This window comes from Paenibacillus sp. FSL R10-2199 (assembly GCF_038000235.1).
Classification (GTDB): domain Bacteria; phylum Bacillota; class Bacilli; order Paenibacillales; family Paenibacillaceae; genus Paenibacillus_AQ; species Paenibacillus_AQ phytohabitans.
The window spans coordinates 2,882,858-2,940,528 of the sequence record NZ_JBBOBO010000001.1 but is presented as its reverse complement, the minus strand read 5'-3'; the positions used below and the strand labels follow the sequence as shown (position 1 = coordinate 2,940,528).

Below are 57,671 nucleotides of genomic sequence, written 5' to 3'. Positions count from 1 at the left end.
TTACGGTAATCCTGCACCGCACGTACGACTTCGCGTACCCAGCCTTCCTGCACCAGCTCCGGTGTGATTTCGGTATTCAGCGCCACCGTCAATCCATAGCCGGAAGCCGAGGCAAAGCCTGGTTTGGCCTGCTTCTCAACCAGCAGCTCCTCGGATGTGATCTGCAGCTCTTCCCCGTCCGGCGATACAATGGCGAGTCCGCCGTCCTGTACGGTTTTGCGGGTAGCGTCACTGTCCATGGCCTTAAGGTAGCCCTGCAGGAAGCCGACGTTCTTGCCGTATTTCTTGCCTGCGACCTTCAGGTTCAACTTCAGGGTGAAGTCCACAAATCCGCTGTCGCTGTGCTCGATTACAATATGCTTCACGTTGATTTCGTCTTTGATCAGCTCTTCATAATCCGCCACATTGAAGTCATCATCAATCGATGCGATCAGCTCAGACAATGGCTGGCGGGTCTTGATGCCGCTCTCGTTGCGTACGTTACGGGCCAGTTCCACGATCCCTCTGGCGCTCTCCATATCTTTTTCCAGTGCAAGATCGATCAGATTCTCATCCGCTACCGGGTAATCCGCGAGATGCACGCTTTCGCCGCCGCCCAGGTTCGTAAAGATATCCTCGGACAGCATTGGTGTGAACGGTGCCATCAGCGTAGCTGTGGTCAGCAGGACATGCGTAAGTGTGCGGTATGCGTCCAGCTTCTCTTCGCCCAGCCCGCTGCCCCAGAACCGGTCACGGGAACGGCGGATGTACCAGTTGCTCAGCTCATCTACGAAATTCTCAATTGCTTTGGACGTATTCACGAAATCGTTAACGGCAAGACCTTTATCCACCAGCAGGATCAGACTGTTCAATCGGGACAGAATCCAGCGGTCGAGCTTATGCTCTGACAGCTTGAACGGGTGATCCGCAGGATCGTAGCCGTCGATACCGGCATACAGCGTCAGGAACGCATGCGTGTTAACCAGCGTATCCACAACCTTGGACTTCGTCTCTCCCACCAGACCGCGCGAGAACCGTTTGTTGTTCCATGGCGCACTGTCAGACAGAATGGCCCAGCGGAACGCGTCGGTGCCGTATTCGTTCATGATCTCCCAAGGGTCGATGACATTGCCCTTGGACTTGGACATCTTCTGGCCGTTCTCATCGAAAATATGACCATGGGCGATTACCGCCTTGTAAGGCGCTTTGCCCGTGAACAGCGTCGATACGGCAAGCAGGCTGTAGAACCAGCCGCGTGTCTGGTCGATCCCTTCGCAGATCATATCCGCCGGATACTGGTCTGCGAATCTGTCCTCATTCTCAAACGGATAGTGACTCTGGGCGAACGGCATCGAGCCGCTGTCGAACCATACGTCGATGACTTCCGGTGTGCGCACCATTACGCCGCCTTCACTGAACGGACTCCGCAGCTTGATGTTGTCCACATACGGCTTATGCAGCTCGATATCCTCTGCTACTTCGCCGATCGCCATCGATCTCAGTTCAGCAATACTATGCGGAGCGAACTCCTTGCCGGTGTCCTGGCAGACCCAGACATTCAGCGGCGTGCCCCAGTAACGGTTACGGCTGATATTCCAGTCCACCAGCTCCTCCAGGAACTTGCCGAAGCGGCCTTCACGCACATGGTCCGGATACCAGTTCACACTGTTATTGTTGGCGATCAGCTGATCCTTGATCGCTGTTGTCTGGATGAACCAGCTGTCTGTTGCATAATAGAGCAGCGGAGTATCGCAGCGCCAGCAGAACGGATAGCTGTGCTCGTACTTCTCTTTACTGTAGAGCAGTCCCCGTTCGGACAATACCTTCACGATATCGAGGTCGACGTCTTTGACGAACCGTCCGGCAAAATCGCTCACCACACTGGTGTATTTACCGGAGGTATCCACCACATTCACGAAGCTGATGCCATTCTCGCGGCAGCTCTTGTAGTCATCTTCACCATGTGCCGGAGCCATATGCACGATCCCGGTACCGCTGGAATCCGTAACAAACGATGCGCCTACGATCACATTATGCTTCTCTGCCTTGATATAATCGAACGGCGGAGTGTAGCTCTGGCCGATAAAGTCCGCACCGGTATGGGTGGACAGGATCGTATACTCGCCTTTGAGCACCTCATCCACTAGATTCTTGGCCAGTACATATACGCCGTCTTCCTGTTGGGCACGCACATATTCCATATTCGGGTTCATTGCCAATGCCATATGCGCCGGAAGGGTCCAAGGCGTGGTCGTCCAGGCCAGCACATAATCGCCGCTGCCGTCCAGCTTGAACTTAGCTGTAGCACTCAGGTCCTTGACTGTCTTGTAGCCCTGCGCCACTTCATGGGAGCTCAGCGTCGTCTGACAGCTCGGGCAGTACGGGCTGACGCGGTGTCCGCGGTACATTAAGCCTTTGTCATGCACGGTAGCGAGGATATTCCACACGCTCTCGATGTAGGTGTTATCCAGCGTAACGTAAGGGTTATCCAGATCCGTCCAGTAGCCGATTGCTTCGGTGAACTCACGCCACTGCTTCTCATAGCCGAATACACTTTCCTTACATTCCTTGATGAATTTCTCTACACCGTATTCTTCGATGTCCTGCTTGCCGGAGATGCCAAGCTTCTTCTGCACGCCGAGTTCAACCGGCAGGCCGTGGGTATCCCAGCCCGCTTTGCGGATTACGCGGAAGCCCTTCATCGTCTGGTAGCGGCCGACGAAGTCCTTGATGACCCGGCCCAGCACATGCCCGATATGCGGCACGCCGTTCGCCGTCGGAGGTCCTTCATAGAACACATAGTTCGGGCGTCCCTCGCGGTTCTCCATGGATCTGCGGAACGTATTCTCGTCGCTCCATTTTTTCAGGATACGGACATCTCTGGCCCGTGCTTTTTCTTTTACATCTACTTTATGCATGATGGTCAATCCTTCCGTGGTTTAGTCTTTAAACCTTTTCGATCCCTCCCAAACCCTCCCTTCGCCAAGGGAGGGCCCCAAGGGCTCCGCCCTCTGGACACCCGGAAAGTTTGTCGATCTCCAGGGGAAAGGTGTTTGGTAAGTTAATTTTGTTGTAATGCCCGCTTACGCCGCAAGCGGCACGCTCTACCTCAGGCACCCGGCCCGCGAACCCGTTAGGGCAGCGCTGGGCCGGGGCCTTGCTCTTGCCCTGGCACCCGGTCCGCGAACCCGAAGGGCAGCGCTGGGCCGGAGCCTCGCTCTTGCCGGGCACCCGGCCCGCGAACCCGAAGGGCAGCGCTGGGCCGGGGCCTCGCTCTTGCCGGGCACCCGGCCCGCGAACCCGAAGGGCAGCGCTGGGCCGGAGCCTCGCTCTTGCCCTGGCACCCGGCCCGCGAACCCGTTAGGGCAGCGCTGGGCCGGGGCCTCGCTCTTGATCTTCGCCCTAAGTCTTCCGCAGTTAAGGCCCCGCAGGCGTACCCGTCAGGGCAGCCTAAGAAGGGCCGCGCCATTCGCCGCAGTAATCCTTCCCCTTCCGCCATCGTCACTCACCACTCGGAGCACTTGTTGCAGGTGTCCAGAGGGCGGCCAGCCCTTGGGGTCCCCCTTGGAAAGGGGGATTTAGGGGGATGGACCCACACAAAAAAAGCGTCATCCAGCCCCCAAAGGGGCGAGACAGCGCTCGCGATACCACCCTAATTTGCACCTCATGCACATCCTTAGGGGAGTGTATTCAGTACAATCTCAGTTCCGCATGCAGAAATGCCACACGGGTCCGGGATAACGTCCGGCAGACGGCATAGCTTACACACGTATGCATATACGCTTCAGCTTAGCTTCTAGGGGAGGATCTTCCGGCAAGGCGTGAACGATCGGCTCGCAGCAAACACCGACTCTCTGGAGAACGTTACCTTATCGTACTTGTCCCGTCATCGAATTTCGATTCAATGGATTACAGATATGTTCTAGTTATAGTCTGTTTAGAACCAATTGTCAAGATCCATAGGCCCGGAACCGGGAAGGCAGGGTTATAATAACAGCTCCCAGCTTACCGGAGTGCCGAGGGGAAGATCCTTTTTCATTTGTTTTCCTAACAGCAGGTCGTAGTATTTCGGATCTAGACCATATCCTGGACGAATTACTTTAATATTATCCCCCGTCAGCACTTCACCAGCCTTTATATCCTTAGATACATATATCGACCGCCTGAATTGAAGTGATTTCTCCTCGTCCTTCGTGGGACCGATGGAAACCCTGCCGAGTGCCCTCCAGGCCGTATCCGTCTCTCTCACGAGGGAAGCAAATTCCCCGGGCTCCAGAGAAAAAGCCGCATCAACCCCGCCATCCTCAGGGTTAAGGGTGAAATGCTTTTCAATGACAGTGCTGCCCAGCGCTACACTTGCAACGGCGGCCCCCACGCCCAGGGTATGATCTGATAAGTCTACCTGGCAATGAAACACTTCGCTCAAATACGGAATGGTGTTCAGATTTGAGTTTTCGGGCGAAGCCGGATAACTGCTTGTGCATTTTAATAGAATATACTCACTGCAGCCTGCACCGGTTATTGTGTTTACCGCATGTTCAATTTCGCCGAGAGAAGCCATTCCTGTAGAAATAATCATCGGCTTTCCCTTGGAGGCGACTTTGAGGTTTCATCAAACGGTGTACTGAGGGGAATCATCCCTAGTTCCCTGCAGGCATCAAATATTCTTCCGTGCCATTCCCAGGGGGTATACGCCTCCTTATAGAGCTCAAATAGAGACTTTCCCTTCCAAAGCCCTTTGGATTCAGGAATCATGAAATCTCTCTCCTGGATATTCAGCGTCATCGTTTCGGGTGTATACGTTTGAATTTTAAATGCGTGTGCGCCAGCCTTGGCCACCGCCTTAACCAGCTCAAGTGCCCGGTCAAGTGGCTGATTATGATTGCCGGACATTTCCGCGATGATAAAAGGAGGATCCCCGCTTCCTATACGCCGGTTACCGATCGTGATTTCCTTCATTTGCTCCAGCAGCCTCCTCTTTCAACACTTCACTGTGCTTCTCCCATTGCTCCTGAAAGATCGCCATTAATACCACATCGGTATATTGTTGATTTCTATGACCTATAGGCTGTTCTTGATAAAAGCATAATTTCACAAGCTTGCTTGCATCCTTCTCCGCAGAATTCAGCCATCTGTAATGCTCATCTAAGGGAATGGGCTCAGCATGATTCATAAAAGGACGGATATGGCCGGCGTTGCGCCACTCCAGGACAAGGCTCTTATGTTCTTGACCCAGGTTCTCCAGCTTATAGTCATTAATGTCTGCCATAGTCCCCTCCCATGATCCTGTCTATAACCTCATTGAACCGGCCCTCTCCCATAAGCTGAAGTGCCTTCTCAGACATATCTTTCACCAGTGAGGTGTTCCAGACCATCCTTAGGAATGTATCTGTAGGACATCATGTTTTTCAGGTATTTGCCACAAACCAAGAGGATCTTCAGGGAGACATTACTGTAACTGGCCCTGTTATCATTACTGCAAAGGTTTTCGCGCCGCAATAAAACACAAAAAAACTCCTTTGTAGAAGTCTTGTTTATTAAACAAACAAGATCAATAACTTCTACTAAGGAGTTTTTTATTCAAATGAATGGCCCGGATTCCCGCTCACAAGGCGTTCTCAGTAACCTCGCGGCTCTCAAGCGCATTCCAGTCATCCTGCGACAGCAGCTCCAGCTGGGCCTCCAGCAGGGTCCGGAAACGGGTGCGGTAGATTGAAGCCTGCTTGCGCAGCTCTTCTGTCTCGATCGCTACCTTGCGGGATTTGGACAACGCTTCGTTGATGATCCGGTCTGCATTTTTTTCCGCTTCCTTAAGGATCAGCTGTGACTCTTTTTTGGAGTTGTTCTTCACATCATCTGCAGCCTCCTGAGCCACGATAATGGTCTTGGACAGGCTTTCTTCAATATTGACAAAATGATCAAGGCGTTCCTGAATGGATAAAAGCTGGTTGTGCAGCTCTTTGTTCTCACGAATAACGCTTTCGTAATCCTTAATGACCTGATCCAGAAATTCGTTGACCTCATCTTCGTCATAACCGCGGATTCTCCGAGAGAATTCCTTGTTATGTATATCGAGCGGTGTTAATGGCATGCTGTGCACCTCCTAGAAATTTCGGACATCCATTGTCCCTGAACGATAGTCTGTCCGGAAGACAAAGATGAAAGACTGCTTGCTTGGATATCCCCAAAAGTGAAGGGGGGTGTTTCCCTTGAGAATATCAATTTCGACAAGCACGCCTGTAATCCTGCAAAGAACTCAGACAAATTTGCCTACCAGAATCCGGTAACGGCCTTTCTTCGTCAAGCTGCCGATCTCCAGCACCTTGAACCGTCCGAAGCCCTGGATAGAAACTACATCACCGTCTTTCAGACTGCAGGACGGATCCTCCTCCACCTTCCAGTTCACCCGCACACGTCCGGCTTTGATGGGAGCCAGAATTTTGCTCCGGCTAAGCCGGGTCACATCCGCTGCAATTCCGTCAAGTCTCAGGGAAGCCACGGTGAAATCCATCGTCTCCAGCTTAACCTGGCTGCTGCGTAAGCCGGATAGCGGCAGTATCTCTGTACTAACGTTGATCCGGTGTACACCGGTCAGATTCATGGACAGATAATCGACGATATCCTCAGCTACCACAACGTGACAGCCGTCCTCCAGCACATGAATATCACCGATCTTGCCTCTTTTGATGCCCAGTCCCAGGATGGCCCCCATATAATCACCATGCTCCAGCGCAAGAAATTTCTGCTCCCCCGAGGTAATGGCCAGCACCTTCAGCTCCATGTCCTCACCCGTGAGATCACGGTAATCCGGCGCAACCATAGCCCGCTTCCGCTCGGCATCGTCAGAACCGCCCTCCCAGCGTACAATGACATCGGGGTGGCGGTTCACCAGGCTCTGCAGTATATATCCCTGACGGGGATCGAGAAATTCGGTCAGCTTGGTCTCATGGTACTCTCCTGCATTCGTAACCCATTCCCAGGCCTTGTCCACAAATTGCCGTTCATCCGGGTGGAAGTGTCCGTAAATTTCATTCTTCATGTGATTAGCCGAACACCAGGGCCACAATGGAATGAAGTCCGCCTACCGCAAACCGGAGCACGACAATCGCAATAATCGGGGAGATATCGATGGTTCCGAACAGAGGCGGGATGATTTTCCGGAATGGCGTAAGATACGGCTCCACAAGCTTGCCAAGCAGCTCACCGATAAAGTTCTCACGCAGATTAGGCAGCCAGGACATGAGAATGTATACGATAATCATGTAATAGTAAATTGTAAATAGGATGTCTATAATTGAAGATATTTGATCCAAAACCTGCTCACCTCATTCTGTTGTAATCTTGATCGTCACCAAGAATTTCTGTTATGGAGCCTTGAATTTCCACTGTATCCGGAGTGCACATAAATATATTGCCCCCAATCTTGGATATTCCTCCACCCAGGGCATAAACCGTTCCGCTTAAAAAATCAATAATCCTCATTGCCTGATCGTTACGCACCCGCTGCAAATTAATAACTACCGTGCGGTGCGCACGCAGATGGTCGGCAATCTCCTGGGCCTCGTCATACGAACGCGGCTCGTAGAGCACAACCTTCACATTTTTTTGCGAATGGATACTGACGACGTTGGCCCGCTGATTTTTGCGTGTTTCTACAGGGGCGGGTTCGTATTCATCCTCATCACGGGAAATTTGCTCCCGCTCCACTATTTCCTCTTCCTCCTGCAAACCCAAGAAACTCATAAACCGGTTCATCACGCCCATCAATCTCCCTCCTAATGACCTACTAGTACCGTACCCAGGCGCACCCGGGTGGCTCCTTCCTGTATCGCCACTTCAAAATCATTCGACATTCCCATCGACAGCTCTTGTATAGGCTCAGGTGTCAAAGCAAGCTGATTAAGCGAATCGCGCAGCGCACGTAGCCCCCGGAATACGGGACGGGTAAGCTCCGGATCTTCCTCATGCGGGGCCATGGTCATCAGTCCGATTACCTTCACACGGCTTAGCGGGGCGATGTCCTTCAGGAAACCCTCCACCGCTCCGGGCGGCAGACCGAACTTCGTATCTTCTCCGGAAATATTCACTTGCAGGAACACCTTAACATCCAGTCCGGCGGCGTCCGCCTTCTTGTGCAGCTCCCGTGCCAGCGATAGCCGGTCGAGCGAGTGTATATATTCAAATTTACCTATAACGTCTTTTACCTTATTGGTCTGCAAATGCCCGATAAAGTGCCAGATTCCCTTGTGTCCAAGCGCATTCCATTTAGGCTCTGCATCCTGCCAGCGGCTCTCCGCAATCTCCGTGAGCCCTGCTTCCAGCACAGCGGCTACCGTATCCAGAGGTACATATTTCGTCACCGCGATAACCTTGACGTCACTTACATCACGGCCGCTGACCGCGCAGGCCTGTGCGACACGTTCCAGGGTGATGGCGATTCTTTCCTGTAATGAGGCCAAAATTCAACTCTCCTTTATTCCGATCCAGCTCGTCATTCTCCCTGTAACCCCATTTTCCTTGCGGTACGAAAAGAACAGATCACTGTTACAGCTTGTACACCAAGTTGTACATTCGATATGAGTCGGCAATATTCCTGCTTTTATCATAATGCGTTGATTCATTTCTTTCAAGTTAAGCATACTTTTGCTGCTGTCCTTATCCGAGCTTCTATATAAGTCCGGCGCCCCTTCCACCATCATCAGCGGGTTCAGCCCGGCCTCCAGCCGGCGGACGTGGTCCATTACATAATCATCTACCTCGTAGCAGCATTCGCCAATCGAAGGGCCTATGGCAGCCTGGATATCCTCCGGACGGCTTCCATACTCCTGTTCCATTCTGTCCACCATCGCTGCTGCGATCTCTGCCACAGTCCCCTTCCAGCCTGCATGCGCCAGCCCCACAACACTGTGCACGGGGTCATAGAAGTAGAGCGGCACACAATCCGCATAAAAGGAAGTCAGCAGCACACCCGGCACATTAGTCAGGAGCCCGTCGGTAGCCTGAAAAGCTGTAGACCGGTCCAGGCTGCCTTTTCCGCGGTCCTGTTCTGTAATTACCGCTATATCTTTACCATGGGTTTGTTCTCCGCAGGTCCAGGACTGGAGCCCGAAACCAAGACTTTCGGCCAGCAGCTTTCTGTTGCTGAGCACAACAGCCGGATCATCACCGACATGAAACGCACAGTTGAAGCTGTCATACGGCTTCGTACCGCTGCCGCCCTCTCTGCCTGTGAATCCTGCTGTGATTGCATTATACTTCTCTCGCCACGGCTCCAGATGAAGCAGCATAGGCGTTCCGTCACTCCGCATAAACGGTTCCATATCTTCACCTCCGCTTAAGTGTAACATAAACTCAGCCCCACAAACTCTACCCCATAAACTCTCCCCCATAAACTCTACCCCACAAAGTGATGTTATGCTCCGATGCCTATCCAAGTACTTTGCGGGGACCCCGAAAACCTGCCACACAAAATAATCCCCACAAAGTGACGTTATGCTGCACACTCCTGAGCCCACCCTATGCCTTTACCCATATACGCAGAAAAAAGACGCACCCGATTAATAAGTGCGCCGCTCGCTGCGTTCCGGCCGCTCCAGATACATCATCTCCCGCTCTTCCTGGCCCTGAGGCATCCGGGATTCCTCAATCTTCACCAGGACGACATCAGCACCGATCTTGACGATATTCCGCCACGGGATAATCAGATCCGCACCGCCTCCGAACAGTCCCATGAACCTTGTATATCCCGGTACGATGATGGCATCAATAACCCCCCGGCGCAGATCCAGCTCCAGATCACTAATCTGCCCGAGCCGCTTGCCGTCCACAATATTAATAACATCCTTGGTTTGAAAATCAGAGATTTTCATCTTTTTGCCCGACCCTACGGAATCTTCATTCATCCTGCCACCCCTGTACATTCAGACCTATAGCTCCAGTATATGTCCTTAAGGCTTGGCAACATGTCTTAATTCATTTCCGGCCTTCGCCGTTACATACAAAAGGATACCCCGGGCAGCCGCTCACGCGCCTTCCGGAATATCCCCCGCTTATCTATAGCCTGCTGTTTAAGACTTCACATGCTTTTGCATTTGCTGAATAGCCGACTTCTCAAGCCGCGATACCTGCGCCTGTGAGATCCCAATCTCATCCGCTACCTCCATCTGGGTTTTACCTTCAAAGAACCGCATGGACAAAATACGTTTCTCGCGCTGTCCCAGCCGCTGCATGGCTTCACGAAGAGCAATCTCTTCAATCCAGGATACATCTTTGTTCTTATCGTCGCTGATCTGATCCATAACATAGATCGGATCACCGCCGTCATGATAGATCGGCTCGAACAGGGATACCGGGTCCTGAATAGCATCAAGGGCAAAGACGACATCCTCTTTAGGTACACCGAGCGCTTCTGAAATCTCGAGGATCGTCGGTTCCCGCGAATTCTGATTGGTCAGGCTGTCACGGACCTGAAGGGCCTTATAGGCAATATCCCGCAGCGAGCGCGATACCCGGATCGGGTTGTTGTCACGCAAGTAACGGCGGATCTCTCCGATGATCATCGGCACCGCATAGGTAGAGAACTTGACATTCTGCGATAAGTCAAAATTATCGATGGCTTTCATGAGTCCGATGCAGCCTACCTGAAACAGATCATCCACGAACTCCCCACGATTATTGAACCTTTGAATTACGCTAAGAACAAGTCTAAGGTTACCATTTACCAATTTCTCTCTGGCGGATCGCTCGCCCTGCTGCTGCAGCGAAGTGAACAATGCCCGCATTTCCACGTTCGTAAGAACGGGTAGCTTAGCGGTGTCCACACCGCAAATCTCGACTTTATTTCGGGTCATGATGATTTACCTCCCAAGGAGAAACATTACTGTACATTATCTCCCCGGTCCGGCATTTTATTCCTCGGTTCCTTCAGCTTACACCATCTTGTTGAACTCCTTGCGCAGCCGCTTGATAATTCTTTTCTCAAGCCGCGAGATGTAGGATTGGGAAATGCCAAGCAAATCAGCAACATCCTTTTGGGTTTTTTCCTCACCGCCGCGCAGTCCGAACCGCAGCTCCATAATTAATCTTTCCCGTTCACTGAGCTTCTCCAGCGCCTTCTGCAGCAGCTTGCGGTCCACCTGTTCTTCGATATTCCGGTAAATCGTGTCATTCTCCGTTCCCAGCACATCCGATAGCAGCAGCTCGTTGCCGTCCCAGTCAATATTCAGCGGTTCATCAAAAGAAACCTCGCTTCTAGTTTTGCTGTTGCGCCGCAGATACATCAGAATTTCGTTCTCAATACAGCGTGAGGCATAGGTGGCCAGTTTTATTTTTTTCTCCGGATCGAAGGTGTTGACTGCTTTAATCAGTCCAATCGCCCCGATGGAAACAAGATCCTCGATATTGATCCCTGTGTTCTCGAATTTCCGTGCGATATACACCACCAGCCGCAGGTTGCGTTCAATCAGCATGGCCCGGACCGCCGCATCACCGCTTGAGAGCCGCTGCAGCAGGAATTCTTCCTCTTCCCGTGTAAGCGGAGGAGGCAGCGCTTCACTGCCCCCGATATAATAAATTTCCTGGCTCTTCAGTCCCAGCAGAAACAGCATGCGGTAATACTGCAGTTGCAGCACAAGTTTGAATTTGACCATTTATTGTTCCTCCTATATGTTCCTTAACTCATAGCCTTGTCTGCCGGCGCCTCTACAGCGCTCTCATTGTGGGTCAGGTCAGGATGTATGACCGCCCGGTACGCTCCGTCTCCCGACAGTGTCCCGCCATCCAGCCCGATGAGAACCCTCTTGCTGTAAAAGGTTTCGCCGCCAAGCTTTATCATCACTGAATCCGGCTTCAACGCGAGCATGAAGGATGCCCCGCGGTTAACGCCTCTGTACGGCACCAGCCGTATTCTGTCCTGCCAGGCAAACGACTGCCCGTCCGCTTCCAGCACAAGTGTATCTGCCCCTGTCTGTGTCAGCCTCCCTTTCCATGAGGCCGGCAGATGGCCTTCCCATAGTGAGGATTCCATAACCATGACCGGAATTCGCGTAAGCGGATCATTGAGCCGGTTTCCGGTGTCCAGCAGCCCTGGACAGGTAACAGATACTCCGTCAATCTCCACGGTCACTTCACCGATATATGTCTCCAGCTGCTCCCTGCGCCTGCGCGAGGATTGAATCAGCTTGAAGAGAAGAAGCACCAGCGGAAGCATCGCAAGCACGAACCAGAATCCAATTTTCAACCGGTAAGCTTGGCCGCCTGGAGAAGTAAAGATAATGCCGTTCCAGATGTCGCCTGAGCTTTGCAGCAAATAATGAATCCCTACTATACCTCCTGCCGCCGCAAAATTAATGATATAAAATGCCCCTAATGCACGAAGATAGCTTTGCAGACTTCTAAATCCGAACGCGATCCACAGCATCACTACCGACAACCCGAACTTGATGAGGAAGGTGTACATGAAGGACAGCTCCGGTACAAACATCATCACGACATAGAGCGCGCCAACCAGCGCAGAGAGAGACAGGCGCCACCAGGACACCTTCAGCTTGACCAGCCAGCTGGTCAGCCACAATAGAATTCCGTCGATCAGCAGATTGGCGGCGAAGATCAAGTCAATATAAACAACCAGTGTTTTCACCTGCCTGGTAACGGATATCTAGCCGGAGGCCAGGGTGAAGGCTCTCTTTTTAGACGATAAGATTAGTATAGGAACTCTCGCATTCAAAGTCTGTCTAAACTTGGGGGGCGTACTTACGTTTTTTTTGTCGAGTTATAGGTCAGCAGAGATATTAAGAGGATAAAAGAAAAAGCCAGCCTGTAGAGGCTGACTTCAAGTTCGAATATTCATTCAAGTGATAGATTTCAATTCTTCTTCAGTCAGTCCGGTTGCCTTCATTACAGAAGGAAGATCCAGCCCCATAGCCAGGAGATTTCTGGCTATTTCCAGTTTTGCCTCGAGCTCACCTTCTGCTCTGCCTACTGCTATGCCTTTAGCAAACCCTTCTCTTTGTGCACCGTCTCTCTGCGAGGCTTCGTCAAGCAGAAACTTCTGGCGGTCCTCATATTTACGCCGGGCTTCCGAATCCTGACTCAGAAACTCCAGGGTTTCCATCGCCTTCCTCAAAGCAGGCTCGTTCATCAACAGCACCTCCCAATCCGAGTGGTTTATTCCCTTCAAGAACAGCAGCCAGTTCACCAGACCGCCTTGGCCGGGAACAGCTCGCTGATTCAGCTTGGGTAATTCCAGAAAATGAATTTCAATATCATCCGTGAGCGGCGTTCCGGTTGCATCCTCCCGTAAGTGAAACACACTATGCGGATGTTCGTTAGGCAGCACCTTATAATTCATAATGTTGATTGTTACGCATTTCTTGAGGTCTGTATATTTGCCGCTTACCTGAAGCTGGCCCGCATAACGTTTGCTCCAGTAATATAAGGTCCTTTTCTCAATATCGTATTTGTTGAACAGCTGCATTTCAATATTGATCAGCTTGCCGTCTGCAGACTTCGCCCAAATGTCAAATATCGATTGCTTATCCAGCGGATCATCCTTATCCGTATACGGATTGAGCAGCACTACTTCCTCCAGCGGCGGATCTCCCGCATCCATGAATATCCGGTTCAAAAAAGCCAGCAGCACATCCTTGTTACTCTCGCTTGCAAATATCCGTTTAAATACGAAATCTACCCGGGGGTCCAGCAGTTCCATTCCATCGTCTCCCGTTATCGTTATTATAACAGCCTGAAAAACAAAAAAACACCGTATTCGTCCCGGCTAAATGCGGGTCGAATACGGTGCTTCCGTAAAAAGCTATGCAGTTCATTGCTCTTAGTTCTTAATCATTGTTGCCGCGTGTCCGGTTGCGCAGGAAGGTTGGAATATCCAGCTGATCAGAGGTTGTCTGATTGCCGAACGGACGCAGATTCGCATTCTTATCCTTGTCCGCTGCCGGCTCACTGCTGGATGCAGGACGGCGAGCAGGCGCTACAGGGGAAGGCTTATGTTCAAAGCCGGTAGCAATTACCGTAACCTTGATTTCGTCCTTCATGCTCTCTTCGATAATCGCACCGAAGATCATATTCACTTCAGGATCGGAAGCAGAGGTAACAATCTCAGCCGCTTCATTAACCTCATACAAGGAGAGGTTGGAGCCGCCTGTAATGTTCATAATTACGCCGCGTGCACCTTCGATGGAGGTTTCGAGGAGCGGGCTCATAATGGCTTTGCGGGCCGCTTCCGAGGCACGGTTCTCGCCGGTCGCAATACCGATACCCATAAGTGCTGAACCGCGCTCCGTCATAATTGTCTTCACATCGGCAAAGTCAAGGTTGATCAGGCCGGGAACGGCAATGAGGTCAGAGATCCCTTGCACAGCCTGGCGGAGTACATTATCCGCTTCGCGGAAAGCCTCCAGCATTGGTGTTTTCTTATCCACAATTTCCAGCAGGCGGTCATTTGGAATCACGATCAGCGTATCCACTTTTTCTTTCAACGCTTCGATTCCCAGTTCTGCCTGATTGGAACGTTTTCTGCCTTCAAAAGTAAACGGACGGGTCACGACGCCAACCGTCAATGCTCCACACTCTCTGGCAATCTCAGCAATTACAGGCGCTGCGCCCGTTCCGGTACCCCCGCCCATACCTGCGGTTACGAATACCATATCTGCACCTTTAAGCGTATTTGAAATCAGATCGCGGGATTCTTCAGCCGCTTTCTTCCCCACCTCAGGATTGGCTCCAGCGCCAAGTCCGCGGGTCAGTTTATCCCCGATTTGCAGTTTATGCTCCGATTTGGCCATATGCAGCGCTTGGGCATCTGTATTAACCGTGATGAATTCAACACCCTGAACGCCATTTTCAATCATCCGGTTTACAGCATTGCTTCCGCCGCCGCCTACGCCGATGACCTTTATTTGGGCTAAGCTCTCCATTTCAAAATCAAATTCCAACATATTGTTTCCATCTCCCCCTCGAGTAGTGCTTGGATGGCCAGTCCAAGTATATCTGGACTTACACTTATATGAACTCGCTGAACATATTCTTTAGACGTTCCACCAGCCCCGGCTTCTTGGAAGAATCCTGACTAGGTGCAGCACTTTGCTTGCTGCGGTTAACCGTCTTCTTATTGGCGCTTCCGCCGCTGCTTCGTCCGCGGAATCTGCGCACAACGGTATGAAGTATACCCACACCGCCGGTGAACCCGGGGTCACGTACTCCAATATAATCAGGTACGGCAATACGTACGGAGGCTGCCAGTTCAGTCTGGGCTACCTTCAGGACACCCGGCATCGAAACGGTGCCACCCGTTAGTATATAACCTCCCGGAAGCTCATTGTAACCAAGCCGCTTCACTTCCTGGCGGATCAGATGGAAGATTTCTTGAACTCTGGGCTCAATAATCGCCGCCAGATCCTCCTGGTTGAATTCCTTCTCAACATTGCTGCCGATCCGCAGAACCTTGAACACGACGTCCGAGGCAGCGTCATCAATCCAGGCACAGCCATATTTCAGCTTGACCTTCTCGGCCTGATCCGTTAGCGTTCGCAGACCGTATGCAATGTCATTGGTTATAAATTCTCCTCCGATCGGAATCGTAGAGGTTGCGCACAAGGAACCTTCTTCATATACGGCTATCGTCGCCTGGCCGGCACCGATATCCACCAGTACTGCTCCCATTGATTTCTCATCTTTGGAAAGCGCTAATCCGCCTGCCCCGAGAGACATAAGCACAAGATCTTTGACCTTCAGACCTGATTTCTCCACGCAGCGCAGCAGATTATGTATTGGTGTCTTAGCCCCGGTAATGATCGTCGCTTCAACCTCAAGGCGGACTCCGATCATTCCGCGCGGATCTTGAATTCCTTCAAGCCCGTCGACGATATATTGCTTGGCGACAACATCAATGACTTCGCGCTCAGGAGGCAGTGCTATGACCTCAGCAGCCTTGATCACGCGGTCGATATCATCTTCGCCGATCTCACGGTCTTCATTCTGCACGGCAACTACGCCGTGACTGGATTGCAGGCCGATATGATTACCGGATATACCGACATATACCTCGGATATTTGAATACCGACCATTTGCTCCGCATGTTCCACGGCACTCTTGATCGATTGCACAGTCTGATCGATGTCTACAATCGCACCCTTGCGTATTCCTTCCGAATCAGCAGATCCAACGCCAATAATATTAAAGGTTCCATTGGTAACTTCCCCAATAATTGCCCGAACTTTGGATGTACCGATGTCCAAACTAACAATGATGTCATTGTTGCTCAAGCCCTATGGCACCTCCTGTTATAATCATAATAAATTGTGAAGCCAAATAAATATAAAATACGCTTTGATCCCGGTCCCGGGAAACTTCTCTGTACATATTCAACATCCCTAATCCTTTCCCTCTTTTTTCTACAAATTTTTTGAATGGAATAATATAACAGCCTTTTGGCAACAAACAACTGCTTTTAATTTTTTCTAAAGCATATAAGTTCTACCTTTTAAGAAATGACAGCTATATCCATGAATGCATTTCAAAAAATCCGCAGAAAAAAGAGGGATATTGCTTATTGCCCGTAAAACCGATTGTAGCATTTTTTCCGCTCTATTAGTAGGGACTATTTACTCTTGTGTGTCTGCATCCTCCCCGGAATCCTCCGCTTCTGTATGAAATGGGACGTAAGAATCGGCCTCAAGCATCTTGATCAATCCCGGCTGCTCGTTTTCAATCACTTGATTCAGGTATTCTACCTTATCCTTAAGCAGTGAAATTGCCGTAATGACCTCAAACCGTGAACGTGTATACAGCTTAATACGGTCCGGAAAAGACAAAGTCGGGGAGGGGACGATCTCGGATATATCACTGGTCAGTTCATTCGGAATATCAGCCAGCGCCTGGCACAGCTTCGTCTTGTAAGGATCATCACCCTTCCAGTTGGTTAATATCGGCTTCTCAACGGCAATCCCTGTATCTTTGACAGATACTGCGGCTCCGCTGGACAGAATCGCCTCAAGCGATCCAGCCTCATCCAGCTCGTACGCCACCGCGGGAAATTCCTTAATACTGATGTTAATCACACCGGGGAATTTCTTGTCCACAGCCGCTTCCTGAACCGTCTTCAGTCCTGTAAGTGCACTTTCCACGGAATCTCCGGAGACCGCAAAGAACTGTCCGCCGATCGTAAGACCGCTTGTGGCAAGCAATTCCTCCCGGGATGTATATTTATCCCCCTGGAAATTGATTGCCGTAATCTTACTGACGGACGAACGGAAAAATATCACGGCCAGCAGCGCAATAAACAGCAGCAGCAGGATAATGGTGATTTTACGGCTCATTCTCTTACTGGGCTTGTCCTCTTTAAGAAGAGGCATTCGGGTTTTAGGCATTCTCATATCTCCGTAATAAGGCCCTGTCTCCTTCCCGCGCACTCGGGCCGAAGGAGACAGGGAGCTTTAATTGGCCAAATCCAGCGGGTCCGGTACAGGTACCTTGCGGCTAATGCGTGCACCCAGCTTCTGAAACAGTATCTCGATGCCGTCATATCCGCGGTCAATATGATGCGCCTGCTCAACAACGGTAGTTCCTTGAGCGGCAAGTCCGGCGATAACCAGGGCAGCTCCGGCACGCAGGTCGGTGGCTTCTACCGTAGCTCCGTATAATCTCTGCACTCCGCGTATAAACGCCCGGTTCAGGTCAATGGAAATGTCGGCTCCCATCCGGGCCATCTCTTCCACATGCTTAAAGCGTCCTTCAAATACAGTTTCTTTAATCACACTGAATCCGTCAGCCAGGGACAAAAGGACCATCACCTGGGATTGCAGATCTGTAGGGAACGAAGGATAAGGGGAGGTTACAATTCTTTCTACTGCACGCGGACGCCCCATACAGCTGATATTAATTATATCATTGCAAACTGTAATTTGAACACCGGCACGCCTCAGAACATGGATCAGGGATGTCAAATGTCCTGCGTTGGTGTGGGTCAGTGTCACATTCCCCCTTGTAGCTGCAGCTGCGATCATTACGGTCCCGGCAACTATCCGGTCGGGAATGACCTCATAATTGCAAGGATACAGCTTGGAGACGCCCTGAATGGTGATCGTATCTGTTCCCGCACCGATGATTTGCGCACCCATCGCATTCAGGAAATTCTGCAGATCCTGGATTTCCGGCTCTCTGGCCGCTCCGGACACCGTTGTGGTCCCCTCCGCCATAGCGGCAGCCATCATGATATTCTCCGTGGCTCCGACGCTTGGATAATCCAGATGAATATCACAGCCTGTCAGTTTGGCAGCCCGGCAGCAGATCATCCCGCTGGTCTCCTCAATCTCCGCCCCGAGCAGCTTCAGACCCTGCAGGTGAAGATCAATTTTGCGTTCCCCGATGGCACAGCCGCCCGGCTGATAAATCGTTACTTCACCAAACCTGGACAGAAGCGGTCCCATTAGAAAAATGGAGGATCTCATCTGCCGCATTAAATCCTCCGGAACATGGGAGGTTGCGACGCAGGTTGTATCGACCGTAACCGTTTCATCTTCATGCACGGCCCTGCAGCCCAGCCTTTCCAGAATATCCAGCATAGTTTCGATGTCCAGCAGCTTCGGCACATTATGCAGTGAGTGAACTCCTTCGGCCAGCAGGCTTGCCGCCAGAATCGGCAGGGCCGCATTTTTCGCTCCATGGATACGTATGGTGCCTGACAGGGGATTTCCACCCTCAATCACCAATTTGTCCAATGTATCACCTCCGAGATTACCGCTCACCCACCGTTGGGCACTTCCTGTACACAGATCAACAGAAATAGGCCGGGAAGCTACCCCGCTCCACATTTCATGAACTGGAAGTGCTCTGGGTGATTGTCACGATTATAGGATCATCCTATGTTCGTGACCTCTCGTGTGTGACAATGTAAGCCCGGGATTCTAGCGTTTCCGGCCTGCGGCCAGTCTGCGGAGCTCGGCGACAACCAGCGAGGCGGAGTCTCTTTTACCCAGCCGCCTTGAGGCATCGGACATACTGCGGCGTGCAGCGTCCGCTCCGATAATCTTATGCACCGCTGCGAATAGTGCCTCGCCGCTTAAATCCTTCTCCAGCAGCACAACGGCTGCCCCTTCACGTTCAAGCTGTCTGGCATTCGCTTCCTGGTGATTATTCGTCACATTGGGAGAAGGGATAAGCACAGAGGGAATGCCAAGCGCAGTAATCTCTGCAAGAAACGATGCCCCCGCCCGGTTCACGATGAGTGAAGTACAGGCCAGTACCTCGGGCATATTATGAATATACGGAAGAATATGCAGGGAGTTCGGCAAGCTTCCGAGCTTCTCGCGCACAGCTTTACGGGTTTCCTCGAAATAAGCCTCTCCGGTAACATACACATAGTGAACACCATTACCCTTACCCACAAACGGAGCCATTTCAATCATCGCCCGGTTAATTGCCCTGGCGCCTCCGCTTCCTCCGACTACCAGCACAACCGTACTGCCTTCAGGAATCCCAAGTGAAGCGAATCCCCGCTGCGGGTTGGCAGTCATTACCGTAGTTGCCCGGGGGTTGCCTGTGTAGATTACGTTCTTAGCCCCTGGAAAAGCCGGCTCCGTGCCTTCAAAGCTTACGGCGACCGTATCGGCATACCGGCTGAGGAAGCGGTTGGTCAGGCCCGGGATCGCGTTCTGTTCATGGATAAGCGTCGGGATGCCGAGCCGTGATGCAGCGTACACTACCGGCCCGCAGACATATCCGCCCGTGCCGATAACGACATCCGGCTTGAACTCCCGCAGCATGGCTTTGGAGGCCTTCACCCCCTTCAGGAAACGCATTACCGTCTTCACATTGTCCATCGAGAGCTTACGGCGGAAGCCGGTAATATCAATCGCTTTAAAGGGCAGATTCTCTTGGGGAACAAGCTTGCTCTCCAGACCGCGTTTGCCCCCGATATACAGGAAGACGGATTTCTCTTCTTCGGATTCCAGCTGTCTGGCCACGGCTACGGCCGGATAGATATGTCCGCCCGTACCGCCGCCGCTTAATACAATACGCATGTCTTTCACCTCGCATAACGGGATAAATTAAGTAGAATGCCAAGTGCTGTAAGCATCAGGGTCAGCGATGAGCCTCCATAGCTGATCAGCGGAAGCGTAATGCCGGTAACCGGCATGAGGCCGATAACCACACCGATGTTGATGATCACCTGAATAGCGACCATACAGACGATGCCCACGGCCAGATAGCTGCCGAAACGGTCCGGCAGACTCATCGCTACCTTCATTCCGCGCCAGATCAGAATCAGGAAGAGCAGCAGCACTGCCAGTCCCCCGATAAACCCCAGCTCCTCAGCCAATATGGAAAAAATAAAATCGGTCTGCGGCTCCGGCACATAGCTGTACTTCTGCCGGCTCATGCCGAGACCCAAGCCCCCCAGTCCGCCGGGGCCAATCGCGTACAGCGACTGTATGATCTGATATCCGGCCCCGAGCGGATCAGACCAGGGGTCCAGGAAGGCCGTAATCCGCTGCAGACGGTAGGGTGCGGCGGCAATAAGCCCCACGAACCCGGCAACACCCAGCGCGCCCAGGGAGAGCAGATGCTTCATCCGGGCCCCTGCCGTGAAGACCATCATCAACGCAGCCCCGAACATGACAGTGCCTGTACCGAGATCCGGCTGGAGCATGATCAGCGCAAAAGCGGAACCGATCAGCGCAAGCGGCGGAAGCAGGCCGCGGGTGAAGCTGGAAATATCGTAATCCTCTGTTCCGAGCCATTTGGCGAGAAAGAGGATCATCCCCATCTTCATGAACTCCGAGGGCTGAATGCCGAAAGAACTGATTCCCAGCCAGCTGCGCGCACCTCCGCGCACGACCCCGATGCCGGGAACCAGCACCAGCACCAGCAGTACGAAGCAGAAAATCAGGGCCGGCCTGGCGAACTTCTTCAGCACCACATAATCCGTATTCGCAGTGATGAACATGGCGATAAGACCCAGGCCTGCGAACAGCAGCTGTCTTTTGACAAAATAAAACGAGTCGCCATAATTGCGGAAGCCCAAAACGGACCCGGCGCTGTATACCATTACCATACCGATGGCCAGCAAAGCCAATATCGGAAGCAGCAGCCAGATATCGGGCGCATGACGGGATTTGTTCATCAGGAGCACACCTCTTGCATCCGTAGTAGGGGCTTATCCACCCCCCTACTTAAAGGTTATGCACCGCCTCTTTAAAAATACGCCCGCGCTCCTCATAGGATGTAAACATATCCCAGCTGGCACAGGCAGGAGAGAGGAGAACTACATCTCCTGCTTCCGCAAGAGCGGAAGCCTCCCGCACGGCCTCTTGCAGCACGGCGGCGGCGCTCTCCCCATTATCGACGGAGATGATTGTCTTTACTCCTGCCAGCTGCGCAACCGCGGCCAGCTTGTCCTTCGTCTCCCCAAGAGCCACCAGTGCCTTGACGTTCCCTCCGAGGACAGGCAGCAGCTCCATATAATCAGAACCGCGGTCCAGACCTCCGGCAACGAGGATGACCGGCTTCTTGAAGGACCCCAGCGCCATGGCTGTAGCTTTGGAATTGGTAGCCTTGGAATTGTTATAGTAGGCGGCCCCCGCCTTGTCTGTCACATATTCCAGCCGGTGCTCCACACCGCGGAAGGAAGCCAGCACTCCGCCAAGCACTGCCGGGTCCGCGCCTGCGGCAATGGCGATGCCGCAGGCGGCCAGCGCATTCTCTACATTGAAGCGGCCCGGAAGGCCGATCGAATCCACATCGGCTATTTCGGTCTCGCTCTCCGTATAATCCCGGTAAATGATTACCCGCTTCAGATCATCTTCTGTCTCCGGCACAAAGGATGGACGGACAAAAATGCCCTGAACCAGTTCTTCAGTCATGGAGAAGGGCAGGATGGCTGCTTTGATATATGGAACCAGCTCGCGGCAGACCGGATCATCCCAGTTCAGTACAGCGGTGTCGCCCGGCCCCTGATTCGCGAACAGCTTGGATTTGGAGGCCACATAATCCTCCATCCCCCCATGATAATCCAGATGGGTCTCGGCAACATTCAACAGGGCAGCGACCTTGGGCCGGAAGGCTTCCGTCCCTTTGAGCTGGAAGCTGCTGAGCTCGACAACCATCCAGTTGTCCACGTCAGCCTCCTGAGCGGCCTGACAGAGCGGCGTACCGATGTTCCCGGCAACTATGGGCCTCATCCCCGCTGCCTCCAGCATACGGCCAACCCAGGTCGTTGTAGTCGTCTTCCCGTTGGAGCCCGTAATACCGATCATAGGTGCGGCGCAGAGATGGTAAGCCACCTCTACCTCCGTTACGACTTCGATGCCAAGCTCAAGAGCCTGCTGCACCGGAGCCACGGAATAGGGAATCCCCGGATTCTTTACAACAAGCGCAACACCCTCATGAATCAGCCCTTCCGGATGCCCGCCGCATATAACAGAAATTCCCAAAGATTCCAGTTCGGAAGCTTCGGGACTTTGATCTCTTTCCTTTTTATCATTGACCGTCACAACCGCGCCGCGCTCATGCAGCACCTTGGCCACCTGGACGCCGCTTTTGGCGAGCCCCAGGACGACCACTTCTTCACCACGGTACAAATCCGGATGCTTCATATGTTACAACCCCTTGATGAGATATAGTCCAACAGCCGCTAGCACCAGGCTCACCGCCCAGAAGGAGACAACCACACGCCACTCCGACCAGCCGCCCAGCTCAAAGTGATGATGGATCGGGCTCATTCGGAATACCCGTTTGCCGCGTGTTTTGAACGAAGCGACCTGAATAATTACGGACAGCATTTCGACTACAAAGACACCGCCGATCACCACGAAGAGCAGCTCGGTCTTCGTTACAATGGCAATCGCACCAATGGCACCGCCAATCCCGAAGGAGCCGAAATCACCCATGAACACTTTGGCCGGATGGGCATTGAATACCAGAAAGCCAAGTACTGCACCAATCATCGCCGCAGCGCAGACACCGGCAGCAATGGAGGTTGCCTGCATGGCGACTACAGCAAAAGCAGCAAGCGCGATCGCACTGACACCGGACAGCAGTCCGTCCACACCATCCGTGAAGTTAACCGCATTGGTTACCGCCATCATCATCAGGACAATAAACGGATAGTAGAACCAGCCGCCCCAGTCAAAGCTCACCGATGTTCCCGGAATGCTGATGTTTGTATGATGTCCGCCGGAAATGAGCAGGGCGCAGAGAACGATACCGACCAGCAGCTGGCCGGCAAGCTTCTGGCGTGCCGTCAGCCCGAGGGAACGTTTGAAGGCAATCTTAATATAGTCATCCAGGAAACCGATCAGACCGTAACCCAGCGTAGCTACCAGAAGTACGTAGAAATCCGAATTAATCACCGAAAATTTCAGAAAAGACAACGTGAATGCCACCATGATGATAATTCCGCCCATCGTAGGCGTTCCCGCCTTCTTCAGATGGGTCTGAGGCCCGTCGTCGCGAACCTGTTGTCCGAACTTCATCCGGCGCAGCAGCGGGATAATCAGCGGAGCGGCAATGACCGCAAGGATAAAGGACACAGCAATAGTCAGCAGAAGTAATTGATAATCCATGGGTACACCCCCTCCATTAGTTTAAGTCAGCTTCAGAATATTCTTTCAGGCGGTGAAGCACTTCCTCCAGACGCATCCCCCGGGACGCTTTGAAGAGTACTACATCCCTGGAACCACATTTGGTGTTCAAGGCAGTGATCAATGCTTCTTTGTCTTCAAAAGCAAATACATGTCCGGCCCCGAATCTCTCCGCCGCAGCCGCAGCAATATGAGCAGCGAGCGGTCCGTAAGTGTATACCGCATCCGTCAGTGCAGGATCGAGATAGGTACCGATCTGCTGGTGGAACAGAACTTCATCAGGCCCAAGTTCCAGCATGTCCCCCAGCACCGCGATTCTGCTCCCGCTGCACTTCATGGACTGCAGCACATCTATCGCTGCTCTCATGGACGTAGGGCTGGCATTGTAAGCATCGTTCAGCAGCGTCAGCCCGTTCGCCGCCTGCATCACTTCAATCCGCATGCCGGTCAGCTTAAGCCCGGCTATTCCGGTCTCTATATTCTCGTCAGTCACACGGAAATGGCGCGCAACCGCTAGTGCAGCGAGTGCGTTAATGACATTGTGACGCCCCGGCAGAGGCAGCGTGAAGGCACGCTCGGCATGAAGATGTGAAGTGAAGGTCATTCCAGCGCCGTGAGTCATGAGACCTGTAGGATAGTCATCATTGTCTCCGGACTGCCCGAAACGGAAGCTGAGCATCCCTTCCGGCGGATTAAACCCTGGCTCTGCCATAACTTCTGCGAGCAGCGGTTCATCCCCGTTATAAATGAGCAGGCCGCCCGGCTTAAGTCCGTCCACAATCTCCAGCTTGGCCCGGGCAATTTCCTTGCGGGACCCGAGCTGCAGCAGATGGGATTCGCCCACGTTGGTAATCACAGCCACATCAGGGGCAGCTATCCTGGACAGCAGGGCAATCTCACCGCGCGAGCTCATGCCCATCTCCAGCACAGCAATCTCAACATCGCTGTCCATGGAGAGAATCGTAAGCGGCAGACCGATGTGATTATTGAAATTGCCCTGTGTTTTGTGTACCTTGTACTGCACTTCAAGAAGAGCGGTAATCATATCTTTGGTCGTTGTCTTGCCGTTGCTGCCTGTCACGGCGACTACACGCGGCGCGAGCTCGCCCAGATAAGCCGAGGACAGTCTCTGCAAAGCGGCCAGTGTATCCTCCACCAGAATGGCAGGACCGTCTTCAGGCGCAGGCCCCTTATCCCGCTGCCAGAGCGTAGCGGCCGCTCCTGCTGCCAGAGAAGCAGCAGCGTAATGATGGCCGTCAAAGTTATCTCCGGCCAGAGGAACGAACAGGCAGGCAGGCGTAATTTTGCGGGAATCGGTTACGACTCCCGCAAGTTCAATATCCTTATCTTCAGCAGAGGACAGCTCTCCCCCGCACATTTCCGCAATAGTATACAGCGTTCTTGTAATCAATAGCTTCGGCCCCTTATCACTTCTTTGGCTACGATGCGGTCATCAAAATCATGAACGACTCCGCCGATTAGCTGATAGGTCTCATGACCTTTCCCCGCAATCAATACTACATCGCCGGGGCTTGCCATTTCAATAGCTTTTCTGATCGCTTCCCGCCGGTCGGGAATCATCTCGTACCGTTCCTGTGACACGCCGTCCTCAAGAAGTCCCGCTTCAATATCGCGCAGAATCAGCAGCGGATCCTCTGTCCGGGGATTGTCGGAAGTAACCATGACACGATCACTGTATTTGGCAGCTATTTTGCCCATCAGCGGCCGTTTGGTCGTATCCCGGTCTCCGCCGCAGCCAAAGACGGTAATTACCTTGCCGGCAGCGAATTCACAGACAGCCTTCAGCACATTCTCCAGACCATCCGGCGTATGCGCGTAGTCTACGATGACTGCGAAATCCTGTCCGGCATCCACAGACTCGACACGTCCGTCCACACCGGCTACTGACTCCAGACTGGCTTTGATATCTTCCAGCGGCACATCCTCCAGCAGAGCAGCAGTAATGGCCGCAAGTGCATTATAGACATTGAACTTGCCGACCATCCGGAGCGAAATATCTGTCTTCCCCTTAAACGTATCCACATGGAAAAAAGTTCCTTTGGACGTGATCGAAATTTGAGAGGCCCGGACATTGGCAGGGGTGTCGATACCATATGTAATCACTTCCGCAGCGGTCTGGTCAGCAAAATAGCTGCTTGCTGCATCATCCGCGTTGAGGACTGCATATTTACGTTCTTCCTTCCACGGTGAGATCACATTGCCAAGCCGCGAGAAGAACAGTGCCTTAGCCGCGCGGTACTCCTCCATCGTATGGTGATAATCCAGATGATCCTGAGTCAGGTTAGTGAATATCGCTGTGCGGTAGTCCGTTCCCTTCACCCGTCCCTGCTGAAGTGCATGGGAGGATACCTCCATCACACAGCACTGCACGCCTTTGGACGCCATATCATTCAAAGTGCGCTGAAGCTCAAGCGATTCCTGCGTAGTACCGGACATTGGATAGCTTTGTCCGTCATAACGCATCTGAATCGTCCCGATCAGCCCCGTCTTCACGCCATGGTCCTGCATAATTTTCTCAATCAGATACGTAGTGGTGGTTTTGCCGTTGGTTCCGGTAATCCCAATCATCTTCATCCGGCTGCTGGGTGAGCCGAAGAACGCATTCGACAGCACGGACATCGCAAACCGGCAGTCATCTACCACGATCTGCGGCAGATCGATTTCCAGCCTCCGCTCACAGACTAGGGCAGCCGCACCGCTTGCGGCTGCCTGCGGTGCATAATCATGTCCGTCCACTGTATGACCGGGCAGGCAAATGAACAAATCGCCCGGCTTAACCTTGCGGGAATCCACCTGCAAATCCGTAATCTCGGTCTCACCTTCCCCGTATAGACACGAAGCGGCAAGACAGTATGACAATTCATTAATTTTCATAGTAATCCCTCACTCTACATTTGTCAGACTATCCTATTATTCACTGGAAGTTCCCATATAAATCCGGATGGTTGAACCCTGCTCCACTCTTGCCCCCGCTTTGGGCGCTTGATTAATCACTGTATTGCCTGATCCGGAGCGGGCCAGCATGAAATTCATGTTCAAATCCTCATAAATATCCTGAACGGTAGCTCCTGTCAGATCGGGAACTGTCACAATCGGAGTCTCCCCATATTTATAGGTCTTCGGCAGCTGATCCTTACGCTGCGGAACCTTCAGATAATGAAGCGAATCCTCAAGAATATTCTGGACGATCGGAGCTGCTACCACACCCCCAAACTGAATTCCCTTGGGATTATCAACTGCGGTGTACACTACGATCTGCGGATCATCCGCTGGTGCAAATCCGATAAAAGAGACGATATGCTCCGTAGGAGAATACCGGCCGTTAATAACCTTCTGTGCCGTCCCTGTCTTGCCGCCCACACGGTAGCCGTCAATAAACGCCGGCCGGCCTGTGCCTTTGGCAACTACGCTCTCAAGGGCGGCCCGCACCTTCTTCGAAGTCTCCTCCGAGATCACCTGCCGCACTTCCTCCGGCTCAACCTCGGATACGACATTACCGGTATCCGGATTAATCCAGGCTTTGGCAACATGCGGAGTATACAGCCTGCCGCCGTTAATCGCTGCAGACACCGCAGCAATCTGCTGGATCGGTGTTACGGATACCCCTTGGCCAAAGGCCGTGGTAGCAAGCTCGACCGGCCCTACCTGCGCCGGCTTGAACAGAATCCCGTTCGCTTCACCGTTGAGGTCGATCCCTGTCTTCGTGCCAAAGCCGAAATCACGGATATACTTAAACAGGGTATCCTTGCCGAGACGCTGGCCCAGGGCAACAAATCCGGGGTTGCAGGAATTCTCCACCACTTCAAGGAACGTCTGGCTTCCGTGGCCGCCTTTTTTCCAGCAGCGCAGCTTCGCACCGCCCACTTCAATATATCCCGGATCAAAAAAATGCTCATGCTGCAGATCAACCTTCCCCTCCTGCAGAGCAGCAGCCAGGGTAATGATCTTGAAGGTGGAGCCCGGTTCATACGTCATCCAGATGGGAAGATTCCGGTTATATACTTCGGCATCGTATTCCTTATAGGAGCCCGGCTCATAACCCGGCCGGCTTGCCATGGCCAGAATTTCACCATTGCGGGGGTCCATCGCAATCGACCAGGCACCTTGCGCCTGATACTTCACCATGGCCTGATCGAGCTCGCGTTCCATGATCGACTGAATCTGCTTATCAATTGTCAGCTGCAGGCTCAGCCCGTCCTGCGGCTCGGTATACTTCTCCGAGGAGCCAGGCATCAGCCGTCCTCCGGCATCGGACAGATACGATATATTGCCTGCGCTGCCTTGAAGCAGCTTATCGTAGATGCTCTCTATCCCGGTGATCCCCTGATTGTCAATTCCCGTGAAGCCGAGAATATGTGCGGCTAAATCGCCATAGGGATAATACCGTTTGTTATCCTCAGCCACAACGATGCCCGGCAGCTGCAAATCACGGATGCTCGCGGCAAGCTCCATCGTAATTTTGCGGCCGCCGGGCTGCAGTTTCACCGAGGCTTTCTTTTGGGTCAGCAGAGTGACCAGCTTCTCCTCGGTCATACCGAGCAGCGGAGCCAGCTGCTTCGCGGTCTGTTCCTTTTCCTTCACCTGCACAGGAATGGCATAGATCGTTGGCGAGCTGATATTATATGCCAGGGCAACGCCCTCCCTGTCCAGAATCTCGCCGCGTTTGGCGGTGAAGGGAATATTCCGCCGCCAGGATTCCTCAGCCTTGGCGCTCAGCTTCTCCCCTTGTGATAACTGTACATAGGCAAGACGCACGGCCAGCGAACCGAACAACACGGCCAGTCCCAGCAGCGTCCACAGCATTCTCCGCCGAGTTACGACTTTCGAAACCTTCATTCCGTTCTCCCCGCTTTCGCTCGTATAGACATGATCTCTTATCTTCATGACTATTCGGGACAAACAGGGGTTAGAACAAGCCTATATAGGCGCTACTCCGCAGGATCCTCTGCATCGGGGTCAACGTTGACGGCTACAGGGATATTCTCCCCGTATTCATTCAGGGGACTGAGCTTCAGAGAAATATGCGTTTTGTTGTTATTCTTGGTCTGCGTCTGCTCTGTGACATAACCTTCGCCCTCAACCGTTATCCCTACTTTGAGCAGATTGAGAATTTCCAGGGCATCACGCAAAGATTCTCCCTTCAAATCGGGAATGGTCATTGCTTCATCCTGCTGGGTAAGCAGATAAATCCGCTGTCCGGCGGCAAGCTTTGTGCTCTTATCAGGATATTGGCTGATTACCTTTGCCCCTGTACCGACAATCTCGAAGTCAAAGCCTTGATTAAGAAGCAGCTGTCTGGATTCCTTAACGGTTTTGTTCACGAGATCAGGCGTACTGCGCAGCTCTGAAGAGTCAGCCGCCAGCTTGACTGACGTTTTGCTTCCCACTGCTTTATCCGATTCAACCGTTTTGGGTACGCCCATATATTGCAGGGACTGCGAGACTATCTCTTTGAAAATAGGTCCGGCTGCGGCTCCGCCGCCGGCAGCATCCGCAGGCTCATCAATTACGACGAATACCGCGATCTTCGGATTATTGGCCGGAGCGTAGCCGAGGAAGGAGGCGAGCACCTTATCCCGGTCATACCCGCCCTTGCCGTCAGGCTTAATCGCCGTTCCGGTCTTGCCGGCCACCCGGTATCCTTCGATATAGGCATGCCGGCCGGTTCCGATTACCTGGTCTGCCACGACCTGCTCGAGGTAGCTGCCGGTTTCGCGGGCGCTTTCCTCTGAAATCACCTGCCGTACAACCTCCGGCTGAGTCACCGTAGTCTTGCCTGTATTAGGATCGGTAACTTCCTTCACTACATGCGGTACCATCAGCTTGCCGCCGTTCGCAATCGCAGCCATCGCCGTGAGCTGCTGAATCGGTGTAACCAGCAGCTTGCCATGGCCATAGGCCAAGGTAGCATTCTCTATCGGCCTGTTCGGATTCGGGTTGACAATACCGGTGGTTTCACCCGGGAGGTCAATGCCCGTCTTTTCCGTAAAGCCGAAATCCTTGATATATTTCAGCAGCTTTTCCTGGCCCAGCAGTTCATAACCAATCTTGACAAAGGCTACGTTACTGGAACGTTTGACCCCTTGAAGCAAGGTGATATCTCCGTAACCGGCTCTGTTCATGTCATAGATCGGTTTGCTGTACCCTTTGATCCGGATAGAGCCCGAATGGACGGTCTCTTCCGGATTAAACAGCTTCTCCTGAACGGCACCGGCCAGCGGTACAATCTTGAACGTGGAGCCCGGCTCAAATCTCGACATGATCGCGTGGTTATAGAAGCCAGCCGCATCCTGATTAAGGTCATAATATTCATTTGGATTGAAGGTCGGCATATTTGCCAGTCCCAGAATCTCCATCGTATTCGGATCGGCAGCAATGACGCTTATCGACTTCGGTTTGTACTCGGCATAAGCCTTCTTCATCGCCTCTTCGATATAGTGCTGAATGGTGCTGTCGATGGTCAGCTTGAAATTGCTTCCGTTCACTACAGGCTGGTAGCTATCCTGTGAATCGGGCAGCTTGATTCCCTTGCCGTCACTTTGATAATTCAGCTTGCCATCCGTACCGGCGAGCTGTTTGTCGAAGTACTTTTCCAGACCCATGACCGCATTGCCGTCCCTGTCGGTGTAGCCCAGAATATGCGCAGCCAGTGAGTCCTTCGGATAATAACGCTTCTGCTCTCTAACAAGCCCTACACCCGTTTCCAGGGTATCATGCTCTTTCTTGAGCTTATCCACAAAAGCCGTAACCTTATCGGCCAGATCCTGATTAATCTTCCAGCCTTCGTTGCGGATCTCCCGGTTCTTGTAGTAATTGCCCTTATCGTCTTTGGCCTCTACCAGCTTCTTCAGCTCATCTTCAGGCTTGCCAAGCAGTTCATGCAGTCCCTGGATGACCTCCTGGCCGATCCCCTTCTCGGCAATGACCTCGGGGTCAACCACAACAGTATAGGCAGGAACGTCACTGGCCAGAACACTGCCGTTACGGTCTTCAATCACACCGCGGACCGCCTTGATGGTTGAAGTATGTGCCCACTGCGTAGCTGCTTCCTTCTGCCACTTCTCACTCTGCATTACCTGAATCCAGAAAACTCTGCCGACTAAAACAAGAAAAAAGAGGGTAATACACCCTCCTATAAACAGCGTGCGAAGTTTTATTCTTTTTACCATAGCAAACCTCACAGATTCTATTATTGCGATTGAAGTCAATCGCTGATTAATTGCCGGCTTTGTCAGTGACCTGTTTACTAAGCGGTACATAGATTGTTGAATCTACAGGAGGAGTCTTATATCCCATCTCTTCCGCCCGCTTGACCACCGTCTGTTCAAGCGTCTGCTTCTCCATCTGATAGGTAGCAATTTGCTTCTTGCTCTTCGCGATCTCGCTGTCCAGCTTCTGTGCCTGCAAGTTCAAATCATAAATATGGACGTAACGCCAGATCAGGGCGGCAGATACCAGGATAAAGGCTCCCAGCGTCATCATATACAAAAGCTTCTCCTGCAGCGGAAGCACTCTCCGCCTGGTGACGACTTTTGTCTTCTCACGGTAAAGCGGGTTTACCTCTTCTTTTCTCTTGGGTTGAACTGCTAAATTGCCGCGGGTATAGGCCATCTCTGACTCTCCTTTATCGTCATTTACAATTTCTCTGCAATGCGCAGTTTCGCTGAACGGGCACGTGAATTAAGCTCCAGTTCCTCTTCTCCGGGTACGATGGGCTTGCGGTTAATCAGTTTCAGGGTTCCTTTGGCGCCGCATACACAGTAGGGCAGGTCAGGCGGACAGGTACATCTGCTTAAATAGCTGCTGAAAATCTGTTTGCAGATCCGGTCCTCCAGCGAATGGAAGGTAATTACGGATACTCTTCCCTCAGGTGCAAGGCAGCGTACAGCAGCATGCAGTCCATCCTCAAAAGCACCCAGCTCATCATTGACAGCAATCCGCAGGCCCTGGAAGCTCCGTTTGGCAGGATGTCCTCCTGTCCTCCGCGCAGCTGCTGGAATGCCCTCTTTAATCAGCTCAGCCAATTCTCCGGTGCCCTCCACCGGACGCTCTTCCCGGCGCTCCACAATTTTGCGGGCAATCCGCCGTGAGAACTTCTCTTCTCCATACTGGAAAAGCACACGGGCAATTTCCTGTTCACTCCAGGTATTGACGATATCGGCCGCAGTCAGCTGTGCCGACTGGTCCATCCGCATATCCAGCGGAGCATCGTGATTGTAGCTGAACCCCCGCTCCCCTTCGTCAAACTGTGGAGAAGATACCCCCAGATCGAACAGAATCCCGTCCACTTGGGGAACTCCGTCCTTTTGCGGAACAAAGGGCAGTTCCTTCAGTACTTGCTCGAGGTCACGGAAGTTGGTCTTAACCGTAACCACTTTGTCTCCGTACTCGGCCAATCTCTCTTTGGCATTGTTCAGCGCCCAGTCATCCTGGTCCAGACAGATCAGCCGTCCTTCGCCGCTAAGCTTGGATGCAATAAGCGAACTGTGCCCGGCTCCTCCGAGCGTACAGTCAACGTATATACCATCCTTCTTGATGTGCAGCCCTTCTGTCGCTTCTTCCTTAAGCACCGTGATGTGGTGAAACAAGCTGCATCCCTCCAAGGCAGTAATTCGAATTGTATGTTTTATAGATCAAAATTGAAATCAACCAATTTCTCGGCAATCTCGTTGAACGATTCCTCTGACTGTTCGAAGTACTGCTCCCATAGCTCCTTGTTCCAGATCTCCACCCGGTTCGAAACGCCCAGAATAACACAGTCCTTGTCCAGCTTGGCATATTGCCGCAGATTCCCCGGCAGATTCACCCTGCCTTGCTTGTCCCATACACATTCAGTCGCTCCCGAGAAAAAAAAGCGGCTGAAGGCACGGGCGTCCGATTTCATCAGTGATAGGCTTTTAAGCTTTTGCTCCATGATTCCCCATTCTTCCATGGGATAAACAAACAGGCAGGAGTCGAGGCCGCGGGTCGCCACGAAGGAGGTTCCGAGCAATTCACGGAACTTAGCCGGGATAATGATCCGGCCTTTGTCGTCAATGCTATGCTGGTATTCCCCCATAAACATGATCTTTCCCCACCCCTAAGTACCGATTCCCCACTTTGCCCCACTTTTCACCACTTAAGCATAATAGATTCGCCATTAAAAATCAAAAACCTTTTTCCGAAGCAAGGTAATTTTTTCTTGTTTGTCAAGTGGCTCTGCAATATTCCGCAAAAAATAAAAACCCGGGCCAGTTGATTGGCTCCGGGCTCTTGCAGATCCATTCTTTAGTCGTTCAGATTCCAGCTGTCCAGGTAGTCCACCTGTGCCTGCGTCAGGCTGTCAATGGCGATTCCCAGACTCTCCAGCTTATAACGCGCAACCTGCTCATCAAGCTCATACGGAACATTCTCCACCTTGACGCCGATATCTTTATAATTATCATTCACATATTTGAGGGATAAGGCCTGCAGCGCAAAGGTGGTATCCATAATTTCTGCCGGATGGCCATCGGCTGCGCCCAGGTTCACCAGACGTCCTTCAGCCAGCAGGTACAGCTTGCGTCCATCCTTCAGCAGATACTCTTCAATATTCTTCCGCACCGTCCGCTGGGAGGTGGAGCGTTCAGCCAGCTCCGGCTTGTTCACTTCAACATCGAAGTGTCCGGCATTGCAGAGGATCGCACCATCCTTCATGACATCATAATGCTCGCCGCGGATAACATACCGGTTGCCGGTAACGGTTACGAAGAAGTCGCCGCGCTTCGCTGCTTCCAGCATTGGCATCACATGGAATCCGTCCATGTGGGCTTCTACGGCCTTAATCGCATCCACTTCAGTAACAATCACGTTCGCTCCGAGACCCTTGGCCCGCATCGCTACACCTTTACCGCACCAGCCGTAGCCCACTACAACCACTGTCTTGCCGGCCACAATCAGGTTGGTTGTGCGAACAATGCCGTCCCATGCCGATTGGCCTGTGCCATAGCGGTTATCGAACAAATATTTACAATAGGCGTCATTTACAGCCACCATCGGGAACTTCAGCATGCCTTGCTTCTGCAGCGCCTTCAGCCGGATAATTCCTGTAGTTGTTTCTTCAGCGCCGCCGCGGACATTCTCCATCAGGTCAGGACGCTCGGAATGCAGCAGTGTGGCGAAATCTCCGCCGTCATCGATAATCAGATCCGGCTTGCTCTCCAGCGCCTTGATGTTCAGCGCCTTGAATTCTTCGGGTGACGGATTATATTTGGCGAACACGGTGATGCCGTCCTCAACTAATGCGGCACACACATCATCCTGTGTGGACAGCGGGTTCGATCCGGTAATCGTAACTTCGGCACCGCCAGCCTGTACCACCTTGGCCAGGTAAGCGGTCTTGGCTTCCAGGTGAAGCGTGATCGATACCTTAAGGCCCTTGAACGGCTGCTCCGCTTCGAACTGCTCACGGATACGGTTCAGTACCGGCATATGCTGGCGAACCCAGTCGATTTTGAGATGCCCCTCGGGCGCGAGCGACATATCGGTTACGATACTATTTTCCTTGGACAAAGAACTCATGTTATAACCTCCTATAATATATTCCTACATATAAATGATGCGGTGTGTTCCGCTGTAATCGGCGGGTACGGCCATTAGTTCCTCCAGCCAGCCCGGACCGTAACGGTTCAGATAATACATCATATTATATACTCTCTCCTGCAGTTTACCCAGAGGCATAACGGACAGCTCAATCCGTTCCCACTGCCGCAGCGCCGCCTCATTCTGCTTCTCCATCGCATCCAGTGCTTTGCCCTGCAGGAAGGAGATCTGATCCATAATCTTGTCCTTGTTACTGTTCCCCAGCTTCAGCAGACCTGCCTGAATTCCGCCAAGCTGCTCAATCAGCGGCTCGTACATCGCGGAGAATGCTGCCTTGGTCTGTTCAAACCGTTCTTCAATCTTCAGCTCATCCTGCGCCGTTAACCACTCTTTGCGTTTATCATCCAGACCAAGACGTACATCCGTGAAGGACAGTCCGTATTTATCCATATGCTTGTGAAGCGTTCCCTCTATGACTGTAAAAGACATGCGCGGAATAATCAGCGGCATTTGTCCGCCCATCACCTTAAAGGCCTGATGCGGAATCGCCCAGTAAGCCATTTCTCCTTGTCCCAGCACCGTAGCCAGCACTGGCAGTACATAGTCCTGCATCAAAGGACGCGTCAGCACGTTGTTGCTGAACCGCTCAGGATGGCTCTCCAGCAGCTCCAGCAGCTCTGTACGGGAAAAAGATACCACGGATTTCCGGTCTGCGAATCTGTCCCCCTCCTTATGCAGCAGAAGCCGTGCGCCCTCATGTATATAAAAGAGGTTGGCATTCCCGGGTGTCACATCCGCCTGCAGCACGTATCCGCCCGCAGCAATACGGTCAGCCGCTGCGGTGTAGGCAGCCTCGAGCTCGTCATTGCGCTCTATCATTGCAGCAAACATTGGAATTTCAAGTCTGCGCAGCGCGGAATCGGCAGAATCCAGCAGAATCAGCCCGTATTGCCCAAACAGAGAACCCATCAGCTTGGCAAAAGCGGCAGTCATATTGTCCGCACCCAGCGAAGCTGCTGTGACAAACTCCATAACCTGCGGCTTGAATTCGCTATCCTGCAGCAGTCCGTCCAGCTGCCCTACAGCCTGAAGCCAGCTCTCTGCTTCCACCTTGATTTCACTGACAGAAGAACGCGGACCTTCGCCTTTATCCAGCTTAATCCGCGTAATTTCGCCCGTCCGGTTCAGTACATAGGTATGATTGACTTCATCCCAGTCATGATCTTCACCGGCAATCCAGAACAGCGGAACAACGGGGCGCCCAAGCTGGGCTGCTGCTTCCCGCGCAGCCTGAATTGCAGTAATAGCCTTATATACTACAAAGAGCGGACCTGTGAACAAACCGCTCTGCTGGCCGCCTGTGACCACCAGCGTATCCGGCTGCTCCAATAAGTCAAGGGAGCGCATTACCGCTTCATGGGCATTATGCTCTCTGTTATAGCTGCGTAAGTATGAAACAACCGCGGTACGGTCTGCACGGAGCCCTGCCGTTCCATCAAGCCATTCTGCGCGCTTAACCCGGCTCTCCCGGTTGCGGAAATCCCCGCCGTACAAATGTCCTACAGTTTCATATTGATGTATATAGTCACTGGCGAGCGCAGATCCGCCAGGAAGTGGTTCCGGTACAACATTCATATGCAATTGCCTCCTGTTCTACTATAACCTGCTGTATGTAATCATAAATCGGTAAACCCTTTATGATTGTATCCAAAGTTGGGTGCGGCGTCAAAGAAAGAAGCGCCGCCATGCAGCTACACTTGCATGAATTGAAAGAATAGGCGAGAGCTGAACGCTCCCGCCTACGGTTATAATGCTGTTAATTTTAAGCGAATTGTTTAGCGACGAAATGTCCCTTGGACACTTCGACCAATTCATAATCGCTATCATTGGTTTTTTCATTTGCACTATAAATTGGGCTGCCCAGCTCATCATGCAGATGAATGCGTTTTTTGTTCGCTTCCACTTCCGGATCCGGAACCGGAATCGCTGAGAGCAGCGACTTGGTGTACGGATGGATCGGGTTAGCGTACAATTCTTCGCTTTCCGCGAGTTCAACCATTTTGCCCAGGTACATAACCGCTACACGGTCACTGATATGCTTAACCATGGACAGGTCATGCGCGATGAAGAGATAAGTAAGTCCGAGACGGTCCTGAAGTTCTTTGAGCAGATTGACTACCTGTGCCTGAATTGACACGTCCAGTGCGGAGATCGGCTCATCGCAGACGATGAACTTAGGATTAACCGCAAGGGAACGGGCAATACCGATACGCTGGCGTTGGCCGCCTGAGAATTCATGCGGATAACGGGTTGCATGATCATGGTTAAGACCAACCATATCCAGCAGCTCTTCAATCCGTTTCTTGCGTTCAAGACGGCTTCCCGCAAGATTGTGAATGTCCAGTGCTTCACCAATGATATCCGAAACCGTGAACCGCGGGTTAAGCGATGCATACGGATCCTGGAAGATCATTTGCATATCACGGCGCATAGCCTTCATCTTGCTGCCGGACAATTTGTAGATATCTGTACCATTGTATTTCACGCTTCCTGCAGTCGGCTCGTACAAGCGGAGAACCGTACGGCCTGCAGTAGTCTTACCGCAACCGGACTCCCCTACCATACCCAGGGTTTCGCCTTCGCGAATCGAGAAATTAATATTATCAACAGCCTTAAGAACTCTTCCCTTGCCTACATTGAAATACTTCTTAAGACCTTCTACTTCAATCAGATTCTTACTCAAACGAACTGCACCTCCTTGGCCATCGAATGCAGATTCCAGCAGCGCGCCATATGCGTTTCGCTGAACTCTGTGGCGCCGGGATCGATCTGTTCGCAGACATGCATTGCTTCGCTGCAACGCGCTGTGAACGGGCAACCGACCGGCGGCTTAATTAGATCCGGGGGAGTACCGATGATCGGAATCAGCGGCTCACCCTTCTTTTGGTCAAGACGCGGCATCGACCGCAAAAGACCTTTGGTGTAAGGATGCTGGGGATTCTTGAAAATCTCCCAGCGTGTCCCTGTTTCGACCACTTCACCAGCATACATTACGATGACCCGGTCACACATGCCGGCAACCACGCCGAGATCATGTGTAATCAGGATGATGGAGGTCCCTAGTCTTTGCTGCATCTCTTTCATAACTTCCATGATTTGCGCCTGAATGGTTACGTCAAGCGCCGTTGTCGGCTCATCCGCAATCAGGAGAGCCGGGCGGCAGGCCAGAGCAATGGCAATCATTACGCGTTGGCGCATCCCGCCGGAGAATTCGTGGGGATATTGGTTAAAGCGAGCCTCCGCATTTTTAATGCCTACTAATTGCAGCATTTCAATACCTTGCTGTTTCGCTTCGGCCGCTGACATATTCTGATGTTTGATCAAAACTTCGGTTATCTGTTTGCCCACTTTGATAGTTGGGTTCAAAGAAGTCATCGGGTCTTGAAATATCATGCCAATATCTTTGCCGCGAATCGATTCCATTTGTTTCATGCTAAGGTCCAGCAGATTCTTTCCTTGAAAAACAATCTCGCCTTGCTTCACTTTGGAGAGCGGGGCAGGCAGCAGCCGCATAATTGACTGTGCAGTGACACTTTTGCCGCTGCCGGATTCACCGACAATGGCTACGGTCTCGCCTTTGCCTACTTCAAAGTTCATACCGCGTACAGCCTGAACTTCTCCGCCTTTTACAAAAAAGGAAACTTGCAAATCCTTGACTTGCAGAATGGGTTCCATCATTGTTCACCTCCTTATTTCTTCAGCTTAGGATCCAGTGCATCACGGAGACCGTCACCAAAAATATTAAAGGAAAGCATGGTCAAGCTGATCAGGATAGCCGGGAACAGGAAACGCCACGGATAATAAAGCCAGCCAGTCAGTGAATCATTGATCATCGATCCGAGGGAAGCTACAGGAGCCTGTACACCAAGTCCGAGGAAACTCAGGAACGCTTCAGCAAAGATGGCATTTGGTACAGACAGTGTAATGGTTACGATAATCGGACCTACCGCATTCGGCAAAAGGTGTTTGAACAACAGTCTTTTGGACCCTGCACCCATCGAACGCGAAGCCAGAACAAACTCACGGTTCTTCAGCTGCATAATCTCGCCGCGGACAATCCAGGACATGGTAATCCAGCCCGTTATCGTCAGCGCAAGGATGATCGTTCCAAGGCTTGGTTCAAGCACAACCAGGAGCAGGATAACAACCAGCAGGTAAGGAATGGAGTAAAGAATTTCAGATACTTTGTTCATGATATTGTCTACACGTCCACCGAAGTAACCCATGATTCCGCCGTAGATAACCCCGATCAAAAGGTCAATGGCAGCGGCAGCCAGGCCGACAATCAGTGAGATACGTGCACCGTACCAGGTACGGACAAAGATATCGCGTCCCAGATCATCTGTACCAAACCAGTGCTCGGATGAAGGAGGCTTGTTGGTACTGAGCAAATCATTTGAGTAGTAATTGTACTTTGAGAACAACGGAGCGATAAGCGCCGCAAGGATAATCAGTCCAAGAATACCCAGTGCTGTCATTGCCATTTTGTTCTGGCGCAGACGTTCCCAGGAATCCCGCCAGGCAGACAAACTTTCGCGCTGAATGACTTCAGCTTGCCGCTCATCAATTCCGATTTTACGGAAATCTTCCGGTTTCAGGTTCGCATCCTGCGATACCAATTTTTTGTCAGAAGCCAATCTTTAGCCCTCCTTTCCACCACTTAGTTTGATACGCGGATCTACAAACACATAAGCAATATCCGTGATAAAGCGTGCTAGCATGAGCAATACGCCGTAGAAGATCGTAATCCCCATAATAACGGTATAGTCACGCACACCAATCGCTTCGACGAATTGCTTACCGATACCGCCGACACCGAAGATCTGCTCGATAACTACAGAACCTGTTACGATGTTAGCCGTCATAGGTCCCATATAAGTTACAACCGGCAGAATTCCGTTCCGCAGTACGTGACGGCTTAGGATTGCTGCCCAGCTTAGGCCTTTGGCCTTAGCCGTCTTGATGTAATCTGCATGCAGCACTTCCAGCATACTTGAGCGCGTTAGCCTCGCTATAAAGGCTATCGGCTGTGCCGAGAGTGCGGTTACAGGTAAGACATAATACAGCGGACCCTTAAATCCGGAAACCGGGAACATGTGGAACTTGTAGGCAAACACATACTGAAGCAGCGAGGCGACTACAAAGCTCGGAACCGCAATTCCCAGCACCGCCAGCACCATAGCCGCACTGTCAATAAACTTGCGATGATAGAGTGCCGCCATCATGCCGAGAAAGACTCCGACAATAACCGACACAATAATTGCGATAACCCCCAGCTTTAGAGACGCCGAGAACGTTTGTCCGATCAAGTGAGTTACATCCTGATTCAGACGCTTCATGGATACACCCAGATCACCCTGGACAATTTCACCCAAATACTTGAAATACTGATGATAGAGCGGCTTGTCCAGTCCATATTGCTCGTATAAACGCGCTTTTATTTCCGGCGGAACTTTCTTTTCAGAAGTAAACGGGTCCCCCGGAATGGCTTTCATCAGAAAAAAGGTCGCTGAAATTAGCACAAACAGCGAGACAAGCATATAGAAGAACTTATTGGCAACATAACGAACCATCCCCATCAACACCTCCTTCGACATTTTTTTGAGACACATAATTAGATTTTATGAAAAAAATGGCCATTTGTCTAATTTCTTATTTTGTAAGTTCGTGAAATCTTTAACAAAAAGCCTGAAATGCAAAAAAAAGGGATATATATGGAATTCCACATATATATCCCGAAGTATATTGCTACCTTCAGACAACCACTATTCAGTTAAGCTAACCGAAGGTTCTACAATTCTTAGTGCTCAAGCAGGTAAGCACGAGTGAAGTCAATTGCACCGCTGAAGTCAAGAGTTACACCTTTGAGGTACTCTTTAGTCAGGGAGTTATTTGTGTAGTAGTAGAACGGAATCAGGATCATATCATCTTCAATGATCATTTTTTCAGCTTTAGCAAACATTTCTTGACGTGCTGCCAAGTCGGAGCTTGCTTTAGCGTCAGCGATCAGCTTGTCATATTCAGGGTTAGCGTAACCAGTATCGTTGTTACCGCCGCCTGTTACCCACATATCCAGGAAGGTCATTGGATCATTGTAATCCGCAGTCCAGCCAGCACGTGCGATCTGGTAGTTCAGGTTTTGACGGTTGTCGATGAATACTGCCCATTCCTGGTTAACAGTGTTTACAGTGATACCCAGAGCTTGTTTCCACATGTCAGCTACAGCCAAAGCGATTTTCTTGTGGCCTTCACTTGTGTTGTAAGACAATTCAACCGGTGGCAGTTCAGTCAGACCTTCTTCTGCCAGACCTTCAGCCAGCAATTTCTTAGCTGCTTCAGTATCTTCTGTGAAGTAGTCGTCTTTAATTGCAGTACGGAACTCGCCGTCAGCGCCAGCGATACCTGGAGGTACATAGCCGTATGCCGGAATTTGTCCGCCCAGTGTTACGTTGTCGATCAGCGATTGGCGGTTAACAGTCATTGCCAGGGCTTTACGGATTTTAACGTTGTCGAAAGGTTTTTCAGTGATGTTGAATTCATAGTAGTAGGTACTTGCGATACCTTTTCTCTGGAATTCGTTAGGAAGCTCTTTTTGTACGATAGGAATCTGTTCTTGCGGGATTTCGCCGTGTGGTGCACCAGCGCGGTCAAGTTCACCGTTCTTGTAGCTCAGCAGTTCAGTTGCACCGCTGTTAACCAGGGAGAAGTCGATTTTAGCAAGCTTGATGTTAGCAGCATCCCAATATTTATCGTTCTTGCTTACTTGCAGGGATTGGCCGGTAGTCCACTCAGTCAATGTGAACGCACCGTTAGTGATCATAGTATCTTTGTTTGTTGCCCATTTAGTATTACCCTCAACGGATTTGTGTACAGGGTAATAAGTATAGAAGGACAGAAGGCCAAGGAAGTATGGAGTTGGTGCTTTCAGCGTAACTTCAAGAGTTTTCGCATCAACAGCTTTTACGCCCACTTCGTTGAAATCTGTAACTTTCTTTCCATAATATTCTTCAGCGTTCTTCAGGTAGTACAATTGGTAAGCATAAGGTGCAGTTGGATCTGTGTTAGGATCCAGCACGATTTTCCAGGCGCGAACGAAGTCAGCAGCTTCTACAGGGTCGCCGTTGCTCCATTGTGCATCACGCAGTTTGAATGTATATACCAGACCGTCAGGGGAAATCTCCCAAGATTCGGCAATTCCCGGCTCAGCTTGGCCAGTTTCGTCATTCATGCGGGTCAAACCTTCATACATAGTTTTCAGGACGGTATTAGCTTGGCTGTCCTGAGCTTGAGCAGGGTCAAAAGTAGGTGGTTCTGCAGTCAGGTTGACTCTAAGTGTCTGGTCAGCAGCCAGTTTCTCGTCACCAGTTGTTCCTGTGTTCGTGCTACCTTCATTACCAGCTGCATTTGTTGCTGCAGCATTGGTGCCGCTGTTAGCATTGTTATTGTTTCCGCCGCAGCCAGCAAGCACTGTGCCGATAACCAAAACTAATGCGAACATGAGCAATAGACTTTTACTCTTCTTCATCTAGCAGTTCCCCCTAAATAGAATGTGGTATATGGTTTATGATTATACAACCAGTGGTCAAAAAAATCTAGAGCAATATTTTCTGAAAACGACTTTTTTTTAATTCTTTAAAATTTTGTGACGTTGACGCTTCACCGGAGCAGTGGAACATTACATCGCTTGTGATATGTATCGTATGAGGCCTACAATCATAAATAGTACGTAACTGGCACCCATAAAAAAGAAAGAAAGTCGCCAAACTGCCCGTAGTAACCGTTTTCCGTCGACCGATCCCTTGAGCCGGTTTTGCGCGCCTCCAATCAGTCCAGCGGATATTAATACAATAAGTAGTATAAGAAAGAACCCGAAATTCGAATGAAAGATCGTATTGAATAATCCTGAAACTGACAGCAATAAAAATAATGTAGTCACGTCCATCGCCAGCAAAAAAGTTTTTCTCTTCTCTTGCTTAAGACCAATGCCCGCGAAATAAACGATTAAAAAAGGAACAATCGGAATAACGCTTAACACGCCGAACGAATTCCGCAAAAATTCCAAACAGCCTCACCTCTCCCTCACAGTCATGCCCTCTACCAGTCCGCAGATCCAGCGGTGCAGCGGGACTTGAGCCCCCTGCTGCTGCCCCATATTCACAATGCTTCCGTTAATCCAGCGGATTTCCGTTTCCCTTGAAGCAAGCACATCGGCCAGCATAGATGAAATATTGCCCGATGTAGCCCGGCATACTTCAAGAATGGCCTCCCAGACATGCTTCTCATAGTTAATCCCGCAGGCATCATAGGTCTGTACGGCCTCTGTGTACAGTTCCTTCATGATCTGTACACGCTCAGGTGAAGCCAACAGCCCGCCGTTTGGGACCCGCCATATTGCGGTTAGAGGATTAATTACAGCATTGATCAAGAGCTTCCGGTAAATGATGGTATCCACTTCTTTCGACAGAGAGGCGTTGAATCCTGCTGCTGCAAGGGCCTCAGTAAAACTTATTACGCTGTCATGGTCCCAATCCTGTGCGTTTGATTCATTTTGACGTAGAGATTGACTGCTTTTCCCTATACAGATTTCCCCTTTACCTGCATGAATAACCTCTGTTAATGTTTTCCTCTTGGCAGCCTCAGTGGTTACCGCCACCCAGAGGGAGGATTCCGGCAGCAGCTCCTGCAGCAGCTCTATATGTCCGCAGCCGTTCTGGAAACATATCATTGTAAGATTCCGGTCATGAAGCGGCCGCAGAATCTCCGGAAGCTCATGATGCAGCACCGTTTGTTTGACGGTTAGCAATGTCACCTCTCCCGGATCAGCCAGCTGCCGCTGCGTATACTTACTCACCGGTTCGGCCGAGAAGCGGTCACCCTTAACGGATATCGCCTCCCCGCCGTCCTCATAGCTGACCGTTAGACCGCTGCTTGCTAATTCTCTGCACTGCTGCTCACTCCGGCACCACAGTCTGACCTCACTCCCCGCACTAATGAGCTTGCCGGCAAGCAGGAGCCCGAGCGCCCCCGCCCCTATAATATCAATTTTCATGCAAACACATCCTCCTGCCGCCCGGTAATTTTCCTAATTATATCCTGCACCTCCGCTCAAAGCAAAACACAAAAAATCCTGCAATGCCGGTGCCGTGAGGCACTGGGATGCAGGATTTGCGGGATTCATGTTCTATTCGATCCGTTCCAGGTTTCCATTCGCGTCCATTTTGAAGCGGGTTTTTTCCTCTTCTTCTTCATTTAGAAATGCGAGTCTGCGGGCCCGGTCCATAATCTGGATCAGCGCTTTGTAGTCATCATTGACTACACGGTAATCGCTCTGGGCTAGATTGACCTCCTTGGATAAGCGTTCATTCTCTGCTCTCAGTTCCGTCAGTTCATCTTCCTTCTCTCGCAAATCCCGCTCCAGCATCTTCAGCTGCCGCCCAGCCTCCTGGAACGTGCCTTTCCATTGTCTCAGAAACCGGATTACCGCATCAATCGATAAGCTGTTCTCGCTTAACCCTTCGCTTCGTCCGTAGTCCTCTTCAATGTCTCCAAGAATCAGTCCCGCTACCTGCGCACCTCTGGAAGCCGGCTGTTTCTTCAAATAACTTCGTTTCTGACGCTGGCCTTTAGCAATCCCGATAGCATCCTCGTAACTTTTGCGTACGCAACTGTTCCAGCGGAAACCGCAGGCAGCCGAGGTTCTGCCGATTTTTTCACCCACCTCTTCAAAAGCAGCAAGCTGTGTGCTGCCCTCACGGATATGACGCAGCGTTATTTCTGCCAATATCAGATCATCTTCCGCACTCCAAGCATCCTGTCTAACGGCTGTCATAAAGCCTAACCCTCCTAACAACATCATGAAATAACCATCTTCAGAACCGGCAGCTCTTGCCGGGTAGTGAATAAGGATAAAAGCTGCTTACTCCATTTCTATGCCTCTATTAGAGTTCATAGAATCTATTTGATACTAAATTGTATTGCCATTTTGGCTGAACATCATACTTACAATGCTATAAATTCTTAAATTCCAAGAGAAAAGCTTGTGTCAATTATAAAAATCATAAATATTATGATTTCCTGCCTTTTTTTTCAATGAATTCGTTTACAGTGTTTTGCAGAGCCGTTATAATGATAAATAAGCAGTAGTATCCGGATTCATACTGGAAGGGGGACTCTCTCTTGGACCGCATGTTTCGCGTATTGGGATTTTTCACACTCGTTATCGGACTTATGGCTTTCGCCGGTGATCTTACGGAAATGGCCCTGCTATTCTTTTTACAAACCGCTTTTTTTGTGATCCTCGGCTACATGAAATTCACGGAAAAGACCTACATTCTGCTCTTCTGGGGTTATATGATCCTGACCTTTACAGGCTTCAGTTATTGGACAGTCTTTCAGATGGGTCTGCCGCTGTAACGCATATACAGTACTGAAACGGATAGTGTTCCTTTATCTCAAGGAGCAACTCCGTTTTTTTTGTATGGGAATTTATATGTTTTCGCTGTAATTTTGTTTGTCCGAATGTAGTTCCCGGATGCCGAAACAGGGTATGATATTTTAACAGGCAGAAACATATTATTAGTACATACCTATTACTCAACTCTGTTCAAGGTGGTGATGTGGTGTTATTCCGCAGTTCCTTACGCCGGTTATTTGCAGCTCTACTCCTTCTCACCTGCACACTTCTGCCGCTGGCTTCACCGGTATATCTGTCCGCCGGCCCAGGTTCCGGCCTCAGTGCTTCAGCACCTGCCGTTCCGGATAATGAAGAAACCCGCAAGCTGCTCGAACAGACTCTGTCCTCAGCGGAGATTGAACGGGAGATTGTCCGGATTACGGCAGAACAACAAGCACTTGAAAGTGAAGTCGCCACGCTGACCCGGCAGTCTGCCGCCAAACAAACGGCCATTGCAGATCAGCAGGAACGCGCAGGCGCAGTTGTGCGGGCTTATTATATGGGGGAACGCGACGGATTGCTTGCAGCTTTACTGTCCGCCAAAAGCATCAGCAGAGTACTCGCTCTTTATGATTATTATGAGATTATTATGGGGCAGGACCGGGACACGCTGTCACAGTATGAAACACAATACAAGGATTTGAAAAAAACAATTGCGGCCGCACAGCGCAGCTCTGATGAGCTCGCCGGGCTCAAAACAGCGCTCCAGGAGCAGCAGAAGCGTGTGCTTGCTTTGAATGAAGAAATTGAGGGCGGTATTCAGGCCAGTACAGATCCTGAGCGCATGGGGGTACTGCTGGAGGAATTCAGTAAATATTGGGAGAATATCGGAATACATGAGGTTAAGACTTATTTCAAGGCGTTATCCTCGGCGATGAAGCATCTGCCGCAGTTCGTCCAGAACCGGGACGGTGTGCTGGTCCGTAAGGGGATGACTTATAATCTTGCGCTGAAGGAAGAGGATTTGAACGAATTCCTGGTCACGCAGAATACGCTGTTCAAGGATTTCGCTTTTCATTTCAAGAATAACGAGATTACAGCCACGGGGAAAAGCGGCGGACTGTCACTGACATTGACCGGTCATTACACCATTCAGGAGGAACCGGTCAACGGATTAATGTTCCATGTGGACCATGTGGTCTTCAATGGACTGGAGCTGCCGGATACTACCCGTCAGGCGCTGGAGGAAGAGTTCGATCTGGGCTTCTATCCGTCAAAAATCGTCTCATTCCTGCATGCCACAGAAGTATCCAGCTCGGACGGCGTGCTCCATGTCAAGCTGTCCCTCTCATTCTGAGGCTGCGGCCGCTGCTTGATATCCTGCAGCATCCAGCTTGCCGGTCATGAGCAGCATTGCCGCTTCAGCCTTGCGGCTCCACTCGCCCTCAGAGTCTGACTCGGGGGCATTATCATCGGTGAGGAATAATCCGGAGTCGAACGGTAGCCGGGAGATTTCAGGCAATCCAGAGCGGTACAGCTCATCCAGTGCAGGCAGATGGTCTGTATTCTCCAGCCATTCCAGCTGAGCCGAGCTCGAGGTCACATAAGCAAGCCACTTGACCGCTGCCTCCGGGCTGCCGGATTGTGCCGGGAGCGCAAAAAAGCGACTTTGGATTGCCTCGTAGATGTTGTGGCCCGTCTGTTCCAGCGGCGCTTGGACCGCCAGCGTGGAGTTTCCATATTTTCTCCATTCGGAGAGCGGCACTACGGCCACCGCAAGCTTGCCATCCTGCAGCATATTCCAGATATCCTGATTAAACCGGCTGGTCAGATAAAAATATCCGCGGGCAGCTTCCGTCCAAGCCGCTTGCGCTTCACTCATAGACAGCAGTCCGCCTCCCATGCTCTGAAGTACAGCTGCATAACCATAAGGGTTCCGAGTATCCATTGCCAGCAAATAATGTTCCTTCGTCTCCTCCCCGTTCAGCCGGCTCAGCAGTCCGCTCCATTCTTCCAGACTTGACGGTGCCCCGGACAGCCCCCATTCCGCAAGCCGCTGCGGAGAATATACCATTACATAGGGATCGATATCGAGCGGAACGCCCCAGTCGTATCCGTTCCACTGCATTTGCGGGATCAGCATGGTAAGAGGGGTGCTCCCGGGAACACTCTGGTATATATCCACAGGCAGCAAATATCCCCGGGAAGCCAGATCAAAAATACTGTGGCCGTCCAGCATTACAATATCCGGACTATCCCCAACCGTCAGTTCCTCCCGTACCTGAGAGGCTCCATCTTCTTCAGTGTCCACATTGGTCAGTTGAACGCTGACCCCGCTCGACAGGCTGTAATTGTTGCTGATCCGCTGCAGTACGCCAAATTCCAAACTGCTGAGCGATACGCGGATGGTCAAGCTCTGCTCGTCCCCAAGCTCACCTGAAGGAGGGCGCTCCGATTGGTCCAGCGGCTGTCTGGGCGGATAGCTTCCCTCGTCTGTATCCAGCTCCATGCTGGGCGACAGGCTTGTCAGCGACAGCAGCAGAACAGCAAACAGCAGCCAATAGTTTTTGCGTCTCAGCACGTGCTTCTCTCTCCTCCCGTGATCCTCGTCTTCCTCATTTTAGCAGACATATACGTGCTTGTCTGCGTTTGTGAAAACGTTCTCTTTCTATTATATAGGTGTGAACGGCATGAGGGGGTGAGTCTGATGAACCGGTCGCCGGTTAGGCGGTATTCGCACCTGCGGTGAATATTTGGACTTCCGGCCGCTGTTGCCTCCAGATTTCTTCGATTGAACCGCTGTGCGCGGTTGAAATCCGGAGACAAAGGCGGACGCTCCCGCTCCTCCAGTTCCAAAATTCCCCTCCGGTGCTATCGCCTTTCCGCTCCAGCTATCTCAGAGATCCCCTCCTGCCGTTCCGGGGGCGGGCAGACAAAAGCCGGGAGTGGTCATCTCCCGGCCGTGACTGTGCCAATCAACCGGCGGGCTGCCGATTGAAGAGCGGGTGCTGCCAGTTAAGCTTGCGGGCTGAAGCCCATTATGCCAGGCTGCGAAGAGCCTAAAGGCTACAGCAAATCTGCGGCCAGCTGAGCCAGATGCGAACGCTCACCCTTTTCAAGGGTAATATGGCCGCTGATGCCCTGCTGCTTAAATTTCTCAACGATATAGCTGAGCCCGTTGCTCGCGGCATCCAGATAAGGATGGTCGATTTGCTCCGGATCTCCCATCAGAATCACCTTACTGCCTTCACCGGCGCGGGAGACAATCGTCTTCACTTCATGCCGGGACAGGTTCTGCGCCTCATCGATGATGATGAACTGCGACGGAATGGAACGTCCGCGGATATAAGTGAGCGCCTCTACCTGGATGCTGCCCAGGCCCATCAATATTTTATCAATATCTCCGGCTTTTTTGGTATCGAACAGGAATTCGAGGTTATCATAGATCGGCTGCATCCATGGACGGAGCTTCTCGTCCTTCTCACCGGGTAAATACCCGATATCCTTACCCATCGGGACCACTGGACGGGCGATCAGCAGCTTCTTGTATTTATGTTCGTCCTCCACCTTGAATAGTCCGGCGGCAAGCGCCAGCAGCGTCTTCCCCGTACCCGCTTTACCGGTAATGGTCACCAGCGGAATATCATCATTCAGCAGCAGCTCAAGCGCCATCCGCTGCTGGGCATTCCGGGCGCTGATGCCCCACACCGCATCATTGCCGAGGTACAGCGGTTCGAGCCGGCTGGCATCGCTGTTCACCTTGAGCAGGGCCGATTTGCCGCTGCCAATCTCATCCTTCAGAATGACAAATTCATGAGGGTAGAGCGGGTAGGACAACGACAGCTGTTTGATGGACAAGAAACGGTGACTATAATATTCATCGATCAGCGAAGGATGCACCATCAGCGACTGGCAGCCGGAGTACAGCTCATTCAAATCTCCGGTGCGGTCGGATAAATAATCCTCCGGTGTTATGCCAAGCACATCCGCTTTGATGCGGACGAGTACATCTTTACTTACGAGTACCACAGGACTGGGATCAGCCTTTTCATTCTCCTCATGGAGATAATTGAGGGCAACAGCCAATATGCGGTTATCGTTCGAGACCTCCCCGAACATTTCCTGTACCTTTACGAAGCTGCGGTGGTTAAGCTCTACCTTCAGCGTGCCTCCATGTTCCAGTACCACACCGCTGTGCAGGTGGCCCAGTTCCCGGAGTCCGTCTAACAAGCGTGACACGGTGCGGGCGTTGCGGCCGATTTCATCGGCATTACGCTTCTTGGAGTCGATTTCTTCCAGGACTACAGCAGGAATGACAACTTCATTCGCCTTGAAAGCAAAAATCGAATTGGGGTCGTGCAGTAGCACGTTAGTGTCTAGTACGAATATCTTTTTCATGTTATCCCCTCCACAGCGCCTGGTTTGATTGATCATACATAACTCTTTTCAGCAAGGGCAAGATAAGGTAAACCACTGAATTATGGCTGAAAGGAGTAAGCACATATGAGAAAATCAATGTGTCTGTTGCTGGTACTGCTGCTGCTGACAAGCTGCGGTATCGCTAATAAAGAGACATCACCCTCTCCTCAGGATAAACAATCGTCAAAGGCCTTGAGCAGCCAGGGGAATCGCGGAGTACGGACATTGTCCGAAGATGGTACAGCCCTTGAACCTACACCAGAGAACGGACAACCTTCTGACGTTAAGGGCGAAAGCGATGTTGCACTTAAGGATCATTTTGAACAGTTAGCCAAAAGAGTTCCCGGTGTAAACGGAGCCCACTGTGTCGTAATGAACAACATTGCCGTTGTCGGCATTGATGTCGACGGATCGCTTACCCGCTCACGGGTCGGAAGCGTGAAATACACGGTAGCGGAAGCTATCCGCAAAGACCCGAGGGGTGTAAGAACGCTCGTTACTGCCGACATGGACCTCACCAGCAGGTTAGCCGAGATGGGAAAGCATATTACCAAAGGAAACCCGGTATCCGGCTTTGCCTCAGAAATGGCCGACATTATCGGCCGGATCATCCCGCAGCTGCCGGAGGATACCAAACCGCAAGGCAACGGACAATAAGCTTGCACATTCCTGTACAAAGCACAGGATCTGGAGACAAAAAAAGCCTAGTGATGGCACACTAGGCTTTTTGCATGGCGGCAAATACTTGTCCGTCCAGCTTCTCAGCCGCACGCGCATCGTATACCTTCGCATATTTCGGAGCAGATTCCAGATGAGCACCATAGAACAGCGCATTGCGGACCGCTTCAATCTCAACATCAAAACAGCACATCTTAAAAGGAACATCCGGCAGCGGGTCCTGCTTCACAGAAGCACGGCCGTTGATGGCATGAACCGTTCCCTCACCAAACACAGTAATAGTTACCAGCGGGTTGACCTTCATGTTGTTCACAAGTCTCGAACGGTGATCTACCGATAAGCGCACAATAGAAGGGCTCACTGCATAGATCCAGGAAATCGCAGTAGATGTAGGACCACCTGATTCAGCATCCACAGTGTTTAGAAGAACAAAGGTTTCCGACTGCAGCATAGCTAGCAGTGTTTCGCCCAGCTGAGCAACGGCTTCGGACATAAGTACAGGCCCCCTATGCGGCGTGAGTGCATTCAATTTATTATATTATAGCACAGGATGAAACTTGCATTCAATTTGTAGATTCTTTTCCTTATGGACTGTCTGCGGCCGCAGAAGCAGCGGCACCGGAGAGGCCGGATATCTGGTCCTGAAGGCTTTGCTTGGCTGCGTCCAGCTCCTTATCGTCAATATATACATAGGGACTGCGCCAGGTTCCTGTCACCGGCACAAATTCTACATTCTCCTTAGATATATTCCAGTAAGTCGCTATCATGCTCTTGATCTGCGCATTCTCAATATCGCTTGCCAGATTATCGTCCACGGCATCCAGCACCTTGCCGATTTTGAGCACCCCGCCGAGTGACTGCATCTGCGCGATCAGCGAATTAAGAACTTCATTCTGGCGTTTATTGCGGTCAAAATCATCGGAAGGCTTCGTTGCCGGACTGCAATTGGATTTACGGTAACGTACATAATCAAGCGCCTTATCCCCGTTTAGCTGGGCTTGGCCTTTCTTGAGATTAATATCGGTTCCGTCCACACTGTCCGTGTAGCACATATTCTCGCTGATATTGACATCTACACCGCCGAATTCATCCACGATATCCCGGAAGCCCTGGAAATCAAGCACAGTGACATAATCGACCTGAATATCGAGATATTTGCTCATCATGGTCTTCATTTCATCCCCGGCCAGAATCCCGGAGGTCTTCTCCTTGCTCTTGAAGCGGGAGTAGAACGCATTGATTTTCGTTTTCTTATAGCCGCTAAGCTCTACGTAAGTGTCGCGCGGCAGTGAGACTACGGTCGCCGATTGGGTCTCCGGGTTCAACGCCGCAACCATAATCACATCCGTCAGATTGGACGGGTGCTTCGGACGGTTGTCAGTGCCTAGCAGCAGCATCGTCAGCGGCTTCTCTGAAGCGGATTGCCCGGCCTGAACCGGCTGGTCCACTCCGAACCCTCCCTGATCAAACTTCCAGTACAAGTACCCTGCGTAGCCCAGAGCCGCAATTACGGCAACCAGGAGGATGATCAGGAGCAGTCTCATCAGCTTGGCGAAAAACCCGCGTTTCTTAGGCTTCTTCTTATTAGATTTGGTTGAGTTGGTTGATTTCTTTGATTTGGTCGAGGCAGCGGGTCTGGATTGCTGTCTGTTGGTTCCTTGCTGGCCGTTCGATCTGGGTGGCAGACTGCCCTTGCTTGTATTCATAATTGAATTAGGTCCTTTTCATTCAGGTAGAATTAGATAACTTTATAATAACTTAGACGATCCTGAGCACTAAAAGTTGCGCCTAGTGCCGTTTCGCCGCAGCTGCAGCTTTCCGCTTCTGCCGGGCCTCTACCAGGTAGCGGACCCGCACGAGCAGCATTAACCCTACCGCCACCAGCAGGCACTGGATGATCGGAAGCTTGTCATGCTGGAAGATGAGCAGCATCCCCGAGCCTATAGCCATCATAATATAAAGTACGATCTCTTTGCCGATGGGCAGCTTCTGGTTGACGCGAAATACACGGTTATACACATAAGTCAGTAGAATAAAGATGACAATGTAAGCGACAATTGGATGCTCAGCGAACCAGCTCTGCACAGCTCGTCACTCCTCCCGGATATAAGTATCGTTTACATTATATCATCCTCAGCGTTTTTATACTGCTTTTAATCCCTGCAATTTGAACGGTCTTCTGTCCGGGAAAATAAACAAGAAAAGCCGCCGGATTCTTCATCCGGCGGCTTGAATGGGTGACAGCTTACGCTTGGCTGGCTTGCGCCGCTTTACGCTGCTTCTCTACACGTTCGCGCTCACCCTTGTTCAGGATCTTTTTGCGCAGACGAACGGATTTAGGTGTAATTTCGCAATATTCATCATCATTCAGGTATTCAAGCGCGCCTTCCAGAGAGAACATACGCGGGGTCTTCATTTTAACAGTCTCATCCTTCGTTGCAGAACGAACGTTGGTCAGCTGTTTTTCCTTGCAGATATTTACAATGATGTCATTATCGCGGGTGTGCTCACCTACGATCATGCCTTCATAAATTTCAGTTCCTGGTTCCAGGAAGAGAATACCGCGGTCTTCTACGCCCATCATGCCATATAGAGTCGTATTGCCGGTTTCACTGGATACGAGTACGCCTTGGTGACGTCCGCCAACCTGTCCGCCAATCAGTGGAGCATAGCTGTCAAACGCATGGTTCATAACGCCATAACCGCGGGTCAGGGTCAGGAAGTAGGTGTTGTAACCAATCAGGCCACGTGCAGGAATCAGGAACTCCAGACGAACCTGGCCAGTACCATGATTGATCATGTTGACCATTTCTGCTTTGCGTGTTCCCAGACTTTCCATAACAGCGCCCATGCTTTCTTCCGGAACATCAATCATCAGGCGTTCAAGCGGCTCCATCTTGGCTCCGTCGATTTCCTTGACGATAACTTCAGGCTTGGAAACCTGCATTTCGTAACCTTCACGGCGCATATTCTCGATCAGGATACCCAGGTGAAGCTCACCACGGCCGGATACGACAAATGCATCAGGGGAATCCGTTTCATCTACACGCAAGCTGACATCTGTTTCCAGCTCTTTGAACAGACGTTCGCGCAGCTTACGGGAAGTTACCCACTTGCCTTCTTTACCGGCAAACGGACTGTTGTTCACGAGGAACGTCATTTGCATTGTAGGCTCGTCGATCTTAAGAACAGGCAGCGCTTCTGGATGCTGCGGATCGGCAATGGTCTCACCGATGTTGATGTCTTTGATACCGGCAATTGCTACGATGTCGCCTGCACCCGCTTCTTCTGTCTCAACACGCTTCAGGCCCTGGAAACCGAACAGCTTCTCGATACGCGCTGTTTTGCTCTTGCCGTCACGCATGATAACAGTTACGGACTGGCCCTGCTTGATTACACCGCGGTTAACACGGCCAATGGCGATACGGCCAAGGTATTCATTGTAATCCATCAGAGTTACCAGGAACTGCAGGGGCTCTTCAACTTTTTCAGTTGGAGCCGGGATATGTTCAACAATGGTTTCGTAAAGGGCAAGCATCGTTTCATCCTGCTTCTCAGGGTCCATGCTCGATGTGCCGTTAAGCGCAGAAGCATATACAACCGGGAATTCAAGCTGATCGTCACTGGCTTCAAGCTCAATGAACAGATCCAGAACTTCATCAATAACTTCCTTCGGACGTGCAGCCGGACGGTCAATTTTGTTCACGACAACGATAGGTGTAAGGTGCTGCTCCAGTGCTTTGCGCAGAACGAATTTAGTCTGCGGCATGCAGCCTTCATAAGCATCCACAACCAGCAGTACGCCGTCAACCATCTTCATGATACGTTCTACTTCACCGCCGAAATCGGCGTGTCCAGGGGTATCTACGATGTTGATCAGGAACTCTTTATAGGTAATTGCTGTATTTTTGGCTAGGATAGTGATTCCGCGTTCCCGCTCCAGGTCGTTAGAGTCCATGGCCCGTTCCTGCAAGTGCTCGTGCGCGCTGAAAATCCCTGATTGCTGGAGAAGCTGATCGACGAGTGTTGTTTTACCATGGTCAACGTGGGCAATGATCGCAATATTGCGAATATCTTTTCTTGAATGCATGATTTGTATCCAAATCCTCTCATTTATCAAATTAAAAATGTTTAAATTTATAGCATGTCACGGCAGTCTCACAAAAGAAGCGCCAGGCAGAAACCCGACGCTCCAACATATCCTTAATAGTATCGTGAAAGCACCATGAAAAGCAAGTCTTTTTCTGAAAAAAACGTTACCAACTTCGTTTAATTTTTCTAATTTTGCCTTGCGTTACATTCAGCGGTGCCCATTCCCTCAGTCTGTGCCGTTTGCCTGGCTGTCTTACCAGCCGCCGTTCCACTTCTTGCGCCCGCCCGGTCTGCCCCGGCCCAGCATCAGCCAGAGGCCTGCGGCAACCAGAACGGCACCCAGCAGATACAAGGCTCCGGTCCCGAGCAGGGTGAAGATGAACAACACAATGCTTAGCAGCCCAAGGATAACAGCGGTTGTTGTCAGTCCTCTGGTTCTGGCTGAAGAATACAGCGAATATTCATAAAGTCCGACCGCAATGCCCAGCAGCAGGATAGGCCACAAATGCCTCATCAGGTCCCAGCCCCATGTATTGCATAGTCCAAATAGCAGACCGTATACCGTTAATATGCCCGCAGGTATCAATACAGATGCAGAAGCACGGCGGGTGAAGAAGAGCACATGCAGGAACAGGCCCGGAACCAGAATTACGAGCGGCCACAAGGCATGTCCAAGAAATCCGAACACCCCCAGCTTCCCGAACAGAATCACAATGCCGGCGGCGGCGATGAACACACCCAGTTTCATGTCGTTTTTGGAAGACATCTTTCACCCATCCCTTCAAAATTCGCGTCTTTTCTCTGACCCTCGTCATTTTATATTTTATCTGAAAAATAATTAAAACACCATCATTCTTCGTGTATTCGGGGGAATTGCACAAAAAAGCTGCACCAAAGCTTTCCAGCTTTTGGCACAGCCTCTAGTATTGCCGCTTCTTATCCTGCAGATACCATCCTCCGCTTAAGCATACCTGTTACTACGACAAGAATCCCCAGCACCATCGGCAGCATGGAGTGGAATGTAGGCAGCATGAAGGAAATGACCGCACCAAATTTAGCATCCTGCAGCAGCATATTACCGGCCGTATACGCCAGAATATAGGCTCCGATGAAGACCAGCACCGGGAAACGGTGCAGCCAGCCCACGATGATGCCGCTTCCCCAGACCACAATCGGAATGCTGATGGCAATCCCGATTACGATGAGTGCCAGATCTCCTTTGGCCAAGCCTGCAATCGCCAGCACATTGTCCAGACTCATGATGAAATCGGCGAGCAGAATGGTGCGTACCGACTTCCATACACTGGAGCTCCCCTCAATCTTAAGTTCCCCCTCCTCCTCCAGCAGCAGCTTAAAGGAGATCCAGAGCAGCAGTATCGCGCCTCCGGCTTCAATATAAGGAATTTTGAGCAGCAGCACTGCGGCAAAAGTCAGGATGCAGCGCAGACCCACTGCCCCTGCAGCTCCCCACCATACCGCTTGCCTGCGGTGCTTCTCCGGGAGATTCTTGCTGGCCATCGCAATGACCATCGCGTTGTCTCCGCTCAGCACCAGATTGATCATCAGTATTTCACCCAGCAGCAATAAAGAATCCATTCTTTTCAACCTCCCTGAACTCCATGTAAATACATGTATGCCTCAGGGTGACAAGCTATGCATCCTGTCCTGCTTTTTTAGAAACTACGCATGAGCGGGGCTGTTTCAGCGTATACAAAATTATAGCCTGCCTGCCGTATGTCAAAAAAGCCCGTATATCTTCCAAACAAATTCGAGGAGTGACCCCTATTGAATCCATCCGTTACGGATTTCATACTATCCCTGCTGAATATTGTCTTCCTCGATCTGATTCTGGCCGGTGATAATGCCATAGTGATCGGCCTGGCCGCGCGGAACCTGCAGGGAAGTTCGCAGAAGAAGGCAATTCTGCTGGGCACAGGGGGCGCCGTGGTACTGCGGATTATCGCGACGATCCTTGTCGTGTGGCTGCTCAAAGTGCCCTGGCTGCTGCTATTCGGCGGACTGCTGCTTATTATGATCGCCTACAGGCTGCTGACGGGGGGGAATACGGAGGACACGGACATACAGGCCGGAGGAACACTGTGGTCGGCCGTACGGACGATCATTGTCGCAGATGCGGCGATGGGGCTGGATAATGTTATCGCGATCGCCGGGGCAGCCAAACACAATATTACGCTTGTGGTGCTCGGGCTGCTGATCAGTGTGCCGATTGTGGTCTGGGGCAGCACGCTGTTCATCAAGCTGATCAATAGATATTCCTGGATCATCTATATCGGCTCAGCCGTGCTTGGGTTCACGGCCGCAAGTATGATTACCAGTGAGAAGCGGATTGCCCCCTTCTTCGAACAGCAGCCGCTGCTCCATTATCTGTTTATTGCTCTGGTGATTGCAGGCATCCTTGCCGCCGGCCTCTGGCAGCGCCACCGCGCACAGGGCAGGATTCCGCATAGCGGCAATTCTACCCGGTAATGCATATACCGCCATATATCAGAAAGAGGTTCCCCGGCCAACCAGTATTACCGGCTGCAGGGCACCTCTTCTTCAGCTATTCTAGAACCATTCTTCCTGTAAACCTGCCTGTACAGGGATCACATCGCTCGGCTTCTCATCACCGTATGGTGTAATCGATACCGTCTCTGTTCCGGCAACCGCCGCTTCCAGGAGTGTCTGGTACCCGGGCAGCGTGGCTTCAATCTTGTCCACAATCCGCATGTTCGGATTCGTCGTCGGAGACTTGGGCACGAACAGCGTACAGCAATCTTCATAAGGAAGGATGGACAAGTCATAGGTGCCGATACTCTGGGAGATTCCGACAATCTCACTCTTATCCATCATCACCAGCGGACGCAGCAGCGGCAGCTCAGTGGCACGGCCAATGACATTCATGCTTGGCAGCGTCTGGCTGGCGACCTGCCCCAGACTGTCACCGGTGATCAGGGCCAGCGCCCCTTCGCGTTCAGCGAGAGCGGTGGCAATCCGCAGCATGGCCCGGCGCATTAGTGTAATAATCAGATTATCCTGGCCAATTCCGGTAAAGGAGGTCTGGACCTCCGTGAACGGAACCAGGTGGAGCTTGATCACTCCGGCATAACGCGACAGTACCCGCGTCAGATCTACAACCTTCTGACGGGCAAGCTCGCTGGTATACGGGTAGCTGTAGAAATGGACACATTCCACTTCAAGTCCTCTGCGCATGGATGACCAGCCCGCAACCGGGCTGTCAATGCCGCCGGACAGCAGCAGCATTGCTTTGCCGTTCGTACCGAGCGGGAACCCGCCGACACCGGCAATATTCTCGCAGAAAATATAGGTATGCCCTTCACGAATCTCAATTCTCAGCTCCATCTGCGGAGATTTCACATCCACAAGCAGCCCGGGATATCCCTGCAGCAGAGGAGTGGCAATAAGCTTGCCCATCTCAATGGAGCCATATGGAAATCCCTTCCATACCCGGCGGGCACTAACCTTGAAGGTCGTTCCTGCTGCCGGGGCAATAATATTCAGGAATGTCCTGCTGGCTGCAAGAATCTCTTCAAATTCCGACCGGGACACCTTCACCGGGCTAATTGAAGCAATGCCGAATACATTCTTCAGTGCATCCGTTAACTCTCCCGCCGGCTCACCGTTCAGTTCGACATATATCCGCCCGAATTCTTTGCTGAGCACCACACCGGGATAGGGTTTAACCATCTCCTTCACATGACGGAGCACTGTTTTTTCGAACCGGCTGCGGTTTTTTCCTTTTAAGATAAATTCTCCAAAGCGCAGCAGAAGCATATCCGCATATTCAATGCTGCTTCCAATCCCCGCAGCGTTTGCTCCGTGGTCTGACTCTATAATTGTCATTTGTTATTTC

The 57,671-nt window shown here is 51.5% G+C and carries 52 protein-coding genes and 1 pseudogene (2 of these 53 running past the window's edge); 4 read left to right on the top strand and 49 right to left on the bottom strand.

What is annotated here, in order from left to right:
• The 39 genes and pseudogenes from ileS to NYE33_RS12570 form a co-directional block, all read right to left on the bottom strand.
• Positions 1–2,897 carry the 5' portion of an isoleucine--tRNA ligase gene (gene ileS / locus NYE33_RS12760; RefSeq protein WP_042139374.1) on the bottom strand. It extends 196 nt beyond the left edge of the window, so the window shows 2,897 of its 3,093 coding nt (coding positions 1–2,897); its start codon is at positions 2,895–2,897; its stop codon lies off the left edge, out of view.
• A gap of 1,067 nt (positions 2,898–3,964) precedes the next feature.
• Positions 3,965–4,938, bottom strand: a pseudogene (locus tag NYE33_RS12755) (N-acetylneuraminate synthase family protein).
• Complete coding sequence (locus NYE33_RS12750) at positions 4,916–5,248, bottom strand: hypothetical protein (RefSeq protein WP_341065966.1); 333 nt, start codon at positions 5,246–5,248, stop codon at positions 4,916–4,918. The pseudogene NYE33_RS12755 and the gene NYE33_RS12750 overlap by 23 nt, the downstream one beginning before the upstream one ends.
• A gap of 336 nt (positions 5,249–5,584) precedes the next feature.
• On the bottom strand, positions 5,585–6,070 hold the full coding sequence (locus NYE33_RS12745) for a DivIVA domain-containing protein (protein ID WP_042139375.1): 486 nt from the start codon (positions 6,068–6,070) through the stop codon (positions 5,585–5,587).
• 165 nt (positions 6,071–6,235) lie between these two features.
• Positions 6,236–7,018, bottom strand: coding sequence for a YlmH family RNA-binding protein (locus NYE33_RS12740; RefSeq protein WP_042139376.1), 783 nt, complete (start codon positions 7,016–7,018; stop codon positions 6,236–6,238).
• Between the two features lie 4 nt (positions 7,019–7,022).
• Positions 7,023–7,292: a YggT family protein gene (locus NYE33_RS12735; protein WP_039304304.1), complete on the bottom strand. Its 270-nt coding sequence runs from the start codon at positions 7,290–7,292 to the stop codon at positions 7,023–7,025.
• A 7-nt stretch (positions 7,293–7,299) separates the two neighbouring features.
• Positions 7,300–7,743, bottom strand: coding sequence for a cell division protein SepF (locus NYE33_RS12730; protein ID WP_039304302.1), 444 nt, complete (start codon positions 7,741–7,743; stop codon positions 7,300–7,302).
• Between the two features lie 11 nt (positions 7,744–7,754).
• Positions 7,755–8,438, bottom strand: a complete 684-nt coding sequence (locus NYE33_RS12725; protein WP_042139377.1) for a YggS family pyridoxal phosphate-dependent enzyme — start codon at positions 8,436–8,438, stop codon at positions 7,755–7,757.
• A 3-nt stretch (positions 8,439–8,441) separates the two neighbouring features.
• Positions 8,442–9,299: a peptidoglycan editing factor PgeF gene (gene pgeF / locus NYE33_RS12720; protein ID WP_042139379.1), complete on the bottom strand. Its 858-nt coding sequence runs from the start codon at positions 9,297–9,299 to the stop codon at positions 8,442–8,444.
• Between the two features lie 237 nt (positions 9,300–9,536).
• On the bottom strand, positions 9,537–9,881 hold the full coding sequence (locus tag NYE33_RS12715; protein ID WP_039304293.1) for a YlmC/YmxH family sporulation protein: 345 nt from the start codon (positions 9,879–9,881) through the stop codon (positions 9,537–9,539).
• 165 nt (positions 9,882–10,046) lie between these two features.
• A complete protein-coding gene (gene sigG, locus NYE33_RS12710; protein WP_039304289.1) occupies positions 10,047–10,829 on the bottom strand; it encodes an RNA polymerase sporulation sigma factor SigG in 783 nt (260 codons plus the stop codon).
• A 78-nt stretch (positions 10,830–10,907) separates the two neighbouring features.
• A complete protein-coding gene (sigE, locus tag NYE33_RS12705) occupies positions 10,908–11,627 on the bottom strand; it encodes an RNA polymerase sporulation sigma factor SigE (protein WP_039304286.1) in 720 nt (239 codons plus the stop codon).
• A gap of 23 nt (positions 11,628–11,650) precedes the next feature.
• Positions 11,651–12,616 (bottom strand): sigma-E processing peptidase SpoIIGA, encoded by a 966-nt coding sequence (spoIIGA, locus tag NYE33_RS12700; RefSeq protein WP_341065964.1) that lies wholly within the window; start codon positions 12,614–12,616, stop codon positions 11,651–11,653.
• 210 nt (positions 12,617–12,826) lie between these two features.
• Entirely contained in the window at positions 12,827–13,687 is an 861-nt protein-coding gene (locus tag NYE33_RS12695; RefSeq protein WP_341065962.1) for an Rpn family recombination-promoting nuclease/putative transposase, read from the bottom strand.
• 127 nt (positions 13,688–13,814) lie between these two features.
• The gene (gene ftsZ / locus NYE33_RS12690) at positions 13,815–14,930 is read right to left on the bottom strand and encodes a cell division protein FtsZ (RefSeq protein WP_042139382.1); all 1,116 of its coding nucleotides are present in this window, start codon (positions 14,928–14,930) and stop codon (positions 13,815–13,817) included.
• Between the two features lie 64 nt (positions 14,931–14,994).
• The gene (gene ftsA / locus NYE33_RS12685) at positions 14,995–16,257 is read right to left on the bottom strand and encodes a cell division protein FtsA (RefSeq protein WP_039304274.1); all 1,263 of its coding nucleotides are present in this window, start codon (positions 16,255–16,257) and stop codon (positions 14,995–14,997) included.
• A gap of 339 nt (positions 16,258–16,596) precedes the next feature.
• Positions 16,597–17,361, bottom strand: a complete 765-nt coding sequence (locus NYE33_RS12680; RefSeq protein ID WP_076244034.1) for a cell division protein FtsQ/DivIB — start codon at positions 17,359–17,361, stop codon at positions 16,597–16,599.
• Positions 17,362–17,427: 66 nt separating this feature from the next.
• A complete protein-coding gene (gene murA / locus NYE33_RS12675; RefSeq protein ID WP_042139384.1) occupies positions 17,428–18,711 on the bottom strand; it encodes a UDP-N-acetylglucosamine 1-carboxyvinyltransferase in 1,284 nt (427 codons plus the stop codon).
• A 186-nt stretch (positions 18,712–18,897) separates the two neighbouring features.
• Positions 18,898–20,013 (bottom strand): undecaprenyldiphospho-muramoylpentapeptide beta-N-acetylglucosaminyltransferase, encoded by a 1,116-nt coding sequence (gene murG, locus NYE33_RS12670; RefSeq protein WP_076244035.1) that lies wholly within the window; start codon positions 20,011–20,013, stop codon positions 18,898–18,900.
• A 5-nt stretch (positions 20,014–20,018) separates the two neighbouring features.
• Complete coding sequence (gene spoVE, locus NYE33_RS12665; RefSeq protein WP_171721020.1) at positions 20,019–21,116, bottom strand: stage V sporulation protein E; 1,098 nt, start codon at positions 21,114–21,116, stop codon at positions 20,019–20,021.
• Positions 21,117–21,165: 49 nt separating this feature from the next.
• Complete coding sequence (gene murD / locus NYE33_RS12660) at positions 21,166–22,587, bottom strand: UDP-N-acetylmuramoyl-L-alanine--D-glutamate ligase (RefSeq protein WP_042139387.1); 1,422 nt, start codon at positions 22,585–22,587, stop codon at positions 21,166–21,168.
• A 3-nt stretch (positions 22,588–22,590) separates the two neighbouring features.
• Positions 22,591–23,556 carry a phospho-N-acetylmuramoyl-pentapeptide-transferase gene (gene mraY / locus NYE33_RS12655; protein ID WP_039304257.1) on the bottom strand — a complete coding sequence of 322 codons (966 nt, stop codon included), beginning with the start codon at positions 23,554–23,556 and terminating at the stop codon, positions 22,591–22,593.
• Positions 23,557–23,572: 16 nt separating this feature from the next.
• Complete coding sequence (locus tag NYE33_RS12650) at positions 23,573–24,985, bottom strand: UDP-N-acetylmuramoyl-tripeptide--D-alanyl-D-alanine ligase (protein WP_341065961.1); 1,413 nt, start codon at positions 24,983–24,985, stop codon at positions 23,573–23,575.
• Entirely contained in the window at positions 24,982–26,469 is a 1,488-nt protein-coding gene (locus tag NYE33_RS12645) for a UDP-N-acetylmuramoyl-L-alanyl-D-glutamate--2,6-diaminopimelate ligase (RefSeq protein ID WP_336103451.1), read from the bottom strand. Before NYE33_RS12645 ends, NYE33_RS12650 begins: the two co-directional genes overlap by 4 nt.
• Positions 26,470–26,505: 36 nt before the next feature.
• The gene (locus NYE33_RS12640; protein WP_336103450.1) at positions 26,506–28,431 is read right to left on the bottom strand and encodes a stage V sporulation protein D; all 1,926 of its coding nucleotides are present in this window, start codon (positions 28,429–28,431) and stop codon (positions 26,506–26,508) included.
• A 92-nt stretch (positions 28,432–28,523) separates the two neighbouring features.
• Positions 28,524–30,668 carry a penicillin-binding transpeptidase domain-containing protein gene (locus NYE33_RS12635; protein WP_336103449.1) on the bottom strand — a complete coding sequence of 715 codons (2,145 nt, stop codon included), beginning with the start codon at positions 30,666–30,668 and terminating at the stop codon, positions 28,524–28,526.
• 142 nt (positions 30,669–30,810) lie between these two features.
• Positions 30,811–31,206, bottom strand: a complete 396-nt coding sequence (locus NYE33_RS12630) for a hypothetical protein (protein WP_042139392.1) — start codon at positions 31,204–31,206, stop codon at positions 30,811–30,813.
• A 23-nt stretch (positions 31,207–31,229) separates the two neighbouring features.
• Positions 31,230–32,183, bottom strand: coding sequence for a 16S rRNA (cytosine(1402)-N(4))-methyltransferase RsmH (gene rsmH / locus NYE33_RS12625; protein WP_039304239.1), 954 nt, complete (start codon positions 32,181–32,183; stop codon positions 31,230–31,232).
• A 38-nt stretch (positions 32,184–32,221) separates the two neighbouring features.
• Positions 32,222–32,659 (bottom strand): division/cell wall cluster transcriptional repressor MraZ, encoded by a 438-nt coding sequence (mraZ, locus tag NYE33_RS12620; RefSeq protein ID WP_039304237.1) that lies wholly within the window; start codon positions 32,657–32,659, stop codon positions 32,222–32,224.
• Between the two features lie 203 nt (positions 32,660–32,862).
• Positions 32,863–34,134, bottom strand: a complete 1,272-nt coding sequence (locus tag NYE33_RS12615) for an adenosylhomocysteinase (protein WP_042139393.1) — start codon at positions 34,132–34,134, stop codon at positions 32,863–32,865.
• A 24-nt stretch (positions 34,135–34,158) separates the two neighbouring features.
• Positions 34,159–35,790, bottom strand: coding sequence for a bacillithiol biosynthesis cysteine-adding enzyme BshC (gene bshC / locus NYE33_RS12610; protein ID WP_336103448.1), 1,632 nt, complete (start codon positions 35,788–35,790; stop codon positions 34,159–34,161).
• 187 nt (positions 35,791–35,977) lie between these two features.
• Positions 35,978–36,898, bottom strand: coding sequence for an ABC transporter ATP-binding protein (locus NYE33_RS12605; protein WP_042139395.1), 921 nt, complete (start codon positions 36,896–36,898; stop codon positions 35,978–35,980).
• A complete protein-coding gene (locus NYE33_RS12600; protein WP_042141541.1) occupies positions 36,895–37,890 on the bottom strand; it encodes an ABC transporter ATP-binding protein in 996 nt (331 codons plus the stop codon). The genes NYE33_RS12605 and NYE33_RS12600 overlap by 4 nt, the downstream gene beginning before the upstream one ends.
• A gap of 14 nt (positions 37,891–37,904) precedes the next feature.
• Positions 37,905–38,852: an ABC transporter permease gene (locus NYE33_RS12595; RefSeq protein WP_042139397.1), complete on the bottom strand. Its 948-nt coding sequence runs from the start codon at positions 38,850–38,852 to the stop codon at positions 37,905–37,907.
• A gap of 3 nt (positions 38,853–38,855) precedes the next feature.
• Positions 38,856–39,788 (bottom strand): ABC transporter permease, encoded by a 933-nt coding sequence (locus NYE33_RS12590; RefSeq protein WP_039304450.1) that lies wholly within the window; start codon positions 39,786–39,788, stop codon positions 38,856–38,858.
• A gap of 227 nt (positions 39,789–40,015) precedes the next feature.
• Positions 40,016–41,740 (bottom strand): peptide ABC transporter substrate-binding protein, encoded by a 1,725-nt coding sequence (locus NYE33_RS12585; protein WP_042139399.1) that lies wholly within the window; start codon positions 41,738–41,740, stop codon positions 40,016–40,018.
• A gap of 150 nt (positions 41,741–41,890) precedes the next feature.
• Complete coding sequence (locus NYE33_RS12580) at positions 41,891–42,250, bottom strand: DUF3397 domain-containing protein (RefSeq protein ID WP_305954203.1); 360 nt, start codon at positions 42,248–42,250, stop codon at positions 41,891–41,893.
• 33 nt (positions 42,251–42,283) lie between these two features.
• Entirely contained in the window at positions 42,284–43,264 is a 981-nt protein-coding gene (locus tag NYE33_RS12575) for a ketopantoate reductase family protein (RefSeq protein ID WP_076244045.1), read from the bottom strand.
• Between the two features lie 132 nt (positions 43,265–43,396).
• Positions 43,397–44,044, bottom strand: a complete 648-nt coding sequence (locus NYE33_RS12570; RefSeq protein WP_039304213.1) for an RsfA family transcriptional regulator — start codon at positions 44,042–44,044, stop codon at positions 43,397–43,399.
• Between the two features lie 347 nt (positions 44,045–44,391).
• Here NYE33_RS12570 and NYE33_RS12565 point away from each other — a divergent pair, with 347 nt between their 5' ends.
• Both NYE33_RS12565 and NYE33_RS12560 read left to right on the top strand, forming a co-directional pair.
• Positions 44,392–44,628, top strand: a complete 237-nt coding sequence (locus NYE33_RS12565; protein ID WP_039304209.1) for a DUF2626 domain-containing protein — start codon at positions 44,392–44,394, stop codon at positions 44,626–44,628.
• Between the two features lie 206 nt (positions 44,629–44,834).
• On the top strand, positions 44,835–45,965 hold the full coding sequence (locus NYE33_RS12560) for a hypothetical protein (protein WP_076244047.1): 1,131 nt from the start codon (positions 44,835–44,837) through the stop codon (positions 45,963–45,965).
• Here the strand turns inward: NYE33_RS12560 and NYE33_RS12555 are convergent.
• Positions 45,957–47,189: an extracellular solute-binding protein gene (locus tag NYE33_RS12555; RefSeq protein WP_076244057.1), complete on the bottom strand. Its 1,233-nt coding sequence runs from the start codon at positions 47,187–47,189 to the stop codon at positions 45,957–45,959. The genes NYE33_RS12560 and NYE33_RS12555 overlap by 9 nt on opposite strands.
• Before the next feature lie 485 nt (positions 47,190–47,674).
• Positions 47,675–49,006, bottom strand: coding sequence for a PhoH family protein (locus NYE33_RS12550; RefSeq protein WP_039304201.1), 1,332 nt, complete (start codon positions 49,004–49,006; stop codon positions 47,675–47,677).
• Positions 49,007–49,111: 105 nt separating this feature from the next.
• Between NYE33_RS12550 and NYE33_RS12545 the strand changes: the two genes are divergently transcribed.
• Positions 49,112–49,684, top strand: a complete 573-nt coding sequence (locus NYE33_RS12545; protein WP_076244062.1) for a YhcN/YlaJ family sporulation lipoprotein — start codon at positions 49,112–49,114, stop codon at positions 49,682–49,684.
• A 61-nt stretch (positions 49,685–49,745) separates the two neighbouring features.
• Here NYE33_RS12545 and NYE33_RS12540 read toward each other — a convergent pair whose 3' ends face one another.
• The 6 genes from NYE33_RS12540 to NYE33_RS12515 form a co-directional block, all read right to left on the bottom strand.
• Positions 49,746–50,198 carry a pyridoxamine 5'-phosphate oxidase family protein gene (locus NYE33_RS12540; protein WP_042139404.1) on the bottom strand — a complete coding sequence of 151 codons (453 nt, stop codon included), beginning with the start codon at positions 50,196–50,198 and terminating at the stop codon, positions 49,746–49,748.
• A gap of 91 nt (positions 50,199–50,289) precedes the next feature.
• Positions 50,290–51,411, bottom strand: coding sequence for an LCP family protein (locus NYE33_RS12535; protein ID WP_076244064.1), 1,122 nt, complete (start codon positions 51,409–51,411; stop codon positions 50,290–50,292).
• Positions 51,412–51,493: 82 nt separating this feature from the next.
• Positions 51,494–51,790, bottom strand: a complete 297-nt coding sequence (locus tag NYE33_RS12530) for a YlaH-like family protein (RefSeq protein WP_042139406.1) — start codon at positions 51,788–51,790, stop codon at positions 51,494–51,496.
• Positions 51,791–51,950: 160 nt separating this feature from the next.
• Positions 51,951–53,795, bottom strand: coding sequence for a translational GTPase TypA (gene typA, locus NYE33_RS12525; protein WP_039304185.1), 1,845 nt, complete (start codon positions 53,793–53,795; stop codon positions 51,951–51,953).
• A 255-nt stretch (positions 53,796–54,050) separates the two neighbouring features.
• Positions 54,051–54,563, bottom strand: coding sequence for a hypothetical protein (locus NYE33_RS12520; RefSeq protein WP_042139407.1), 513 nt, complete (start codon positions 54,561–54,563; stop codon positions 54,051–54,053).
• Between the two features lie 170 nt (positions 54,564–54,733).
• The gene (locus tag NYE33_RS12515) at positions 54,734–55,393 is read right to left on the bottom strand and encodes a TerC family protein (RefSeq protein ID WP_042139408.1); all 660 of its coding nucleotides are present in this window, start codon (positions 55,391–55,393) and stop codon (positions 54,734–54,736) included.
• A gap of 189 nt (positions 55,394–55,582) precedes the next feature.
• Between NYE33_RS12515 and NYE33_RS12510 the strand changes: the two genes are divergently transcribed.
• Complete coding sequence (locus NYE33_RS12510; protein ID WP_039304177.1) at positions 55,583–56,284, top strand: TerC family protein; 702 nt, start codon at positions 55,583–55,585, stop codon at positions 56,282–56,284.
• Positions 56,285–56,365: 81 nt separating this feature from the next.
• Here the strand turns inward: NYE33_RS12510 and thiI are convergent, their stop codons facing one another.
• Both thiI and NYE33_RS12500 read right to left on the bottom strand, forming a co-directional pair.
• Positions 56,366–57,592, bottom strand: coding sequence for a tRNA uracil 4-sulfurtransferase ThiI (gene thiI / locus NYE33_RS12505; RefSeq protein WP_371916271.1), 1,227 nt, complete (start codon positions 57,590–57,592; stop codon positions 56,366–56,368).
• A gap of 72 nt (positions 57,593–57,664) precedes the next feature.
• Positions 57,665–57,671, bottom strand: partial view of a cysteine desulfurase family protein gene (locus NYE33_RS12500; RefSeq protein WP_341065959.1) — the 3' end only. 1,145 nt of this gene lie beyond the right edge of the window; only the last 7 of its 1,152 coding nucleotides appear in the window; the start codon falls outside the window, past its right edge; its stop codon occupies positions 57,665–57,667.

Coding starts and splice junctions, on each gene's coding strand:
- NYE33_RS12750 (WP_341065966.1), bottom strand. CDS start 5,248: ATGGCAGACATTAATGACTATAAGCTGGAGAACCTGGGTCAAGAACAT.
- NYE33_RS12745 (WP_042139375.1), bottom strand. CDS start 6,070: ATGCCATTAACACCGCTCGATATACATAACAAGGAATTCTCTCGGAGA.
- NYE33_RS12740 (WP_042139376.1), bottom strand. CDS start 7,018: ATGAAGAATGAAATTTACGGACACTTCCACCCGGATGAACGGCAATTT.
- NYE33_RS12730 (WP_039304302.1), bottom strand. CDS start 7,743: ATGGGCGTGATGAACCGGTTTATGAGTTTCTTGGGTTTGCAGGAGGAA.
- pgeF (WP_042139379.1), bottom strand. CDS start 9,299: ATGGAACCGTTTATGCGGAGTGACGGAACGCCTATGCTGCTTCATCTG.
- NYE33_RS12715 (WP_039304293.1), bottom strand. CDS start 9,881: ATGAATGAAGATTCCGTAGGGTCGGGCAAAAAGATGAAAATCTCTGAT.
- sigG (WP_039304289.1), bottom strand. CDS start 10,829: ATGACCCGAAATAAAGTCGAGATTTGCGGTGTGGACACCGCTAAGCTA.
- sigE (WP_039304286.1), bottom strand. CDS start 11,627: ATGGTCAAATTCAAACTTGTGCTGCAACTGCAGTATTACCGCATGCTG.
- NYE33_RS12695 (WP_341065962.1), bottom strand. CDS start 13,687: ATGGAACTGCTGGACCCCCGGGTAGATTTCGTATTTAAACGGATATTT.
- ftsZ (WP_042139382.1), bottom strand. CDS start 14,930: ATGTTGGAATTTGATTTTGAAATGGAGAGCTTAGCCCAAATAAAGGTC.
- NYE33_RS12680 (WP_076244034.1), bottom strand. CDS start 17,361: ATGCCTAAAACCCGAATGCCTCTTCTTAAAGAGGACAAGCCCAGTAAG.
- murG (WP_076244035.1), bottom strand. CDS start 20,013: ATGCGTATTGTATTAAGCGGCGGCGGTACGGGCGGACATATCTATCCG.
- spoVE (WP_171721020.1), bottom strand. CDS start 21,116: ATGAACAAATCCCGTCATGCGCCCGATATCTGGCTGCTGCTTCCGATA.
- murD (WP_042139387.1), bottom strand. CDS start 22,587: ATGAAGCATCCGGATTTGTACCGTGGTGAAGAAGTGGTCGTCCTGGGG.
- mraY (WP_039304257.1), bottom strand. CDS start 23,556: ATGGATTATCAATTACTTCTGCTGACTATTGCTGTGTCCTTTATCCTT.
- NYE33_RS12645 (WP_336103451.1), bottom strand. CDS start 26,469: ATGAAAATTAATGAATTGTCATACTGTCTTGCCGCTTCGTGTCTATAC.
- NYE33_RS12640 (WP_336103450.1), bottom strand. CDS start 28,431: ATGAAGGTTTCGAAAGTCGTAACTCGGCGGAGAATGCTGTGGACGCTG.
- NYE33_RS12635 (WP_336103449.1), bottom strand. CDS start 30,668: ATGCAGAGTGAGAAGTGGCAGAAGGAAGCAGCTACGCAGTGGGCACAT.
- NYE33_RS12630 (WP_042139392.1), bottom strand. CDS start 31,206: ATGGCCTATACCCGCGGCAATTTAGCAGTTCAACCCAAGAGAAAAGAA.
- mraZ (WP_039304237.1), bottom strand. CDS start 32,659: ATGTTTATGGGGGAATACCAGCATAGCATTGACGACAAAGGCCGGATC.
- NYE33_RS12615 (WP_042139393.1), bottom strand. CDS start 34,134: ATGAGTTCTTTGTCCAAGGAAAATAGTATCGTAACCGATATGTCGCTC.
- bshC (WP_336103448.1), bottom strand. CDS start 35,790: ATGAATGTTGTACCGGAACCACTTCCTGGCGGATCTGCGCTCGCCAGT.
- NYE33_RS12600 (WP_042141541.1), bottom strand. CDS start 37,890: ATGGAACCCATTCTGCAAGTCAAGGATTTGCAAGTTTCCTTTTTTGTA.
- NYE33_RS12590 (WP_039304450.1), bottom strand. CDS start 39,788: ATGGTTCGTTATGTTGCCAATAAGTTCTTCTATATGCTTGTCTCGCTG.
- NYE33_RS12585 (WP_042139399.1), bottom strand. CDS start 41,740: ATGAAGAAGAGTAAAAGTCTATTGCTCATGTTCGCATTAGTTTTGGTT.
- NYE33_RS12575 (WP_076244045.1), bottom strand. CDS start 43,264: ATGAAAATTGATATTATAGGGGCGGGGGCGCTCGGGCTCCTGCTTGCC.
- NYE33_RS12570 (WP_039304213.1), bottom strand. CDS start 44,044: ATGACAGCCGTTAGACAGGATGCTTGGAGTGCGGAAGATGATCTGATA.
- NYE33_RS12550 (WP_039304201.1), bottom strand. CDS start 49,006: ATGAAAAAGATATTCGTACTAGACACTAACGTGCTACTGCACGACCCC.
- NYE33_RS12545 (WP_076244062.1), top strand. CDS start 49,112: ATGAGAAAATCAATGTGTCTGTTGCTGGTACTGCTGCTGCTGACAAGC.
- NYE33_RS12540 (WP_042139404.1), bottom strand. CDS start 50,198: ATGTCCGAAGCCGTTGCTCAGCTGGGCGAAACACTGCTAGCTATGCTG.
- NYE33_RS12535 (WP_076244064.1), bottom strand. CDS start 51,411: ATGAATACAAGCAAGGGCAGTCTGCCACCCAGATCGAACGGCCAGCAA.
- typA (WP_039304185.1), bottom strand. CDS start 53,795: ATGCATTCAAGAAAAGATATTCGCAATATTGCGATCATTGCCCACGTT.
- NYE33_RS12520 (WP_042139407.1), bottom strand. CDS start 54,563: ATGTCTTCCAAAAACGACATGAAACTGGGTGTGTTCATCGCCGCCGCC.
- NYE33_RS12515 (WP_042139408.1), bottom strand. CDS start 55,393: ATGGATTCTTTATTGCTGCTGGGTGAAATACTGATGATCAATCTGGTG.
- thiI (WP_371916271.1), bottom strand. CDS start 57,592: ATGCTTCTGCTGCGCTTTGGAGAATTTATCTTAAAAGGAAAAAACCGC.